This window comes from Aeromonas sp. S8(2024) (assembly GCF_041403085.1).
Lineage (GTDB): Bacteria > Pseudomonadota > Gammaproteobacteria > Enterobacterales > Aeromonadaceae > Aeromonas > Aeromonas dhakensis.
The window spans coordinates 1-41,075 of the sequence record NZ_JBGLRF010000017.1 but is presented as its reverse complement, the minus strand read 5'-3'; the positions used below and the strand labels follow the sequence as shown (position 1 = coordinate 41,075).

The following is a 41,075-nucleotide window of genomic DNA, read 5'->3' as shown; positions in this document are numbered from 1 at the left end:
TGTAGATTTTTTTTATTTTCTTGGGGGGGCGGTGGTTGGTGGGCGGCCCGCCCCTCTGGTTTCAGACCGAATCGGTCACGTTAGGCCGGCTCAAGCCGGGTCGGTGACGCCAGCGGTTGCCTGGGTTTTCTGGGTCTTATGGGAGAGCCAGAGGCCGCTCGCCTTCATCAGGTAGCCGAACAGCGCACCTATCACCAGGGATGGCAGGATCAGCCGCCACTCTCCTGCCGCTCCGAAGGTGGCGCAGCAACCGGCGAAGGTGCCGGGAATGTAGGAGAGCCACTGCTGCCTGGCCTGCACGCACATCAGGGTCGCCACCACCCCGGTCATCAGGTAGCCCGCCACCCCGGCGCCCCACCAGGCGTCGCCATGGATCAGCAGCAGGGCCCACAGCATGCCGCTGGCATTGCACAGCAGGGTCTGCAGCAGCGCCTTGTAGCCGCCGCTGGAGGCAAAATAACTGGTGCAGCCGAGGAAGCCGACCCAGGAGATGAGGCCGAGGGTGACGGCGACCCAGCCCCAGACGGCGGAGAGGATCCCGGTCGTGATGGCGATGGCGATCAATGGGCTCATGGCGTGACTCTTCAGTAGTGAAATCCGGAAAAAGGGGAGCCTACCCCGCGCAGGGGGGGCGGCAAGCAGGGGCGGAATTGTGTGTGATCTGCATCACTCATTTCAACTCAGGAATACGCTTGCGCTCGCGAAAAAAATTCATGGTGAGGCGGTCGTGTCTGCACCATAGTTAGAGGCCCTGTCCTGCTCATGGAGTGAGTCTGATGGTGCCAAATGTGATCGTTCCCCTGCTGGTGTTCGTAGTGCTGTTTCTGGTCGGAACCATGGCCAAGGCACTGCCCCTCTATCAGTTCATGTAATTTTCCGTGAAATAAAACTCGGCCGGGGCGGGTCTTATGATTGTTACCCTCATCGCCCCGGGAGTTTTTCCATGTTGCTCAAGCGCCGCTCTGCCCATCACCTCACCGAACAGGATGTCACGCCGGAAGCCGTCTATCAGGATCGTCGCCTGATCCTGAAAGGGCTGGGGCTCGGCGCCGCCACCCTGGCGTTGCCGACCCAGGCCGGGGTGCTCGATCTCTTCTCTGGCGACAAGCCTGCACCGGTCGCCACCCGGGCGCTCAATATCCACGCTGCTGCCAGGCCGGAGGGGCTGATCCTCACGCCGGAGGAGAAGGCCACCACCCACAACAACTTCTACGAGCTTGGTACCGACAAGGGGGATCCGGCCCGCAATGGCCACTACCTCAAGCCCGAGCCCTGGACTCTGAAGGTAGAGGGGGAGGTGGCCAAGCCGTTTACCCTGGACGTGTGGGATCTCATCAACAAGAGCACGCTGGAGGAGCGCATCTACCGGCTGCGCTGCGTGGAGGCCTGGTCCATGGTGCTGCCCTGGAGCGGCATCGCGCTGGCGGACCTCATTCGCCGGGCCGAGCCCACCAGCCGCGCCAGGTTCGTGGCCTTCGAGACTCTCTATGATCCGGAGCAGCTGCCTGGACAGGCGTCGCGTTCCCTCGGCGGTGGCATCGATTACCCCTATGTCGAGGGGCTGCGCATCGACGAGGCGATGCATCCGCTCTCCTTCCTGGCGATGGGGCTCTACGGCAAGGCGCTGCCGGCCCAGAACGGTGCGCCGATCCGGCTGGTGGTGCCCTGGAAGTACGGCTTCAAGAGTATCAAGAGCATCGTCTCCATCCGGCTGGTGGAGGAGATGCCGCCCACTACCTGGAACCTGCTGGCCCCCAACGAATACGGCTTCTACGCCAACGTCAATCCAGCGGTGGATCACCCGCGCTGGAGTCAGGCCAGCGAGCGCTTCATCGGCGAGGGGGGCATCTTCGGCGCCAAGCGCCAGCCGACCCTGATGTTCAATGGCTATGCCGACGAGGTGGCGTCCCTCTATCAGGGCATGGACCTGCGCAAGTGGTATTGAGACGAGAGGAGCTGACATCATGACTCTGCGACTGACGGCACGTCACATCACCTTGCTGCGGGCGCTGGTACACCTCGCCTCGCTGGGGTTTCTGCTCTGGCTGCTGGTGGCCGTGCCCGGCGGTCTGCTGGGAGGGGATCCGGTACAGGGGCTGACTCACTATCTGGGCAAGGGGGCGCTCAATCTGCTGTTGCTCACCCTGCTGGTGTCGCCGCTGGCCAAACGCTGGCGGCAGGGGCAGCTCATCAAGCTGCGCCGCCCGCTCGGGCTCTGGTGCGCCGCCTGGGCCGGTCTGCACTTTATGGTCTGGCTGGGGCTGGATCTGCAGTTTGACTGGCGGCTGATTGGCGGCGAGCTGGTCAAGCGCAGTTATATAGTGGTGGGTATGGTGGCGCTGCTGTTGCTGCTGGCGCTCAGCCTCACCTCGATCCCGGCCCTGCTGCGGCGCATGGGGCCGGCTTGGCAGAAGCTGCACAACTGGATCTACGCGGTGGCCCTGCTGGTGCCGGTGCACTACTGGTGGTCGCTCAAGAGCGGCTGGCAGGAGCCCCTCATCTACCTGTTGCTGGCCTGTGCCCTGCTGGTGCCACGCCGCGACAAGCTGCTGCGCCCCTGGCGCCGGCTTCGGCCGCAGAAACTGAGGGAGGCATGAGGTCTTAAGTACGCCGCCCCGACAACCCGCAATAAAAAAGAGGCCTAGTCGGCCTCTTTTTTGATGTCACCCGTATGGGCGTCGACCAGGAGTCGCACCCGCTGCCCTTGGGCATCCAGGGTTTCCACCTCGAATTTGTCCCCTTCCAGCTCCACTTCCCGAATGTCGTGATACCCTTGGGCCACCAGCAGCTTGACCAGCCCGGCCATGTCGAGACGGCTTTCGGCCGCCCAGCCGAGGGTGGAGAAGAGGCAAAGGATCAGCAGGAAACTGCGTCGGATCATATTCATTCCGGATTCATGGCTGGCAGACTATAAACGGCATTATGTTAGGTTTTGGGAGATGAATCATCCATGAATAGAGCCCTGTCTCTGCTTGGGTTGCTGCTGCCGGCACTGGCACAGGCGGCCACGCCGAACGAGGCCTTGCTGCAGCAGGCGGTCAGCGAGGGACGGGTGCGCCCCTTTCATGAGGTGATGGAGGTGGCTTCCCGCCTGCCGGTACGGGTGCTGCGGGTCGATCTGGGGGAGGAGGACGGCATCTGGCTGTACGAACTCAAGCTGATCGACAGCGAGAACAGCGTCATCAAGGTGGGCTATCGGGCCGACAATCTGGAGATGGTGTGGCTCAAGGGTCACCATCTGGAGCGGCTGTTCGAACCGCGTCCGCCCCTGGAAGAGGAGTAACGGCGTGAGCCCGCGAACCCACCGTCCGGTTCGTCCCCCCAACTGCTGCCGGTACCGGCACAACCCTGCTTTGGATACCCATTTATGCGAATTCTGATAGTTGAAGATGAGAAGACCCTGGCTGGCCAGCTGGCGGAACAGCTGCGCCTGTCCGGTTTCGTGACCGACCTTTGCCACGATGGCAACGAGGCCGGCTTTCTCGGCGAGACTGAACCCTATGACGCCATCATTCTGGATCTCGGTCTGCCGGGGCGCGACGGCCTGAGCGTGCTCAAAGAGTGGCGCAGCAAGGGGATCGACACCCCGGTACTGGTGCTGACCGCCCGTGGCCAGCTGCACGAGAAGATCGAGGGGCTCAACGCCGGGGCCGACGACTACCTCACCAAGCCGTTCCAGGTGGCCGAGCTGGTGGCCCGGGTCCATGCCCTGGTGCGGCGGGCGGCGGGCAACGCCAGCTCGATCCTGGAGATCGGCGGAGTGCGGCTCGACATGGCGGCGTCCCAGGTGTGGTACGAAGGCACCCCCATCAAGCTGACCGCCCACGAGTTTCGGGTGCTCGGCTATCTGATGCAGCACAGGGGCAAGGTGGTGTCGCGCAGCGAGCTGATCGACCACATCTACGCCCAGGATTTCGACCGCGACTCCAACACGGTGGAGGTGTTCATCGGCCGGATCCGCAAGAAGACCCACGCCGATCTGATCGAGACGGTGCGCGGCCTCGGCTACCGGATCAACGAATGAACCGGCACTTGATGCCCCCTTGCGCAGGAGTGGCTGAATGAGGCTGGTGCGCACCCTGCGGGGGCGGCTGGTGGTCATCGCCATGGTCTGGTGCGGCCTGTTCCTGTTTGCCACCGGCTTCAGCCTGCAGACCATGATGCGCAACTACTGGCAGGAGGCGGAGGCCGACGGCCTGCGCCTGCAGCTCTACGATCTGCTCTCCCGCCTCGAGATCCAGCCGGATGGCCTGCCGGTGGTCACCGAACCCATGGCCGATCCCCGCTTTCGCCAGCCCTACTCAGGTTACTACTGGCAACTGGAGCTGGGGGAGAGCGTGGTCAGCCGCTCCCGCTCCCTGTGGGATGTGCATCTCGACGTGCACGGCCTGAAGTCGGCCTTCGGCGACCCTGATCTGTTCGTCGGCAAGGGGCCCAACAAGGAGCCGCTGCTGATCATGACCCGTACCGTGCTGCTGCCCGGTTCGGATCGGGTGTTCACCCTGGTGATGGCCAAGGACAGCAGCGCCCTGACCCAGACCCTGAAGAAGACCCGCATCAGCCTGTTCCTCGGCCTCGGCTTTGCCGCGACCGGACTGGTGCTCGGCTTCATGTTCCAGATCGTCTACGGCCTGCGGCCGCTGCACCTGTTGCGGCGCGAGCTGAGTCGGGTCCATCAGGGCCATCAGGAGGGGTTCCGGCTGCGCTACCCGCTGGAGATCCAGCCGCTGGTGGAGGACATCAACCGGCTGCTGCACCACTATGGCGAGCTGTTGCAGCGGGCCCGCTCCCACACCGGCAACCTGGCCCACGCCCTCAAGACGCCGCTCAGCATCATGCGCAACCAGGTGGCCCAGCTGCCGCCGGAGGATCAGGCCGCCCTCGGCGAGCAGCTCGATCAGATCCAGCGCCACATCGACTACCACCTCGGCAAGGCGCGGGTGACCGGCGCCGCCAAGATCCTCGGGGTGTCGACCCCGGTGCGGGCGCGGGTGGAGTACATCTGCCGCGCCTTCTCCCGCCTCTATCCGGGCCGGGAAGTGGATCTGCAGGTGCCGGCCACCCTGGCGGTCGGGGTGGAGGAGCAGGACTTCGACGAGATGGTGGGCAACCTGCTGGAGAACGCCTTCAAGTGGTCGGCCGGCCGGCTGCGCATCTCCAGCGCCGAGCTGGGGGGCTGGATCACCCTGCGCATCGAGGATGATGGTCCCGGCATGAGCGAGGATCAGATCGCCAAGGCCGTGCTGCGCGGGGTGCGGCTCGACGAGAAGGTGCCGGGTTCGGGGCTGGGGCTCAACATCGTCTCCGATCTGGCGGAAGCCTACCGCGGCAGCCTCATCATGGGACGCGCCGAACTGGGCGGGCTGGCTGCTTCCCTCTCGCTGCCCAAGGTGGCAAGAGTGGAGAGCTAGGCATAAGATATGGCACCTGTTTTAGCCTGAGGAAGAGAACCATGACCGATGATCCATGGGCACTGTGTCACCTCGACGATTCGTTCGATGCCTCCGTGCTGGGCACCAAGGGGGCCCAGATCCAGTGGTTTGAGGATCGCGACAGCCTGATTGCCTTCCTGCTGGAAGATTTCGTCGACCTGCTGGCCGACGTGGGCGAGCTGGATGAGGATCAGACCGAGCGGGCGCGCGAGCGCTTCACCCTGCTGGTGGAGCAGAGCTTCGACGATCGCGGCCTGATGGACGCCATCAACGATCTCGCCTCCGGCCTGCGCCGCATCGCCTGGCTGGGGCCGCTCTCCGAGCTGGCCGAGCTGAGCGATGACTTCGCCTCCGGCCTGCGCCGCTATTTCTGGAGCCAGTACGACGGGGATGAAGATGACCCGGATGCCTGGGTGCCGGAAGAACTCTGGCCCCAGCTGGTGGAGTGTGCGGAAGAGTACATGGTGGAAGGGGACTTCTAAGCCACCTGGTCTGCGCTCTGGCTGCAAGGCGGGTGGAGTATGCGGAAGAGTAGATGGTTGAGAGTGACTTCTTAGTCACACCACAAACCGCGATAAGAAAACGGCGCCTTGATGGCGCCGTTTTTGTTGCTCAGTCCTCTGCTCAGGCGTTGGCCGGCACCGCATGGGCGGTGTTGACCGGGGCCGGGCCCTGGTACTTCTCGATCTGCAGCTGGGCCATGTGACCGCAGTTGCCCTGCGCCAGGCTGGAGGTGCCCTCGTCGAAGGTGAGGCAGTTGACGTTGCCGTTCTTGCACAGGCTTCCCGCCTCGCCCGGTTTGGCCGGATCGAACCAGGCCCCTTCGCACACCCGCACCACCCCCGGGCGGATGTCGGTCGAGAGCAGGGCCCCCACCAGGATCTGGCCGCGGTCGTTGAAGGCCCGCACCAGATCGCCATCCTGGATGCCGCGCGCCTTGGCGTCGTCCGGGTGGATCAGGATCGCCTCGCGATCGGCGATGGCGAACTTGTCCCGCAGCGGGGTGTTGTCGAGCTGGGAGTGCAGCCGCTGGGTCGGGTGGGAGGTGTTGAGCGACAGTGGATAGCGGGTCGCCTCCTTGCTCTTGATCCACTCCTTGGGTTCATACCACTTGGGATGGCCGGCGCAGTCGGCATAGCCCATGCCGGCCACCGTGCTGGAGAAGATCTCGATCTTGCCGGACGGGGTCCCGAGCGGGTTGAGCAGCGGGTTCTCACGGAAATCGGCGTGACGGATCCATTGGCGGTTCGCCTCGGGCACCGGGAAGCGGATGTAGTTGTTGGACTCCCAGAACATGTTGAACGGCGGCAGCGCCACCCGGGCGCCGCGGGCCTGGGCGGCCATGCCGTCGTACATCTGCTTGAGCCACAGCATCTCGTCCTTGCCTTCGGTGTACTGCTCCTGCAGGCCCAGCTTGGCGGCCACGTCACGGAAGATGTCGAAGTCGTTGCGCGCCTCGAACTGGGGCGGCACGCACTGGTGCATCGGGAAGACGTAGCGCTGGGAGTAGTCGCCGCCCATCTCCAGATCGTTGCGCTCGTAGCTGGTGGTGGCCGGCAGGACGATGTCGGCGTGCTTGGCGGTGGCGGTCCAGTAGGGCTCGTGCACGATCACGGTCTGCGGCTTGCGCCAGGCCTTGACCAGGTTGTTGGTGTCCTGGTGGTGGTGGAAGGGGTTGCCGCCCGCCACGTAGACCAGCTTGATGTCCGGGTAGGTCACCTTGCGGCCGTTGAAGTCGATGGTCTTGCCGGGGTTGGCCAGACAGTCGGCGATGCGGGCCACCGGGATCGGCGCCGGCCCGTTCTTCGGTGCATTGCCGGCGGAGATGCCCGCCAGGATGCCGCCCTTGGCGGTGGGGCTGCCACCGGAAGAGTAGTGGTAGCTGAAGCCGTAACCGCCGCCCGGCAGGCCGATCTGGCCCAGCATAGCGGCCAGGGTGACCAGCATCCAGTTGGGTTGCTCGCCGTGCTGCTGCCGTTGCATGCCCCAGCCCGCCATGATCATGGTGCGCTTGGACGCCATGTCGAGGGCCAGCTGGCGGATCACCTTGGCCTCGACGCCGCAGATGGTGCTCGCCCACTCGACGCTCTTCGGCTGGCCGTCTTCCTTGCCGAGCAGATAGGCGAGGAACTTGTCGAAGCCGGTGGTGTAGCGGTCGAGGAAGGCCTGATCGTGCTTCTGCTCGCTGTAGAGGGTGTGGGCCACCCCCAGCATCATGGCCACGTCTGTGTAGGCGTTCGGCGCAATCCACTCGGCCCCGGCCAGCTTGGCGGTTTCGTTGTAGACAGGGTCGATGCTGATGATGCGGGTGCCTTTATCTTTCAGGGCTTTGAAGCCGGCCTGACCTTCGTGATCCGGCATGTTCCAGCTGTTCTTCAGGGTGACCTGGGCGTTGACCCCCCACAGCACCACCAGTTCGGCGTGCTCGATGACGTTGGGCCAGGCGGTCTGCTGCTCATATACCTCGATTGAACCCATCACGTGGGACATGATCACCTGGGCGGCGCCGGCGGAGTAGTCGCCGGCATAGCCGGTGAAGCCGCCCGCCAGGTTCATCAGGCGGTGCAGCAGGGTGCGGCTGTTGTGGAACATGCCGACACTCTTCCAGCCGTAGGAACCGGCGTGGATCGCCTGCGGGCCGAAGTCGCTCTGCACCCGGCTGATTTCACCGGCCACCAGGGCGATGGCCTTCTCCCAGCTCACCCGCACCCACTCGTCGGCGCCGCGCAGCTCGGGTTTGGCCCCCGGGCCCTGCTCCAGCCAGCTCTTGCGCACCATGGGGTACTTGATGCGGTTCTTGGCGTGGACCTGGAACGGCGCCATGTCGATGAGATCGTTGGGGGCCGGATCATCGGCCACCGGCTGGACCCGCACCATGCGGCCCTCTTCGACGATGGCCTCGAAGGCCCCCCAGTGGGCGCCGGTGAGGATGCCTTTCTGGGCCGGCACCAGGGTCGGGAACTGTTCAAGCGCCGTGCTGATGGCTTTGGCCAGCGCACTCTTCGGGAAGACGCCGGCCAGCAGCGGCAGGGCGGCGCAGGCGCCTAGCCCCTTGAGCAGGTTGCGGCGGGAGAGATTGGTTTGCTTATCGGTAAAAAAAGTCATGACGATTTCCTCTGTGCCAGCCTTAGTGCGCCGCGTTCATGTCACTGGCATGTTTCTGGACGTATTGGGTCAACATGCGTGCCTGTTCCGGGGTCAGGGAGGTGCGTGATTCCATCCCCTTGATGACGCCGATCCACTGGTTGGCGTTGAAGTGATCCAGTGCAGTGAGGCCGTGGCAGCCGGTACAGTTGTTGGACATCAGGGTGGAGGCGTACTGCCACAGCTTGCCCTGATCGCCGATGAGCTGGCTCTGATCCACCCAGGCGGTCAGGCTGACCTGATGCCAGGTGAGGTTGGTGGCGCTGTCGGTTTCGCTCTTGCCGGTGGTGAGCTGCGCCTTGGCCTTGTCGCCGAGCAGGGTGCTCAGGATGCGCTTGCCGGGGGCGGCGTAGAACACCTCGCTAACCCCGTCCTGCTGCCAGCCGTCGATGCGCACCTGGGCACGGCCGTTGTCGTTGGCCAGCACTTCCACCTGGGTGGAGGGCATCAGGGTGCCTTCGTCAGTCTTGGCGCCGGCATCCAGATAGAGCGGGGTGGTGGCGATGGCATAGCGGGTGGTGACGTTGGCCGGGGTCTGGGCGGCGGCTTGCGCCAGCTCGCTGGCACCGGCGGCGGCCAGGCCGCTCATGTCGGGCATGATGTGGGCGACGCCGCGGTGGCAGTCGATGCAGGTCTGGCCCTCCTTGATGGCGACCGGGTGCTCTGCGCGGGCGTTGGGGCGCTGAGCCAGGATGTCCATGGCCGCGTAGCTGTGGCAGCTGCGGCAGGTAGCGGAGTCGTTGGCCTTCAGCTCGTCCCACACCGACTGCGCCATGCGCAGCTTGTGGGCCTCGTATTTCTCCGGCGTGTCGAGGGTGCCGATCGCCTCGTGATAGATGTCTTTCACGGCGCGGATCTTGGTCCACAGATAGGAGGTGGGATCACCCGGAATGTGGCAGTCGGCGCACTCGGCGCGGATGCCCTTCACGTTCTGGAAGTGGACGCTGCCCTGATACTCGGCCAGCGGGGTCTGCATGGAGTGGCAGGAGACGCAGAACTCGGTGGAACTGGTCTTGTGCATGACGGTCACCGTGACCCCCAGCGCTGCAACGCCCAGCAGGGCTCCAAGCAGCAGTAGCCAGAACCAGGTTTTTCTCAACAGTTTTCCAAGCATGACGGCGTTTTCCTACGTTCAAATATTACCAATATAGTAGTATCCATGGAGAGGTAGTTGATTGACCTCTATCATGATTTATATTTTGTATTGTTATTTTAAATGCAATTATTATTTTGTTATTTATCATTTAACTGAATTTAATTTAACATCCTGCGATTTTACCGTCTTTTCGCTCCTCGTTTGAGGCGTAATTGATGCCGCTGCACCACTTTCTCTCCACTTTTTATCGTTGGGCCATGACTCCCTGCTCTCTTCTCTTGCCTGTGCAGTAGCCTGTCGTCCCGCGCCGGGCGGGGGCTTGGGCTTTGCCCTGGGCACGGTATATACTGTTCGCATATACAGTGTTCAGGTATTTGCCATGCGACTCTTTATCGCCGAGAAGCCCAGTCTGGGGCGCGCCATTGCCGACGTGCTGCCCAAGCCCCACAAGAAGGGGGAGGGCTTCATCGAAACCGCGCAGGGGGATGTGGTGACCTGGTGCATCGGCCACCTGCTGGAGCAGGCCGAGCCCGATGCCTACGACGCCGCCTACAAGCAGTGGCGCATGGAATCCCTTCCCATCATCCCGAGCCAGTGGCAACTGGTGGCCAAGCCGAAGACCAAGACCCAGCTCACCGTCATCAAGCGCCTGCTCAAGCAGGCCGACTGCGTGGTCAACGCCGGTGACCCGGACCGGGAGGGGCAGCTGCTGGTGGACGAGGTGATCGATTTCCTCGGCTACGGCAAAACCCGGCCGGTGCTGCGCTGTCTCATCAGCGATCTCAACCCGCCGGCGGTGCGCCGCGCCCTCGACAAGCTCAGAGACAACAAGGAGTTCGTGCCGCTGGCGGTGTCGGCGCTGGCCCGCAGCCGGGCCGACTGGCTCTACGGCATCAACATGACCCGCGCCTATACCCTGCTTGGTCGCAAGGGAGGTTGCAGCGAGCTTCTCTCGGTCGGCCGGGTACAGACACCGCTGCTGGGGCTGGTGGTGCGGCGGGATCTCGAGATCGAGGCCTTCGTGCCCAAACCCTTCTTCGAGGTGCTGGCCCATCTACAGACCGAGGGCAACGAACGCTTCAGCGCCAAGTGGCTGCCCTCCGAGGCCTGTCTGCCCTGGCAGGACGAGGAGGGGCGGGTGCTCAACCGGGCGCTGGCCGCCAAGGTGGTGGAGCGGATCCAGGGTCAACCCGCACTGGTGGAAGAGGTGGAGGAGCAGGCCCGCAAGCAGGCGGCGCCGTTGCCCTACAACCTCTCCAGCCTGCAGATCGATGCCGCCAAGCGGTTCGGCATGGACGCCAAGCGGGTGCTGGACGTCTGCCAGAGCCTCTATGAACGGCACAAGCTCATCACCTACCCCAGATCCGACAGCCGCCATCTGCCTAGCGAGCACTTCAATCGGGCCGGCCAGGTGCGGGAAGCCATCGCCAGCACGGCGCCGGCGCTGGCCAGGGCTGTGAGCGAGGCGGACGGCAAGATCCGCAGCAAGGCGTGGAACGACAGCAAGGTGGATGCCCACCACGCCATCATCCCCACCGAGAAGCACGGCAACGAGGGGAGCCTGAGCGGCGATGAAGCCAGGTTGTATGGCCTGATTGCCCGCCAGTATCTGCTGCAGTTCTACCCGCCGTTCGAGTACAACGACAGCAAGGTGCTGCTGCGCATCGCCGGCGGGCAGTTTCAGGCCAAGGCACGGCGGATCCTCAAGGCGGGCTGGAAGGCGTTGCTGGGGGTGGAGGAAGATGACGAGGAGGAGGCGGGAACCCTGCCGGCCCTGCGTCAGGGCGAGCAGCTGCTGTGCGAGCGGGGGGAGCTGCTGGAGAAGATGACCCAGCCCTCCAAGTCGTTTACCGATGCCACCCTGCTGGCCGCCATGACCGGCATCGCCCGCTACGTGCAGGATCCCGAGATCCGCAAGACCCTGCGCGAAACCGACGGCCTCGGCACCGAGGCGACCCGGGCCGGCATCATCGACCTGCTGTTCAAGCGCCGCTTTCTGGTGCGCCAGGGCAAGAGCATCAAGGCGACCCCGACCGGGCGGGCGTTGATCCAGGCCCTGCCGGCCACGGCCACCACCCCGGACATGACGGCGCTGTGGGAGCAGCACCTCGGCCGGATTGCCGAGCGACAGGCGAGCTATCAGCAGTTCATGGGGCCGCTCACCGAGCAGCTGAACGGTTTGATCGACGGCGCCAGGCAGGATTCGGGGGCCAGCTTCAGCGCCCTGCCCAAGGCGGCGCCCGGGGCCGACAAGCGTCGCTTCACCAAACGCAAGCGCAGCCCGGCGAGTGGTGGCACAACAGGGGCAAGCAAGCGGGGGAGCAAGCGGCCAGCCAGGGCCGCCTGATAAAAAAAACGCCCCTGTCGGGGCGCAAAAAGGCATTGTCGTCAGGCGTCGGCCAGTCTGGCGCGACTTAAATTCAGGTAGTGCCAGGCAACACCGAGCAGCACCAGATCCTTGAAAATAAAGAACTCGGTGACCGGCACCCCGTCGACCAGCTTCCAGACGCCCGGCAGGGTCAGCAGAAAGCTGAGGGTCACGAGGAAGGTCAGGATGGCCCCCAGGCTGCTCCAGTAGCCCAGACGTGGCCGCCACAGGCCGGCAATCAGGCCGCCGGCGATCAGGATCTCGATCAGCCCGATCAGATTGGAGACTGCCTGCTCCGAGAGCACGGCATAGAGCCAGCTCATCAGCGGGTGGCTTGCCACCAGCGGCCGGATGGCCGCCGCCTCGGTCGGCGTAAACTTGAACACGCCGATCCAGAGCAGGGTCAGTACCACCCCCGCGAGGGCGATCAGAAAACCTCGGTCATGACGTTCCATTTCTGCTCCTCTGTCATGGGGTGAGCGTGACGGGCGGAAAGTCGATGTCGGTTTCTGCCAGATGATTGCCGTAGTTGGTCAGGGTATTGATGACCACCTGCCCCAGCACCTCCATCATCAGCTCATCATCCACGCCCGCCGCCCGGGCGGCGGCCAGTTGCGCATCATTGATGACACCGCGCTGGGTGACCAGGGCGACCGCCAGCTGCAACAGGGCGTGATCGAGCGGATCCGCCGCCTGGGCGAGACGGGCAGCCCGGATGGCGTCGTCATCGAAACCGGCCCGGCCAGCCAGCAGAGTGTGGGCCGACAGGCAGTACTGGCAGGCGTTGGCCTGACCGATGGCCAGTGCCAGCAGCTCCCGCTGGCGGGCGCTGAGCCGCCCCTTGCCCAGCGCATCGGCAAAGCCGAGCAGACCGTTGAGCAGGGCCGGTGAGTGGGCCAGGGTTGCGTAGAGGTTGGGGACCATGCCCAGGCTGCTTTTAAGAGCGGCGAAGGTGGGGGCGGCTGCCGGTTTGGGCTGCACGACGGCGTGAATGCGACTCATGATGTGCTCCTGTTTGGGTTGGGTACGGGAGACACTATGCCGGTTTTAATGGTACGGTTTATCACCCAGAGTCCATCATTGACTACCAGGCGTCTCAAATATGGATCCACTCTCGATATTGCTGGCCCATGCCGCTCCCCAAGCCAGCCTCTTTTTCGCCGGCAACCTGTGTCAGCACTCTCACAGCAGCGACTATCCCGCCGGCGGCCATCTGCACTTGTTGCGCCGTGGCGAACTGCTGCTGCGCGAAGAGGGGGGTGAACCCCTGTTGCTGACCGAGCCGACCCTGATCCTCTACGCCAGGGGGCAGGCTCACAGGCTCGAACCCCGCCAGCTGGCGGGCTGCGACCTGGTGTGTGCCAGCGTGTCGTTCGGGCCGGCAGGAGACTCACCACTGCAGCTGGCGTTGCCGGATACCTTGGTGCTGCCGCTGCAGACGATCCCGGCCATTGCGCCGGTACTGACCCTGCTGTTCGAGGAGGCCTTCGCCGAGCGTTACGGTCAGCCGCCGATCCTCTCCCGTCTGCTGGAGGTGCTGCTGATCCTCTTGCTGCGTCATCTGGTGGAACAGGGGCTCTGCCGGCAGGGGATGTTGGCCGGCCTCTCCGACCCGCGACTGGCTCGGGCCATCGCGGTCATGCATCAGCGCGGGGACGAGCCCTGGACGGTGGCGACCCTGGCGCGGGAGGCGGGCATGTCACGCGCCCGCTTCGCCGCTCATTTTCAGTCGCTGACCGGGCAGACGCCGCTGGACTATCTGACGCGCTGGCGGATGGTGCTGGCCAGTCAGCAGCTGCTAGCGGGGGAGTCCATTACCCAGGTGGCGCTGGGGGCGGGGTACAGCGGGGGCACCGCCTTCGGGCGGGCGTTCGAGCGGGAGTTTGGCATGAGCCCGGGGCGCTGGCTCAAGGCGCGGCAGCGCGAGTGACCGGGGCCGCGACGGGCCCCGGTGTCATCAGCCGGTGTAGACGGTCTCTTCCGGGTACTTGATGCGGGTTTCGACCGGGCGAGCCAGCATGAAGGCCAGAGTCAGCGGGCCGAGACGGCCACAGATCATCACCAGCACCAGGATGAGCTTGCCAGGCTCGCTCAGGGTAGCGGTGATGCCAGTGGAGAGCCCCACGGTGGCAAACGCCGAGATGGTCTCGAACATGATCTTGTCGAAGGGCTGCTGCTCGGTGAGCATCAGCAGGAACATGGCCAGCATCAGCACCATGGTGCTGACCATGATGATGGCCAGCGATCGGGTCACTATCTGGGACGAGAGGGTGCGGCCAAAGGCGGTGACGTGGGGGCGCTTGGTCAGAAACGCCTTGGTCGCCAGCAGCACCACCGCGAAGGTGGTCACCTTGATACCGCCACCGGTGGAGGTGGCACCCGCCCCGATGAACATCAGCATCATCAGGAACAACAGGGCGGCCGGGGTCATCAGGCCGATGTCGATGGTGTTGAAACCCGCGGTACGGGCGCTGGCAGACTGGAAGAAGGCCGCCAGCCACTGGCCACCGAAGGAGACCTTGCCGAGGGTGCCCGGGTTGTTGTGTTCCAGCAGCCAGAACATCAGGGTTCCCAGCAGCAGCAGGCCCGGGGTCATGATCAGCATCAGCTTGCTGTGCAGCTTGAGCTTGCGCCAGCGGCGGTTGCGCACCAGATCGACGATGACGGTAAAGCCGATCCCGCCGAGGATCAGCAGGCCGGCGATGGTCAGGCTGATGACTGGGTCGTCTCTGTAGTCCATGAGATTGTTGGCAAACAGCGAGAAGCCGGCGTTGTTGAAGGCCGATACCGCGTGGAAGAAGCTGACGTAGAGGCCGCGCTCCCACCCCATCTCGGGCACCCAGCGGATGGCCATCAGAGCGGTGCCGATGAGCTGGGCGATGAAGGCGAACAGCACGATGCGCTTCACCAGCTGGATGATGTTGACCGAGCCCTCCTGGCCCAGTGCCTCCTTGGCCAGCACCTGCTGGCGCAGGCCGACCCGTTTGCTGAACATGGCGATGAGCAGCAGGGTCATGGTCATCTGGCCCAGGCCGCCAATCTCCATCAGCATCAGCAGGAAGATCTGCCCCTGCAGGGTGAAGGCGGTACCGGTGTCCACCACCCCGAGCCCGGTCACGCTGATGGCCGAGGTGGCGGTGAACAGGGCATTGATGAAGCTCACCTGGCCGTTGTGGCTGGAAGGCTGCACCAGAAACAGGGTGCCGATCAGCAGGATGACCAGAAAACTGCCGAGGATCAGCTTGGCTTCACTCCAGCGGGACTCATCTTCCCGCTGCAGGGCAAAGGCGTAGCTGCTGCGCCAGCGGGTCATAGGGTTTCCAGCCAGTGGTCGATGGCGTGCTTGTTGCCGGCCAGGATCAGGATGTCACCCAGCTGCAGCTCCATCTTGCCGGTCAGCACGTTGTGCAGGGTTTCGCCACGCTTGATGGCGAGCAGCTGGAATTCGCTCTGCTGCAGCAGATGGAAGTCGCTGAGGGCCCGACCGTTCAACTGCAGGCCGATGACGAACTCGGTCAGCACCATGTCGTGACCCAGCTCCAGATAGTCGAACAGCCGGTTATCCAGCATGCTCTGGGCGACCCGACGACCCATGTCCCACTCCGGATTGATCACCTTGTCGGCACCCACCTTTTGCAGGATCTTGGCGTGGAACTTGTCGCGCGCCTTGACCCAGACCTTCTTCACCCCCGCCTCCTTGAGGACGAGGGTGGTGAGTATGCTGGTCTCGAGGTTGTCACCGATGGCGACGAAGACGATGTCGAAGTCGGCCAGGCCCAGCTCGGCGACGGTGGCCTCGTCGGTGGCGTCGGCCACGATGACGTGGTTGCAGAGGGTGGCGATCTGGCGGGTCTTGCTCTCGTCGATGTCAATCGCCAGCACCTCGGCATCCTGGCGCTGCAGCTCTTCACACAGCGCGCTGCCAAACAGCCCCAGGCCGATGACGGCAAATTGGTTGTTCATGAGTACTTCCTCAAGAGTCGGAGCGGGATACTCTACTCCAGCTATATGAGTCCGAAAAGAGGGCGGGATTTTTCGTCCGGCGGCAATATAAGGTAGACTGCCCGCTTGCCATTGTCGGAACACGCAGATGAAACTCACCCCGCACGCCTCCCTGTTGACGCTCAACACCCTCGCCCTCGATGCCCACTGCCACTGGCTGGCCGAAGTGGAGCAAACCGACGACCTGCCGCAGCTGGTTGCCAACGCCGAGCTGGCCGGCTTGCCGCGGCTGGTGCTGGGCGGTGGCAGCAACGTGCTGTTTTGCGATGACTTCGCCGGGGTGGTGGTGCTCAACCGGCTCAAGGGGATAGCGCTGCACGATGAGGGAGATTACTGGCTGCTGCACGTGGCCGCCGGCGAGAACTGGCACGAGCTGGTGTGCCACACCCTGCAGCAGGGCTGGTACGGTCTCGAAAACCTGGCGCTCATCCCCGGCACGGTCGGGGCGGCACCGGTGCAGAACATCGGCGCCTACGGGGTCGAACTGGCCAGCGTCTGTGCCTACGTCGAGGCGTTCAACTGGCAGAGCGGCGAGATAGAGCGCATCGCCGCGGCCGACTGCCGCTTCGGTTATCGCGACAGCATCTTCAAGCACGAGTATCAGGACAGCCACTTCATCACTGCGGTCGGTCTGCGACTGGCCAAGGCCTGGCAGCCAAGCCAAGGCTATGGTCCGCTGGCCGCACTGGGCGAACAGCCCTCGGCACAGGCCATCTTCGACACCGTCTGCGCCACCCGCATGGCCAAGCTGCCGGATCCGGCCGTGCTCGGCAACGCGGGCAGCTTCTTCAAGAATCCGGTGGTGCCTGCCGCGCTGGCGGCGTCGCTCAAGCTGAAATATCCCCAGATGCCGTTCTATCCGGCGGGTGAAGGGCTGGCCAAGCTGGCCGCGGGCTGGCTCATCGACCAGTGCGGCCTCAAGGGTTTTGCCATCGGCCGTGCCGCCGTCCATCAGGAGCAGGCGCTGGTGCTGGTCAATCTGGGCGGCGCCAGCGCCATGGAGCTGATCGCGCTGGCGGCTCACGTACGCGACAGCGTGGAGCAGAAATTCGGGGTGGTGCTGGAGCACGAGGTGCGCTTCATGGGCCGCCGTGGTGAAACTTGGCTCGACGAGGTACTGGCATGACCCTGACTCCCATCCGGCAAACCCTGATCTCTCTGCTCAGCGACGGGCAATTCCACTCCGGTGAGCAGCTTGGCGAGCAGCTCGGCATCAGTCGGGCGGCGGTCAGCAAGCACATGGCGGCGCTCAAGGAGCTGGGACTGGATCTCTTCAGCCTGACCGGCAAGGGGTACCGGCTGGCGGTGCCGATGGCGCTCTATGACGAAGAGCAGCTGCAGGCGCTGGCGCCCATGGCACCGGTGCACTGCTTCCCGGTCATCGACTCCACCAACCAGTACCTGCTGGAGCGGGTCAACCAGCTGCAGTCGGGCGAGAGCTGCCTGGCCGAGTGCCAGACCGCCGGGCGCGGCCGGCGCGGCAAGCCCTGGGTTTCCCCCTTCGGCTGCCAGCTGATCTTGAGCATGTACTGGCGGCTGGAGCAGGGCATGGCGGCGGCCATGGGGCTGAGTCTGGCGGTCGGGGTGGCCGTGGTGCAGGCACTGGAGTCCCTCGGTTACCCGGGAGTTGAGCTCAAGTGGCCCAACGATCTCTACTATCAGGGCCGCAAGCTGGCGGGGATCCTGGTGGAGATGAGCGGTAGCGCCGGCGCCAGCTGCCACCTGGTGATCGGGGTCGGCCTCAACCTGGCGATGCCGAGCCGGGAGGCGGAGCGGATCGATCAGGCCTGGTCCGAATTGCGCCACATCCAGCCGGAACTGGTGGACCGCAATCTGCTGGCCGGCCGGGTGATCGATCACCTGCAGCAGGCCATGCTCACCTTCGAACAGGAGGGGCTCGCCAGCTTCGTGGCGGACTGGAACCGGCTCGACCACTTCGCCGGCCGGCCGGTACGACTGCTGATGGGCGAGCAGGAGATCCGCGGCGTGGCGCGTGGCATCGATGATCGCGGTGCGCTGCGGCTGGAGACGGAGGAGGGGATCAAGTTCTATCTGGGCGGGGAGATCTCCCTGCGCCGGGGCGACTGATGGCGGCGCTGACCGTCACCCAATGAAGAGGGGGCCTGCGGGCCCCCTCTTCATTGATGCGTGAGCTGCCGCCGTTACTTGCGCAGCTTGATTTGCTCGATGGCGTGCTCGTTGCCCTTGGTCAGGATCAGGTTGGCCCGCTCCCGGGTAGGCAGGATGTTCTCTTTCAAATTCAGATAGTTGATATCTTGCCAGATGTTGCTGGCGATCTTGGTCGCCTCGCTTTCGGCCAGCTTGGCGTAGTGGTGGAAGTAGGAGTCCGGATCCGAGAAGGCGCCGCTGCGAAACTTGAGGAAACGCTCGATATACCAGGTGCGCAGCAGTTCGGCGTCGGCATCCACATAGATGGAGAAGTCGACGAAGTCCGACACGAACACGCGGTGCGGATCCTGCGGGTAGTCCATGCCGCTTTGCAGCACATTGAGCCCTTCCAGGATCAGGATATCCGGCTGCTCCACCACCTTCTTCTCATCCGGAATGATGTCGTAGATGAGGTGGGAGTAGACGGGGGCCTCGACCTTCTCGTGGCCGGCGCGGATATTGGCGACAAACTCCACCAGATGACGGATGTCGTAGGACTCCGGGAACCCCTTGCGGCGCATCAGGCCGCGCTCTTCCAGCACCTTGTTGGGGTAGAGAAAGCCGTCGGTGGTGACCAGCTCCACCCGAGGGTGCTCCGGCCAGCGCTCCAGCAGCGCCTGCATGATGCGCGCCGTGGTGCTCTTGCCGCCTGCCACACTGCCGGCGATGCTGATGATGTAGGTGCCCTTGCCGCGAGACTGACCGAGGAACTGTTCCAGCACCCGGCTGCGGCGCTGCTTGGCCTTGACGTAGAGATTGAGCAGACGGGAGAGGGGCAGATAGATCTCTTCCACCTCCTGCAATGACACCTTCTCGTTGATCCCGCGCAGGGTCTGCAGATCGTGCTCGGTCAGGGTCAAAGGGACCGAGTCGCGCAATAACGCCCATTGTTCGCGGGTGAATTGCAGATAGGGGTTATGCTCTGTCGTCATGGTGTCGTCACTGTTTCTTGGGCAGGGCGACCATACACCAAGGGGGGCGGGAGCGACAAGAGAAGCGACGGTTTCGAGCGGAGAGTGAGTCCTTTTTTGCCTGGTTCCTGGCAATAATGCACATTTTGCAAGGCGCAATGGTTGCATCCCCAAAATCCTTACCATAAAATGCGCGACGCTTAGATGTCTGTCGTCTATTTGCCCAGCAAAAGCGATAAATCAACGGGTGCAAGCAGAATTACCGTTGTGACATTGACGTAACGGAGGGGTTCCCGAGCGGCCAAAGGGATCAGACTGTAAATCTGACGGCTCTGCCTTCGAAGGTTCGAATCCTTCTCCCTCCACCATATTTCTCTGCGGTTTGAGTTCTTTGGGTTAGAGAAATGCGGGCATCGTATAATGGCTATTACCTCAGCCTTCCAAGCTGATGATGCGGGTTCGATTCCCGCTGCCCGCTCCAAGATGCTGATTGGCTCAGGCGATAGCAGAGTCACACCCTAGGGTGAGTTCGGCAATCGAACCAGCCTGTCAGCACCACCCTCTCTATCCCCACCAGATTCAAATCCATCATATAAACTGTTCTGTGGTTAGCTTGCCACCGCGTACTCAGCGTTAGTTTAGAGGGACGATCATGTCTAAAGAAAAATTTGAGCGTAATAAACCGCACGTTAACGTGGGTACCATCGGCCACGTTGACCACGGTAAAACCACCCTGACCGCCGCCATCACCAACGTGCTGGCCAAGCACTTCGGTGGTAAAGCTTTCGCCTTCGACCAGATCGACAAGGCACCGGAAGAGCGTGAGCGTGGTATCACCATCAACACCTCCCACGTAGAATACGACACCGCTACCCGTCACTACGCCCACGTAGACTGCCCGGGTCACGCCGACTACGTTAAAAACATGATCACCGGTGCTGCCCAGATGGACGGCGCGATCCTGGTAGTAGCAGCGACTGACGGCCCGATGCCGCAGACTCGTGAGCACATCCTGCTGGGTCGTCAGGTAGGCGTTCCGTACATCATCGTGTTCATGAACAAGTGCGACATGGTAGATGACGAAGAGCTGCTGGAACTGGTCGAGATGGAAGTTCGCGAACTGCTGTCCGAGTACGACTTCCCGGGTGATGACCTGCCGGTAGTACGTGGTTCCGCACTGAAAGCGCTGGAAGGCGAAGCTCAGTGGGAAGAGAAGATCCTGGAACTGGCTGGCCACCTGGACACCTACATTCCGGAGCCGGAGCGCGCAATTGACCAGCCGTTCCTGATGCCGATCGAAGACGTATTCTCCATCGCAGGCCGTGGTACCGTAGTAACCGGTCGTGTAGAGCGCGGTATCGTTAAAGTTGGTGAAGAAGTGGAAATCGTTGGTATCAAAGATACCACCAAGACCACCTGTACCGGCGTTGAAATGTTCCGCAAACTGCTGGACGAAGGTCGTGCAGGTGAGAACGTTGGCGCGCTGCTGCGTGGCGTGAAGCGTGAAGACGTAGAGCGTGGTCAGGTACTGGCCAAGCCGGGCACCATCAAGCCGCACACCAAGTTCGAATCTGAAGTGTACGTACTGTCCAAAGAAGAAGGTGGTCGTCACACCCCGTTCTTCAAAGGCTACCGTCCGCAGTTCTACTTCCGTACTACCGACGTGACCGGTACCATCGAACTGCCGGAAGGCGTAGAGATGGTAATGCCGGGCGACAACATCAAGATGGTTGTTACCCTGATTGCGCCGATCGCGATGGACGACGGCCTGCGTTTCGCCATCCGTGAAGGTGGCCGTACCGTAGGTGCTGGTGTTGTAGCTAAAGTTATCGCTTAATCTTTGGCTTACATAAATAAAGCAAAGCCCCTATAATAGGGGCTTTCTTATGCAGGGGCGTAGTTCGAATTGGTAGAACAGCGGTCTCCAAAACCGATGGTTGCGGGTTCGAGTCCTGCCGCCCCTGCCATATACCTCGTCTCGTACGGGGCTTTTGTGTCTTTGGTTACGTCAGATACAGGTGGGTTGTATGAGTGTTAGTTCTGAGAGCCAGGGCGGAAGCAAGGATACCCTGCTTTGGGGCCTGGTTTTCATTATCCTGGCGGCCGCTGTAGTGGGTAATTACCTGCTCAACGATGTTGTCGCTGCCGTCCGCGCCCTGGGTGTGGTCGTTGTCATTGCTGCTGCCGGTGCAGTAGCCCTGCAAACCACCAAGGGAAAGGCAACACTGGCATTTGCCCGTGAGTCTCGCCTGGAAGTACGCAAGGTCGTATGGCCGACCCGTCAGGAAGCCATTCAGACAACCCTGATTGTGCTGGCGGTGACTGCCGTGATGGGGCTGCTGCTGTTCGTACTGGACGGTGCCCTGGTCTGGTTGGTCAACCTGATTACCGGTGTGTAAGGATAAGCCATGACTGAACAACGTGAACAGCGTATGAGATGGTATGTCGTGCAGGCGTTTTCCGGCTATGAAGGCCGTGTCGCCAAATCCCTGCGTGAACATATCAAGATGCATGGCATGGAAGACATGTTCGGTGAAGTACTGGTCCCGACCGAAGAAGTGGTCGAGATGCGTGCTGGCCAGAAGCGCAAGAGTGAGCGCAAGTTTTTCCCGGGCTACGTCCTGGTTCAGATGATCATGGATGAAACCACATGGCACCTGGTACGCAACGTACCGCGCGTCATGGGCTTCATCGGTGGCACCTCTGATCGTCCTGCTCCTATCTCCGATAAGGAAGCGGATGCCATCCTCAATCGTCTGCAAGATGCCCACGACAAGCCGCGTCCGAAAACCCTGTTTGAACCGGGTGAGATGGTGCGGGTTGCCGATGGTCCGTTCGCCGATTTCAACGGTACCGTTGAAGAGGTGGACTACGAAAAGAGCCGCGTGAAGGTCTCCGTGCTGATCTTCGGCCGTTCTACTCCGGTAGAGCTGGATTTTGGTCAGGTCGAAAAAGGCTGATTAAACTCTGTTCGTTAACGGTTGTCAGGGGCAGCGAATGTCATTATAATTCGCTGCCCCTTTATTAGTTGGGGAGCCGTTTGCAGGAGCATGTCTCCGAGGCGTTAGAACCCATTTCTGAGGTATTTTTGTAATGGCTAAGAAAGTCACAGCTTATATCAAGCTGCAAGTTAAGGCTGGCAGTGCTAACCCCAGCCCTCCCGTTGGTCCTGCTCTGGGTCAGCACGGTGTTAACATCATGGAATTCTGTAAAGCGTTCAACGCTCGTACAGAGAAGCTGGAAAAAGGTTCTCCGACTCCGGTCGTGATCACCGTTTACAGCGATCGTTCCTTCACCTTCGAAACCAAGACTCCGCCCGCTTCCTTCCTGCTGAAGAAAGCTGCTGGTATCCAGTCTGGTTCCGCCAAGCCGAACAAAGACAAGGTTGGTAAGGTGACTGTTGCCCAGCTGCAAGAAATCGCCAAGACCAAAGAGCCGGATATGACCGGTGCCGATCTGGATGCAAAAGTACGTTGCATCGCCGGCTCCGCTCGTTCCATGGGCCTGGTAGTGGAGGAGTAAGACAATGGCTAAACTGTCCAAGCGTATGCGCGTTATTCGCGAAAAAGTTGACGGTACCAAAGAGTACTCCATCAACGAAGCCATTGCCCTGCTGAAAGAACTGGCTACCGCCAAGTTCGTTGAAAGCGTTGACGTTGCCGTTAACCTGGGTATCGATGCTCGTAAATCTGACCAGAACGTACGTGGTGCTACTGTACTGCCGCACGGTACCGGTCGTGATGTACGCGTAGCCGTGTTCACCCAAGGTGCCAACGCCGAAGCTGCCAAAGCTGCCGGTGCTGAGCTGGTTGGCATGGATGACCTGGCCGATCTGGTCAAGAAAGGCGAGATGAACTTCGACGTCGTGATCGCATCCCCGGATGCCATGCGCGTTGTTGGTCAACTGGGTCAAATCCTGGGCCCGCGCGGCCTGATGCCGAACCCGAAAGTTGGTACTGTAACCCCGAACGTAGCCGAAGCCGTCAAGAACGCCAAGGCTGGTCAGGTTCGTTACCGTAACGACAAGAACGGTATCATTCACACTACCCTGGGCAAAGTTTCCTTCAACGAAGTTCAGTTGAAAGAGAACTTGGAAGCTCTGCTGGTTGCCTTGAAAAAGGCCAAGCCGTCCTCCGCCAAGGGTCAGTACATCAAGAAGGTAAGCATCTCCACCACTATGGGTGCCGGTGTTGCCGTAGACCAAGCTACTCTGGAAGCTCAGGCCTAATTGATGGATTTTACAAGGCGCAAAATTTAATCTATAATTTTGCGCCTTGATTGGTTGGGGGCTTCGACCTCCGTCCAAGACCGCAGGAGGCCGCTAGGCCTTAATACTTCCTGCGTAGACGGTGCCGGAAACCCAGCGAGAAAGATTCTTTCTCTTCTGGAATCCTGCTACCGCATCGTTCCCCTCTGTTGTAAAGGTAGGGGGGATGTGTCAGTACTGGGTCAATTGACCCGGATTCAATCCAGGAGTTAAGCCAATGGCATTGGGACTCGAAGACAAAAAGGCAATTGTTGCTGAAGTCAACGAAGCTGCCAAAGGCGCTCTTTCTGCAGTGATTGCCGATTCTCGCGGCGTGACTGTAGACAAGATGACCGTCCTGCGTAAAACCGCTCGTGAAGCTGGTGTGTACATGCGCGTTGTGCGTAACACCCTGCTGCGTCGCGCGGTAGAAGGTACCGAATACGAGTGCCTGAACGACGCATTTACCGGTCCTACCTTGATTGCTTTCTCTAACGAACACCCGGGCGCTGCCGCTCGTCTGTTCAAAGAGTTTGCTAAAGCGAACCAAAAGTTCGAAATCAAGGCTGGCGCTTTTAACGGTGAGTTTATCGCCGCAGCACAAATTGATCGTCTGGCCACGCTGCCGACTTACGAAGAAGCAATTGCGAAGCTGATGGCTACCATGAAGGAAGCCTCTGCTGGCAAGCTGGTTCGTACTATCGCTGCTGTTCGCGACCAGAAACAAGCTGCTGCTTGATTCTCGCCTATCTAGGCTGTTTGAGTTTATTCAACATCAGGAATTTTTGTCATGTCTATCACTAAAGACCAAATCATCGAAGCCGTTGCTTCCATGTCCGTAATGGAAGTTGTTGAGCTGATCGAAGCTATGGAAGAGAAGTTCGGTGTTTCTGCCGCTGCTGCCGTAATGGCCGGCCCGGCTGCTGCTGAAGCAGTAGAAGAGAAGACCGAGTTCGACGTAGTTCTGACTGCTGCTGGCGCCAACAAAGTTGCCGTTATCAAAGCCGTTCGTGGCGCTACCGGTCTGGGCCTGAAAGAAGCCAAAGATCTGGTAGAAGCTGCCCCGGCTAACCTGAAGGAAGGCGTGTCCAAGGACGAAGCTGAAGCTCTGAAGAAAGAGCTGGAAGCTGCCGGTGCTTCTGTTGAGATCAAATAATCTGCATTTATGTAGATTAGCCTGATAAAACAGGCTAGGGCTGGTGAATTTTTGTTCACCAGCCTTTTTGCGCTGTAGACTGAGAGCATTTCACACCGTTTACGACTCTCGGTGCACCAGCAATCCGGACTGTTTTCTTTCGTCCGGGCCAACACAAAACGGTGTTGAGACAGAGCTGTCCCGTGGGACAGAGTGGGTCACTTATCAGCGAGCTGAGGAACCCTATGGTTTACTCTTATACCGAAAAAAAACGCATTCGTAAGGACTTCGGTAAGCGAGACCAGGTACTGGACACGCCTTATCTGTTGTCCATTCAGCTGGACTCCTTCAAGCAGTTCATCGAGGCTGACCCGGAAGGTGAATATGGCCTAGAGGCCGCTTTCCGTAGCGTTTTCCCGATCACCAGTTACTCCGGTAGTGCTGAGCTTCAGTATGTCAGCTATCGCCTGGGTGAGCCGGTATTTGACGTAAAAGAATGCCAGATCCGTGGAGTGACCTACTCCGCGCCGCTGCGTGTCAAGCTTCGTATGGTTCTGTACGACCGTGAAGCAGCTGCCGGCACCGTCAAAGACATCAAGGAACAAGAAGTATACATGGGCGAAATTCCGCTCATGACCGAGAACGGCACCTTTGTCATCAATGGTACCGAGCGGGTAATCGTCTCCCAGCTGCACCGCAGCCCGGGCGTCTTCTTCGACCACGATAAAGGCAAAACACATTCATCCGGTAAGGTGTTGTATAACGCTCGCGTTATTCCCTACCGTGGCTCCTGGCTGGACTTCGAGTTCGATGCGAAAGACAACCTGTTTGTCCGTATCGACCGTCGTCGCAAACTGCCGGCATCCATTATTCTGCGTGCCTTGGATTTCAGTTCCGAACAGATTCTGGCCACCTTCTTCGAGACCATCGGTTTCGAAGTCAAAGATGGCAAGCTGATGATGGATCTGGTGCCGGAGCGCCTGCGTGGTGAAACTGCGACCTTTGACATCGTGGCCAATGGCGCCGTGGTGGTTGAGACCGGTCGTCGAGTGACTGCGCGTCACATCCGTCAGTTGGAAAAAGATTCCGTTACCCAGATTGAGGTGCCGGTTGAGTATGTTGTTGGCAAAGTTGCTGCCAAGGACTACGCACATCCGCAAACTGGCGAGATGGTAGTGACTGCCAACCAGGCGCTGAGCCTGGAAGCGGTAGCCAACCTCTCCCAAGCCGGCTTCAAGCACTTCGAGGTTCTGTTCACCAACGAACTGGACCACGGTGCATACATGTCCGAGACCCTGCGTATCGACTCCAGCTCCAGCCGCCTGGAAGCCCTGGTCGAGATCTATCGCATGATGCGTCCGGGTGAGCCGCCGACTCGCGAAGCCGCAGAGCAGCTGTTCGAGAACCTGTTCTTCTCTTCCGAGCGTTACGACCTGTCTACCGTAGGTCGGATGAAGTTCAACCGCCGTCTGGCTCGTGAAGACGAGACCGGCGTGGGCACCCTGACCAAAGACGACATCGTCGATGTGATGAAGCGCCTGATCGACATCCGTAACGGTAACGACGAAGTGGACGATATCGACCACCTGGGTAACCGTCGTATCCGTTCTGTCGGTGAAATGGCCGAGAACCAGTTCCGTGTAGGTCTGGTGCGTGTCGAGCGTGCGGTCAAGGAGCGTCTCTCCTTGGGCGACCTAGACACCCTGATGCCGCAGGATCTGATCAACGCCAAGCCGATCTCCGCCGCAGTCAAAGAGTTCTTTGGTTCCAGCCAGCTGTCCCAGTTCATGGACCAGAACAACCCGCTGTCCGAAGTAACCCACAAGCGCCGTATCTCCGCGCTGGGCCCGGGCGGTTTGACTCGTGAGCGTGCCGGCTTTGAAGTTCGAGACGTACACCCGACCCACTACGGTCGTCTGTGCCCCATCGAGACTCCTGAAGGTCCGAACATCGGTCTGATCAACTCCTTGTCCGTGTACTCTCGTACCAACGAGTACGGTTTCCTCGAGACCCCGTACCGCAAGGTCATTGACGGTGTGATCACCGACGAAGTGGACTATCTGTCTGCTATTGAAGAAGGCAAGTACGTGATCGCACAGGCTAACGCCGCGACCACCGAAGATGGCCGTCTGAAAGATGAATTGATCCCGTGCCGTCACAAAGGTGAATCCACCTTTATGAACGCCGACCAGATCCAGTATATGGACGTGAGCCCGCAACAGATCGTCTCTGTGGCAGCGGCCCTGATTCCGTTCCTGGAACACGATGACGCGAACCGCGCATTGATGGGTTCAAACATGCAACGTCAGGCTGTACCGACCCTGCGCGCCGACAAGCCGCTGGTTGGTACCGGTATGGAACGCGCAGTGGCCGTTGACTCCGGTGTTACCGTAGTGGCCAAGCGTGGCGGCATGATCGACTACGTCGATGCCTCCCGTATCGTTATCAAGGTCAACGAAGATGAGCTGCTGCCTGGCGAAGCCGGCATCGACATCTACAGCCTGACCAAATACACCCGTTCCAACCAGAACACCTGTATCAACCAGCGTCCGTGCGTGATGTTGGGCGAGCCGGTAATGGCGGGCGACGTACTGGCTGACGGCCCGTCCACCGATCTGGGTGAACTGGCGCTGGGTCAGAACCTGCGCGTCGCGTTCATGCCGTGGAACGGTTACAACTTCGAAGACTCGATCCTGGTGAACGAGCGTGTTGTTCAGGAAGATCGCCTGACCACCATTCACATCCAGGAACTGGCCTGTATCTCCCGTGACACCAAGCTGGGTCCGGAAGAGATCACTGCCGACATCCCGAACGTGGGTGAAGCCGCTCTGTCCAAGCTGGACGAGTCCGGTATCGTCTACGTGGGTGCGGAAGTGAAGGGCGGCGACATTCTGGTCGGCAAGGTGACCCCGAAAGGTGAAACCCAGCTGACCCCGGAAGAGAAGCTGCTGCGCGCCATCTTCGGTGAGAAGGCGTCCGACGTGAAGGACTCTTCCCTGCGTGTGCCGAACGGTGTGTACGGTACCGTGGTTGACGTGCAGGTCTTTACCCGCGATGGCGTGGAAAAAGACAAGCGCGCCAAAGAAATCGAAGAGATGCAGCTGAAGGAAGCGAAGAAGGACTTGACCGAAGAGTTCAAGATCCTGGAAGACGGCATTTTCGGCCGCTCCCGCAACCTGCTGCTGGCCGCCGGTTACAGCGAAGACCGTCTGAACAAGCTCGATCGCTCCAAGTGGTTTGAACTGGCCATCGAAGATGAAGCCAAGCAAATCGAGCTGGAACAGATCGCTGAACAGCACGTTGAGCTGAAGGCCGAGTTCGACAAGAAATTCGAGAACAAGCGTCGCAAGATCATCCAGGGCGATGACCTGGCGCCGGGCGTCCTGAAGATCGTCAAGGTCTATCTGGCCGTCAAGCGTCGCATCCAGCCAGGTGACAAGATGGCGGGTCGTCACGGTAACAAGGGTGTTATCTCCAAGATCTGTCCGGTCGAGGATATGCCCCATGACGAGTACGGCCGTCCGGTCGACATCGTTCTGAACCCGTTGGGCGTACCGTCCCGTATGAACATCGGTCAGATCCTTGAAGTGCACCTGGGCCTCGCGGCCAAGGGTATTGGCGAGAAGATCGACCGCATGGTCAAGGAACAGCGCGAGCTGCACGAGATGCGTGACTTCCTGCAACAGGTCTATGACCTGGGCGAGAAAGACACCCAGCAAGTGAACGTGGCCGAGCTGTCCGACGACGACGTACGTACCCTGGTCGGTAACCTGCGCAAGGGTCTGCCGGTGGCAACTCCGGTATTTGATGGCGCCAAAGAGCGTGAAATCAAGGCCCTGCTGAAGCTGGCCGACCTGCCGGAATCCGGTCAGATCGCCCTGTTCGACGGTCGTACCGGTAACGCCTTCGAGCGTAAGGTCACCGTGGGTTACATGTACATGCTGAAGCTGAACCACCTGGTAGACGACAAGATGCACGCGCGTTCTACCGGCTCCTACAGCCTGGTTACCCAGCAGCCGCTGGGTGGTAAGGCGCAGTTCGGTGGTCAGCGTTTCGGTGAGATGGAAGTGTGGGCCCTGGAGGCTTACGGTGCGGCATATACCCTGCAGGAGATGCTGACCGTCAAGTCTGACGATGTGAATGGCCGTACCAAGATGTACAAGAACATCGTGGATGGCGACCACCGTATGGAGCCGGGCATGCCCGAATCCTTCAACGTATTGCTGAAGGAAATCCGCTCTCTGGGTATCAACATCGAGCTGGACGAAGAGTAAGAGCTCGCTCTTATTGTTCGAGAATTGACGTGGGCGCCCCGAGAGGGGCGCCGAGGTTAGACTCCTGACAGGGGAAACACGTGAAAGACTTACTCAAGTTTTTGAAGGCTCAGACCAAGACCGAAGAGTTTGACAGTATCAAGATCGGTCTGGCCTCTCCTGACATGATCCGCTCCTGGTCATTCGGTGAGGTCAAAAAGCCTGAGACCATCAACTACCGGACTTTCAAGCCGGAGCGTGATGGTCTGTTCTGCGCCCGTATCTTCGGACCGGTGAAGGACTACGAGTGTCTGTGCGGCAAGTACAAGCGCCTGAAACACCGTGGTGTGATCTGTGAGAAGTGCGGCGTAGAAGTGACCCAGACCAAGGTCCGTCGTGAGCGTATGGGCCACATCGAGCTGGCCAGCCCGACTGCCCACATCTGGTTCCTGAAGTCCCTGCCGTCCCGTATCGGCCTGCTGCTGGACATGACCCTGCGTGACATCGAGCGCGTGCTGTATTTCGAATCCTATGTAGTGATCGAACCTGGCATGACCAACCTCGAGCGCAGCCAGATGCTGTCCGAAGAGCAGTACCTGGACGCACTGGAAGAGTGGGGCGACGAATTCGACGCCAAGATGGGTGCCGAAGCAATCCTGGCATTGCTGCGCGCCATCGATCTGGAAGGCGAAGTGCGCACCATGCGCGAAGAGCTGGATCAGACCAACTCCGAGACCAAGCGCAAGAAGACCACCAAGCGTCTGAAGCTGATGGAAGCCTTCCTGCAGTCCGGCAACAAGCCGGAGTGGATGATCATGACAGTGCTGCCTGTGCTGCCGCCGGACCTGCGTCCGCTGGTACCGCTGGACGGCGGCCGTTTCGCGACCTCCGATCTGAACGATCTGTACCGTCGCGTGATCAACCGTAACAACCGTCTGAAGCGTCTGCTGGATCTGGCTGCACCGGACATCATCGTGCGCAACGAAAAGCGCATGCTGCAAGAGTCCGTGGATGCCCTGCTGGACAACGGTCGTCGTGGCCGTGCCATCACCGGCTCCAACAAGCGCCCGCTGAAATCCCTGGCCGACATGATCAAGGGTAAGCAAGGTCGTTTCCGTCAGAACCTGCTCGGTAAGCGTGTCGACTACTCCGGTCGTTCCGTTATCACCGTAGGTCCGACCCTGCGCCTGCATCAGTGCGGTCTGCCGAAGAAGATGGCGCTGGAACTGTTCAAGCCCTTCATCTATGGCAAGCTGGAAACTCGCGGTCTGGCGACCACCATCAAGGCCGCCAAGAAGATGGTTGAGCGCGAAGAAGCTGTTGTCTGGGACATCCTGGACGAAGTGATCCGCGAACACCCGGTCCTGCTGAACCGTGCACCGACTCTGCACCGTCTGGGTATCCAGGCGTTCGAGCCGACCCTGATCGAAGGCAAGGCCATCCAGCTGCACCCGCTCGTCTGTGCCGCCTATAACGCGGACTTCGACGGTGACCAGATGGCGGTCCACGTACCGCTGACCCTGGAAGCCCAGCTGGAAGCGCGCGCGCTGATGATGTCCACCAACAACATCCTGTCGCCTGCCTCCGGTGAGCCGATCATCGTTCCGTCTCAGGACGTGGTCTTGGGTCTGTACTACATGACCCGTGCCCGTATCGCCGCCAAGGGCGAAGGTATGGTGCTGTCCGGTCCGAAAGAGGCTGAGAAGGTCTACCGTGCCGGCCTGGCCGACCTGCATGCGCGCGTCAAGTGCCGCATCACCGAGTACGTGAAGAACGAAGCCGGTGAACTGGTTGCCAAGACCGAGATGAAGAACACCACCGTTGGTCGTGCGATCCTGAGCCTGATCCTGCCGAAAGGCATGGAATACGCCCTGATCGACGAGCCGAAGGTGCTGACTGCCGCCGAACAGGCTGATCTGGATGCCAACCCGCAGAACTGGATCAAGTGCGTCTCCAACAAGGCGCTGGGCAAGAAGCTGATCTCTCGTCTGCTGAACACCTGCTATCGCAAGCAGGGCCTGAAGGACACCGTTATCTTCGCTGACCAGCTGATGTATACCGGTTTCCACTACGCGGCCCTGTCCGGTGCGTCCGTTGGTATCGATGACATGGTCATCCCGGATGCCAAGAAGGACATCATCGCTTCTGCCGAAGCCGAAGTCGCCGAGATCCAGGACCAGTTCCTGTCAGGTCTGGTGACCGCGGGCGAACGTTACAACAAGGTTATCGATATCTGGGCCAGCGCCAACGAGCGTGTATCCAAGGCCATGATGGAGAACTTGTCCAAAGAGCGTAACGTCAACTCGCTGGGTGAAGAAGAAGAGCAAGCCTCGTTCAACAGCATCTTCATGATGGCCGACTCCGGTGCGCGGGGTTCCGCAGCCCAGATTCGTCAGCTGGCCGGTATGCGTGGCCTGATGGCCAAGCCGGATGGCTCCATCATCGAGACGCCGATCGTGGCGAACTTCCGCGAAGGTCTGAACGTACTGCAGTACTTCATCTCCACTCACGGTGCTCGTAAGGGTCTGGCGGATACCGCACTGAAGACTGCGAACTCAGGTTACCTGACTCGTCGTCTGGTAGACGTGGCACAGGACATGGTGATCACCGAGGACGATTGCGGCACTACCGAAGGTCTGTGGATGACTCCGCTGATCGAGGGTGGCGACGTGGTCGAGCCGCTGCGTGAGCGCGTGCTGGGCCGTGTGGTTGCCGATGACGTGATCAAGCCGGGTACTGAAGACGAAGTGCTGGTAGCACGCAACACCCTGCTCGACGAGCAGCTGTGTGACCTGCTGGAGCGCAACTCCGTCGACCGCGTGAAGGTACGTTCTGCCATCACCTGTGAGACCGACTTCGGTAACTGTGCTCACTGCTACGGCCGTGATCTGGCCCGTGGTCACCTGGTTAACAAAGGTGAGGCTGTCGGTGTTATCGCCGCCCAGTCCATCGGTGAACCGGGTACCCAGCTGACGATGCGTACCTTCCACATCGGTGGTGCCGCATCCCGTGCCGCTGCCGAGAGCAGCATCCAGGTCAAGAACACCGGTAGCATCAAGCTGCAGAACGCCAAGTTCGTTCACAACAGCGATGACAAACTGGTTATCACCTCTCGTTCTACCGAACTGACCATCATGGACGAGATGGGCCGTACCAAGGAAAGCCACAAGCTGCCTTACGGTGCCGTGCTGGAAGTGAAGGATGGCCAGGCCGTGAGCGCCGGTGAAACCGTCGCCAACTGGGATCCGCACACTCACCCGATCATCACCGAAGTGGCGGGTCGCCTGCACTTCGAACACATGATCGACGGCGTGACCATTACTCGTCAGACCGACGAGTTGACCGGTCTCTCCTCCATCGTCGTGCTGGACGTCAACGAGCGTCCGAGCGCCGGTAAAGAGATGCGTCCGACCGTGAAACTGGTCGACCTGAACGGCAAGGACGTGATGATCCCGGGTACCGATGTAGCCGCCCAGTACTTCCTGCCGGGCAAGGCGATCGTGAACCTGGAAGATGGTGCCAACGTGGGCGTGGGTGACGCGGTAGCGCGTATCCCGCAAGAGTCCGGCGGTACCAAGGACATCACCGGTGGTCTGCCGCGCGTTGCGGATCTGTTCGAAGCACGTCAACCGAAAGAGCCGGCCATCCTGGCCGAGATCTCCGGTACCATCTCCTTCGGGAAAGAGACCAAGGGCAAACGCCGTCTGGTCATCACCCCGACCGATGGTGGCGACGTCTACGAGGAGATGATTCCGAAGTGGCGTAACCTGAACGTGTTCGAAGGTGAAAAAGTTGAGAAGGGTGAAGTGCTGGCGGACGGTCCTGAGTCTGCTCACGACATCCTGCGTCTGCGCGGTATCAGCCCGGTCGCCAACTACATCGCCAACGAAGTGCAGGACGTTTACCGTCTGCAAGGCGTTAAGATCAACGACAAGCACATCGAAGTCATCGTTCGTCAGATGCTGCGCAAGTGCGAGATCCTGACTGCTGGCGACACCGACCTGATCGAAGGCGAACAGGTTGAAGTGGCTCGCGTGAAGATTGCCAACCGTAAGCTGGTTGCTGAGGGCAAGACCCCGGCCACCTACCGTCACATCCTGATGGGTATTACCAAGGCATCTCTGAGCACCGAGTCCTTCATCTCCGCGGCTTCCTTCCAGGAAACCACCCGCGTTCTGACCGAAGCTGCCGTTGGCGGCAAGCGCGACGAACTGCGTGGCCTGAAAGAGAACGTGATCGTAGGTCGTCTGATCCCGGCTGGTACCGGCTTTGCCTACCACCACAGCCGGATCAACCAGCGTGCCGCAGCCGCTCGTGCCGTTGCCGCACCGCAGGTGACTGCCGATGAAGCTCAGCAAAACCTGGCGGATCTGCTCAACGCAGCCGGCAGCTTTGACGAAGAGTAATCTTCTGCTGCAGTGATTGAAAAAGGGCCCCTTTATGGGGCCCTTTTTATTGGCTGTTTTCTCGGCAAAGCCTGATGCCACGCGGATATTCGGATGATCCAGAGCAAGGTTGCGGAGTAAAAAATCAAAAAAAGTTGACATTGAACCCTCGCAACTGAAAACTCGGGAAAGTTGAATGGGTATTACAGGGGTAGAACATGACTGTCGGTATCGAGGAAGTGATGCTTCCCGAAGAGCAACTGATCGGTCGCACTTTTACAGACGAAGACAGGGAATTGTTGCGCTCATACGATGGGCTTATCGACGGCTTGGCTGAGCTGTTCGGCAAGCACTGTGAAGTGGTGCTCCACTCCCTGGAAAATCTGCACGAGTCCGTGATCAAGATTGCCAACGGGTTCAATACGGGACGTAATGAGGGGGCCCCCATTACCGATCTGGCGCTGCGTATGCTCAAGGACATAGAGAATACCGGCCAGGATTACACCCAGAGCTATTTTGCTCGCAGCCGCACCGGTGCCCTTATGAAGTCGAGCACCATCGCCATCAGGAACAGCGACAGGCAGGTGATCGGCCTTATCTGCATCAACCTGCACATCAATGCGCCTTTTCACGAGTTTGTCGCCGAATTCTTCCCGACGCCGCAACAAGTCGAGCGTCAGTCGCCGGAGACCTTTGCCAACAGTGTGGAAGAGCTGGTTGCCCAGACGGTGGACAATACCATCGACGAAATCAACCGCGATCCGACCGTTGCCAACAATGCCAAAAACAGGTTTATCGTGACCCAGTTGTTCGAGAAGGGCATATTTGATATCAAGGACTCGATCAACCTGGTCGCCGACAAACTGAATATTTCCAAACACACCGTTTATCTGTACATCCGACAGCGCAAGCAGGGTGAAGACGAAAACGAATAAGCGCCATAGAAGGGGATAGACAAGAATGGCTAAAGAAGTTATTGCAACCGACAAGGCTCCTGCCGCAATTGGTCCATATGTTCAGGCCACCAAACTGGGCGAGCTGGTCTTCACCTCAGGGCAGATCCCGCTCGATCCGGCCACCATGGAGATCGTGGCTGGCGGCATCGAGGCTCAGGCCGAGCAGGTGATGAAGAACCTGGTTGCAGTATTGAAGGCAGCGGGTGCCGACACCAGCAAGGTGCTGAAGACCACCTGTTTCCTCAGCGACATGAACAACTTTGTTGCCTTCAACCAGGTTTATGCCCGTTACTTCGGTGAATCGGCCCCGGCCCGCTCCTGCGTGGAAGTGGCGCGCCTGCCCAAGGACGTGCTGGTTGAAGTCGAAGCCATCGCTTACGTCTGATCCAAGGCGGTACGAAGAGCCCCTCCCAGGAGGGGCTTTTTCGTATTTGGCGTAGAATGGGCTGATACATGCGCAGGAGTCCGGATATGAGTCTCAATTTCGCCTTGCTGGTGACGGGGCCGGCCTATGGTACCCAGTCGGCCAGTACGGCCTATCGCTTTGCCCTGAGTGTCATCGAACAGGGTCATCGACTGTCTCACCTGTTTTTCTATCAGGATGGGGTCTGCAACGGCAACGGTCTGCATGCTCCCGCCTCTGATGAGAGCAACCTGGTCGCCCTGTGGCGCGAGCTCGCCATCCAGCAGGGGATCCGTATCGACGTGTGCGTGGCGGCGGCCATGCGTCGTGGCGTGCTGGATGAGCAGGAAGCCAAGGGGATGGGCAGAGCGCAGTTCAATCTGGAAGCGCCCTTTTGCCTGAGCGGGTTGGGTCAGCTGGCGGAAGCCAGCCTGACCGCCGACCGCTTTGTCCAGTTCTAGGGGGAAGCATGCACAAGATTGCGTTCATTTGCCGGCGCGGGCCTCATGGTACTGCGGCTGGCCGGGAAGGTCTCGACGCCCTGCTGGCAACGTCTGCCATGACGGAGTCGCTGGCGCTGTTTCTCATTGAGGACGGCGTGCTGCAACTGCTCAAGGACCAGCAGCCACAGGCCATCTTGCAGCGTCATTATGCGCCGACCTTCAAGATGCTCGAGCTCTACGACATCGAGGAGGTCTATGTGTGTACCGACTCGCTGGCGGAACGGGGGCTGACCCCCGAGGATCTGCTGATCCCGGTGACCGGTCTCTCCCGATCCGACATTCGTCGCCAGTGGGGCGACTGCAGCACCCACATCTGTTTTTGAGGTAGTCATGATACAGCTGATATTGACGTCTCCGTTCCAGAGCCAGGAGCTGGAGCAGGCACTGGCCTATCGCCAGCCGGACGATGTGTTGGTGCTGATGCAGGACGCCGTCGTCGCGGCAACTGCCCCGTTGTGGAGCGAGCGGCTGACAGGCGTGCCGCTCTATGTGATGCGGGAGGACCTGCAGGCGAGGGGGTTGCAGTCACGGATCGGGATGGATCTGGAGATGGCCGGCCTGGTCGCGCTGATCGCCGAAAAAGGCTCGCCGCAGACCTGGGGTGGCTAGAAACTGTTTTTATAAAATAATTTCAGTAACTTACCGTGCCTTTACACACATTCTGCCGTGCCTTTCCCGACACGGATTGTATAAATCTTGACTCCCTTGACAACAGGGCATAAAATTTCGCGTCCCCGTATCTGCGGGGAGGATTTTTCACATGTTTATGAAGTCATTATCAGGAGCCTTTTGATGGCAACTATTAACCAGTTGGTTCGCAAGCCACGCATCAAGCTCGTTGTGAAAAGCAACGTGCCGGCGCTGGAAGCGTGCCCTCAGAAGCGTGGCGTGTGCACTCGTGTATACACCACCACCCCGAAGAAGCCTAACTCTGCACTGCGTAAAGTGTGCCGTGTACGTCTGACCAACGGCTTCGAAGTCACCTCCTACATCGGTGGTGAAGGTCACAACCTGCAAGAGCACTCTGTTGTTCTGATCCGTGGCGGTCGTGTAAAAGACTTGCCAGGTGTTCGTTACCACACCGTTCGTGGTGCGTTGGACTGTGCCGGTGTTAAAGACCGTAAGCAGGCTCGCTCCAAGTACGGCGTGAAGCGTCCGAAAGCTTAATGGTTCTCCGTTAAGTAAGGCCAAACGTTAATTCGTTTCTAGTTAGATAACTTTCTAGTTTTGGGTAACCCCTGAAGTTACGGAGAATTTGAAATGCCAAGACGTCGTGTTGTTGGTCAGCGTAAAATCCTGCCGGATCCCAAGTTCGGATCAGAGCTGCTGGCTAAATTCGTCAACGTAGTAATGGTTGACGGTAAGAAATCTGTTTCCGAAGCCATCGTATATGGCGCGCTGGACATCATTGCCACCAAGACTGGCAAAGAGCACCTGGCCGTATTCGAAGAAGCCCTGGACAACATTCGTCCGGCCGTCGAGGTTAAATCTCGTCGTGTCGGTGGTGCAACCTATCAGGTACCGGTAGAAGTTCGTCCGGTTCGTCGCAATGCCCTGGCAATGCGCTGGTTGGTTGATGCCGCTCGTAAACGTGGTGAAAAATCAATGGCTCAGCGTTTGGCTGGCGAGCTGCTGGATGCCGCTGACAATAAGGGTTCGTCTGTCAAGAAACGTGAAGACGTTCACCGTATGGCTGAAGCGAACAAGGCCTTCGCTCACTTCCGCTGGTAATCCGCTTGCGCAGGGTCTTTTGGCTCTGCGCACCTTCAATTATCTGGGGACAAGTGCCCTAGTAAGAGGATGACAATGGCTCGTACAACCCCCATTGAGCGTTATCGTAATATCGGTATCTCCGCTCACATCGACGCCGGTAAGACTACTACTACCGAGCGCGTTCTGTTTTACACCGGTGTAAGTCACAAGATCGGTGAAGTTCACGATGGCGCTGCCACCATGGACTGGATGGAACAGGAACAAGAGCGTGGTATCACCATCACCTCCGCCGCGACCACCGCTTTCTGGTCCGGTATGGGTAAACAGTTCCAACCGCACCGTATCAACATCATCGATACCCCGGGCCACGTTGACTTTACTATCGAAGTAGAGCGCTCCATGCGTGTTCTGGATGGCGCCGTGATGGTGTACTGTGCCGTAGGTGGCGTACAGCCCCAGTCTGAGACCGTATGGCGTCAGGCTAACAAGTACAAGGTTCCCCGTATCGCGTTCGTCAACAAGATGGACCGTACCGGTGCCAACTTCCTGCGCTGCGTTGAGCACATCAAGACCCGTCTGAAAGGTAACCCGGTTCCGCTGCAACTGAACATCGGTTCAGAAGAGAACTTCAAGGGCGTTATCGATCTGGTCAAGATGAAAGCCATCAACTGGAGCGAAGCTGACCAGGGCGTTTCCTTCGATTACGAAGACGTGCCGGCCGAGCTGCTGGAACAGGCGCAAGAAATGCGCATGAACCTGGTTGAAGCCGCTGCTGAAGCGTCTGAAGACCTGATGGAAAAATACCTGGGTGGTGAAGAACTGACCGAGGAAGAGATCAAGAAAGCTCTTCGTCAGCGCGTTCTGAACAACGAAATCATCCTGGTTACCTGTGGCTCCGCGTTCAAGAACAAGGGCGTACAGGCCATGCTGGATGCCGTGATCGAGTATCTGCCAGCGCCGACCGACGTTGCTGCGATCGACGGTCTGAAGCTGGATGGCGAGACCAAAGACGAGCGTCACGCTTCCGATGACGAGCCGTTCTCTGCTCTGGCGTTCAAGATTGCTACCGACCCGTTCGTGGGCAACCTGACCTTCTTCCGCGTTTACTCAGGTGTGGTTAACTCCGGTGACTCCGTGCTGAACTCCGTTAAAGAGAAGCGCGAGCGTTTTGGCCGTATCGTTCAGATGCACGCCAACAAGCGTGAAGAGATCAAAGAAGTTCGCGCAGGCGACATCGCTGCTGCCATCGGCCTGAAGGACGTCACCACCGGTGATACCCTGTGTGACGAGAACGCACCGATCATCCTGGAGCGTATGGAATTCCCGGAGCCGGTAATCTCCATCGCCGTTGAGCCGAAATCCAAGGCCGACCAGGAGAAGATGGGTCTGGCTCTGGGCCGTCTGGCTCAGGAAGATCCGTCCTTCCGCGTATGGACCGACGAAGAGTCTGGTCAAACCATCATCGCCGGTATGGGTGAGCTGCACCTGGACATCATCGTTGACCGTATGCGTCGCGAGTTCAAGGTAGAAGCGAACGTAGGTAAGCCGCAGGTTGCCTACCGTGAAACCATTCGTAACACCGTCAAGGATATCGAAGGTAAGCACGCCAAGCAGTCCGGTGGTCGTGGTCAGTACGGTCACGTCGTTATCGACATGTACCCGCTGGAAGAAGGCAAAGCCTACGAGTTCGTCAATGACATCAAGGGTGGCGTCATTCCGGGCGAATTCATCCCGGGTGTTGACAAGGGTATCCGCGAGCAGCTGAAGTCCGGCCCGCTGGCAGGCTATCCGGTAATGGATCTGGGCGTGCGTCTGCACTTCGGTTCTTACCACGATGTCGACTCTTCCGAACTGGCGTTCAAGATCGCTGCTTCTCTGGCGTTCAAGGCTGGCTTCATGAAGGCCAACCCGGTACTGCTCGAGCCGATCATGAAGGTCGAAGTCGAGACTCCGGAAGACTACATGGGCGACGTTATCGGTGACCTGAACCGTCGTCGCGGCCTGATCGAAGGCATGGAAGATGGCCCGTCCGGCAAGATCGTACGTGCTCTGGTGCCGCTGGCCGAAATGTTCGGTTACGCTACCTCCCTGCGTTCTGCTACCCAGGGTCGTGCTTCCTACGCCATGGAATTCGCCAAGTATCACGATGCCCCGACCAACGTCGCCCAGGCCGTGATCGAAGAGCGCAAATCCAAGTAATTTAAGATTCCCCGCCTACGACGGTAGGCGGGTTTAACCTAGAAGGACTACGTCGTGTCTAAAGAAAAATTTGAGCGTAATAAACCGCACGTAAACGTCGGCACCATCGGCCACGTTGACCACGGTAAAACCACCCTGACCGCCGCCATCACCAACGTGCTGGCCAAGCACTTCGGTGGTAAAGCTTTCGCCTTCGACCAGATCGACAAGGCGCCGGAAGAGCGTGAGCGTGGTATCACCATCAACACCTCCCACGTAGAATACGACACCGCTACCCGTCACTACGCCCACGTAGACTGCCCGGGTCACGCCGACTACGTTAAAAACATGATCACCGGTGCTGCCCAGATGGACGGCGCGATCCTGGTAGTAGCAGCGACTGACGGCCCGATGCCGCAGACTCGTGAGCACATCCTGCTGGGTCGTCAGGTAGGCGTTCCGTACATCATCGTGTTCATGAACAAGTGCGACATGGTAGATGACGAAGAGCTGCTGGAACTGGTCGAGATGGAAGTTCGCGAACTGCTGTCCGAGTACGACTTCCCGGGTGATGACCTGCCGGTAGTACGTGGTTCCGCACTGAAAGCGCTGGAAGGCGAAGCTCAGTGGGAAGAGAAGATCCTGGAACTGGCTGGCCACCTGGACACCTACATTCCGGAGCCGGAGCGCGCAATTGACCAGCCGTTCCTGATGCCGATCGAAGACGTATTCTCCATCGCAGGCCGTGGTACCGTAGTAACCGGTCGTGTAGAGCGCGGTATCGTTAAAGTTGGTGAAGAAGTGGAAATCGTTGGTATCAAAGATACCACCAAGACCACCTGTACCGGCGTTGAAATGTTCCGCAAACTGCTGGACGAAGGTCGTGCAGGTGAGAACGTTGGCGCGCTGCTGCGTGGCGTGAAGCGTGAAGACGTAGAGCGTGGTCAGGTACTGGCCAAGCCGGGCACCATCAAGCCGCACACCAAGTTCGAATCTGAAGTGTACGTGCTGTCCAAAGAAGAAGGTGGTCGTCACACCCCGTTCTTCAAAGGCTACCGTCCGCAGTTCTACTTCCGTACTACCGACGTGACCGGTACCATCGAACTGCCGGAAGGCGTAGAGATGGTAATGCCGGGCGACAACATCAAGATGGTTGTTACCCTGATTGCGCCGATCGCGATGGACGACGGCCTGCGTTTCGCCATCCGTGAAGGTGGTCGTACCGTAGGTGCTGGTGTTGTAGCTAAAGTTATCGCTTAATCGATACTTTATATGCACACATGAAAGGGGTGGCTTCGGCCACCCCTTTTACTTTTGGGGCTTTAAATGGCCTGTGAGATACTTTTGCGAAATCATCTATAGAGGTAGCTGCTGTGAGTAAACCCGCCATTTTTCTGGATCGCGATGGTGTCATCAACAAGGACACGGGTTATGTCAGCCAGGTTGATGACTTCCATTTTCTGCCCGGGGTGATTGAGGCCATGCAATTGCTGAAGAAAAAGGGCTATTTGCTGGTCGTGGTGACCAACCAATCCGGCATTGCCCGTGGTTACTTCACTGAAGATGACTTCATGAACCTGACCGAGTGGATGGATTGGTCCCTTGCCGATCGCGATGTGGATCTCGATGGCATCTATTTCTGCCCCCATCATCCGGACCACGGTGCTCCCTGCGACTGTCGCAAACCCGAACCGGGTATGCTGCTGCTTGCCCAGCGGGAGCTCGGTATCGATATGAGCCGCTCTTATATGGTGGGTGACAAACCTTCTGACCTGAAAGCCGCCATCAATGCCAAGGTCGGTCACAAGGTCATGGTCAGAACGGGCAAGCCGATTACTGATGCGGGGATTGAGCTGGCCGATGCCATCTACGACAACCTGCATGATTTTGCCGTTGCTGCGCCTGTCGCAGGCTGATTTCGCTGGATTAAGATGCTTTTTGGTGGCTTTGTGAGCGGTTGAGCGATGAAAGCCATCTTTTTGCAATAATCCTCTTGCCAGAACGAATTCACTCCCTATAATGCGCCTCCATCGACACGGCAAGCGGCAACGCAAACAACCAGGTCGGTAACCTCGAAAAGCCTTTGAAAATAAGGCTTGACTCGAGAAAGCGGTTGAGTAGAATGCCACTCCCGCAGCAGCAAAAAGCTGCGTCGCTCTTTAACAATTTGAATCAAGCAAT

The 41,075-nt window shown here is 59.7% G+C and carries 38 protein-coding genes and 3 tRNA genes; 32 read left to right on the top strand and 9 right to left on the bottom strand.

The genetic code is table 11. The features are described 5' to 3' along the window. Positions 1-90 precede the first annotated feature (90 nt). Positions 91-573: a DUF1097 domain-containing protein gene (locus tag ACB031_RS22600; protein WP_005306399.1), complete on the bottom strand. Its 483-nt coding sequence runs from the start codon at positions 571-573 to the stop codon at positions 91-93. 370 nt (positions 574-943) lie between these two features. Here ACB031_RS22600 and msrP point away from each other — a divergent pair, with 370 nt between their 5' ends. Both msrP and msrQ read left to right on the top strand, forming a co-directional pair. Continuing rightward, positions 944-1,945, top strand: a complete 1,002-nt coding sequence (gene msrP, locus ACB031_RS22595; RefSeq protein WP_139753334.1) for a protein-methionine-sulfoxide reductase catalytic subunit MsrP — start codon at positions 944-946, stop codon at positions 1,943-1,945. Positions 1,946-1,964: 19 nt separating this feature from the next. Continuing rightward, positions 1,965-2,597 (top strand): protein-methionine-sulfoxide reductase heme-binding subunit MsrQ, encoded by a 633-nt coding sequence (gene msrQ, locus ACB031_RS22590; RefSeq protein ID WP_005306391.1) that lies wholly within the window; start codon positions 1,965-1,967, stop codon positions 2,595-2,597. Positions 2,598-2,641: 44 nt separating this feature from the next. Here the strand turns inward: msrQ and ACB031_RS22585 are convergent, their stop codons facing one another. Then, on the bottom strand, positions 2,642-2,887 hold the full coding sequence (locus ACB031_RS22585; RefSeq protein ID WP_010635834.1) for a PepSY domain-containing protein: 246 nt from the start codon (positions 2,885-2,887) through the stop codon (positions 2,642-2,644). A gap of 63 nt (positions 2,888-2,950) precedes the next feature. Between ACB031_RS22585 and ACB031_RS22580 the strand changes: the two genes are divergently transcribed. The 4 genes from ACB031_RS22580 (at position 2,951) to ACB031_RS22565 (ending at position 5,914) form a co-directional block, all read left to right on the top strand. Further along, positions 2,951-3,283 (top strand): PepSY domain-containing protein, encoded by a 333-nt coding sequence (locus tag ACB031_RS22580; RefSeq protein WP_139724363.1) that lies wholly within the window; start codon positions 2,951-2,953, stop codon positions 3,281-3,283. A gap of 84 nt (positions 3,284-3,367) precedes the next feature. Further along, positions 3,368-4,024: a response regulator transcription factor gene (locus tag ACB031_RS22575; protein ID WP_005306366.1), complete on the top strand. Its 657-nt coding sequence runs from the start codon at positions 3,368-3,370 to the stop codon at positions 4,022-4,024. 37 nt (positions 4,025-4,061) lie between these two features. Beyond that, positions 4,062-5,411, top strand: coding sequence for a sensor histidine kinase (locus ACB031_RS22570; protein WP_005306363.1), 1,350 nt, complete (start codon positions 4,062-4,064; stop codon positions 5,409-5,411). A gap of 41 nt (positions 5,412-5,452) precedes the next feature. Next, a complete protein-coding gene (locus tag ACB031_RS22565) occupies positions 5,453-5,914 on the top strand; it encodes a hypothetical protein (protein ID WP_010635837.1) in 462 nt (153 codons plus the stop codon). A gap of 142 nt (positions 5,915-6,056) precedes the next feature. Here ACB031_RS22565 and torA read toward each other — a convergent pair whose 3' ends face one another. Next, positions 6,057-8,537, bottom strand: a complete 2,481-nt coding sequence (gene torA, locus ACB031_RS22560; protein WP_371140260.1) for a trimethylamine-N-oxide reductase TorA — start codon at positions 8,535-8,537, stop codon at positions 6,057-6,059. Between the two features lie 22 nt (positions 8,538-8,559). Next, positions 8,560-9,690, bottom strand: coding sequence for a NapC/NirT family cytochrome c (locus ACB031_RS22555; protein ID WP_017764798.1), 1,131 nt, complete (start codon positions 9,688-9,690; stop codon positions 8,560-8,562). Between the two features lie 361 nt (positions 9,691-10,051). Here ACB031_RS22555 and ACB031_RS22550 point away from each other — a divergent pair, with 361 nt between their 5' ends. Next, entirely contained in the window at positions 10,052-12,019 is a 1,968-nt protein-coding gene (locus ACB031_RS22550; protein ID WP_371140259.1) for a DNA topoisomerase III, read from the top strand. A 41-nt stretch (positions 12,020-12,060) separates the two neighbouring features. Here the strand turns inward: ACB031_RS22550 and ACB031_RS22545 are convergent, their stop codons facing one another. Together ACB031_RS22545 and ACB031_RS22540 are read right to left on the bottom strand one after the other, a co-directional pair. Next, positions 12,061-12,495, bottom strand: coding sequence for a DUF417 family protein (locus ACB031_RS22545; RefSeq protein ID WP_123246562.1), 435 nt, complete (start codon positions 12,493-12,495; stop codon positions 12,061-12,063). A 13-nt stretch (positions 12,496-12,508) separates the two neighbouring features. Continuing rightward, positions 12,509-13,042, bottom strand: a complete 534-nt coding sequence (locus ACB031_RS22540; RefSeq protein ID WP_371140258.1) for a carboxymuconolactone decarboxylase family protein — start codon at positions 13,040-13,042, stop codon at positions 12,509-12,511. A 100-nt stretch (positions 13,043-13,142) separates the two neighbouring features. Between ACB031_RS22540 and ACB031_RS22535 the strand changes: the two genes are divergently transcribed. After that, positions 13,143-13,970 carry an AraC family transcriptional regulator gene (locus ACB031_RS22535; protein WP_123246563.1) on the top strand — a complete coding sequence of 276 codons (828 nt, stop codon included), beginning with the start codon at positions 13,143-13,145 and terminating at the stop codon, positions 13,968-13,970. Between the two features lie 27 nt (positions 13,971-13,997). Here the strand turns inward: ACB031_RS22535 and ACB031_RS22530 are convergent, their stop codons facing one another. Continuing rightward, positions 13,998-15,353 (bottom strand): TrkH family potassium uptake protein, encoded by a 1,356-nt coding sequence (locus ACB031_RS22530; RefSeq protein ID WP_017764794.1) that lies wholly within the window; start codon positions 15,351-15,353, stop codon positions 13,998-14,000. Then, complete coding sequence (locus ACB031_RS22525; protein ID WP_005306338.1) at positions 15,350-16,003, bottom strand: TrkA family potassium uptake protein; 654 nt, start codon at positions 16,001-16,003, stop codon at positions 15,350-15,352. The genes ACB031_RS22530 and ACB031_RS22525 overlap by 4 nt, the downstream gene beginning before the upstream one ends. Positions 16,004-16,130: 127 nt before the next feature. On the opposite strand from ACB031_RS22525, the gene murB reads away from it, so the two are divergent. Then, positions 16,131-17,168: a UDP-N-acetylmuramate dehydrogenase gene (gene murB / locus ACB031_RS22520; RefSeq protein ID WP_017787118.1), complete on the top strand. Its 1,038-nt coding sequence runs from the start codon at positions 16,131-16,133 to the stop codon at positions 17,166-17,168. Then, positions 17,165-18,130, top strand: a complete 966-nt coding sequence (gene birA, locus ACB031_RS22515; protein WP_017785616.1) for a bifunctional biotin--[acetyl-CoA-carboxylase] ligase/biotin operon repressor BirA — start codon at positions 17,165-17,167, stop codon at positions 18,128-18,130. Before murB ends, birA begins: the two co-directional genes overlap by 4 nt. Positions 18,131-18,204: 74 nt before the next feature. Here the strand turns inward: birA and coaA are convergent, their stop codons facing one another. Next, positions 18,205-19,143, bottom strand: coding sequence for a type I pantothenate kinase (gene coaA / locus ACB031_RS22510; protein WP_005306328.1), 939 nt, complete (start codon positions 19,141-19,143; stop codon positions 18,205-18,207). Between the two features lie 262 nt (positions 19,144-19,405). Here coaA and ACB031_RS22505 point away from each other — a divergent pair. The 22 genes from ACB031_RS22505 (at position 19,406) to gmhB (ending at position 40,810) form a co-directional block, all read left to right on the top strand. Further along, positions 19,406-19,490, top strand: a tRNA-Tyr gene (locus ACB031_RS22505). Positions 19,491-19,528: 38 nt separating this feature from the next. Next, a tRNA-Gly gene (locus tag ACB031_RS22500) sits at positions 19,529-19,603 on the top strand. A gap of 171 nt (positions 19,604-19,774) precedes the next feature. Further along, entirely contained in the window at positions 19,775-20,959 is a 1,185-nt protein-coding gene (gene tuf, locus ACB031_RS22495) for an elongation factor Tu (RefSeq protein WP_005306325.1), read from the top strand. A 53-nt stretch (positions 20,960-21,012) separates the two neighbouring features. Further along, positions 21,013-21,089, top strand: a tRNA-Trp gene (locus tag ACB031_RS22490). A 60-nt stretch (positions 21,090-21,149) separates the two neighbouring features. Beyond that, complete coding sequence (gene secE / locus ACB031_RS22485; protein WP_005306322.1) at positions 21,150-21,521, top strand: preprotein translocase subunit SecE; 372 nt, start codon at positions 21,150-21,152, stop codon at positions 21,519-21,521. Between the two features lie 9 nt (positions 21,522-21,530). After that, the gene (gene nusG, locus ACB031_RS22480) at positions 21,531-22,082 is read left to right on the top strand and encodes a transcription termination/antitermination protein NusG (RefSeq protein WP_005306318.1); all 552 of its coding nucleotides are present in this window, start codon (positions 21,531-21,533) and stop codon (positions 22,080-22,082) included. 133 nt (positions 22,083-22,215) lie between these two features. Further along, positions 22,216-22,644, top strand: a complete 429-nt coding sequence (gene rplK / locus ACB031_RS22475) for a 50S ribosomal protein L11 (RefSeq protein ID WP_005306313.1) — start codon at positions 22,216-22,218, stop codon at positions 22,642-22,644. 4 nt (positions 22,645-22,648) lie between these two features. Further along, entirely contained in the window at positions 22,649-23,350 is a 702-nt protein-coding gene (gene rplA, locus ACB031_RS22470; RefSeq protein ID WP_005306309.1) for a 50S ribosomal protein L1, read from the top strand. 256 nt (positions 23,351-23,606) lie between these two features. Beyond that, positions 23,607-24,107, top strand: a complete 501-nt coding sequence (rplJ, locus tag ACB031_RS22465) for a 50S ribosomal protein L10 (RefSeq protein WP_005306307.1) — start codon at positions 23,607-23,609, stop codon at positions 24,105-24,107. A 51-nt stretch (positions 24,108-24,158) separates the two neighbouring features. Beyond that, positions 24,159-24,524 (top strand): 50S ribosomal protein L7/L12, encoded by a 366-nt coding sequence (rplL, locus tag ACB031_RS22460; RefSeq protein ID WP_005306304.1) that lies wholly within the window; start codon positions 24,159-24,161, stop codon positions 24,522-24,524. A 224-nt stretch (positions 24,525-24,748) separates the two neighbouring features. Continuing rightward, positions 24,749-28,777, top strand: a complete 4,029-nt coding sequence (gene rpoB / locus ACB031_RS22455) for a DNA-directed RNA polymerase subunit beta (protein WP_010635847.1) — start codon at positions 24,749-24,751, stop codon at positions 28,775-28,777. Positions 28,778-28,857: 80 nt separating this feature from the next. Next, entirely contained in the window at positions 28,858-33,162 is a 4,305-nt protein-coding gene (rpoC, locus tag ACB031_RS22450; protein WP_005306298.1) for a DNA-directed RNA polymerase subunit beta', read from the top strand. A gap of 197 nt (positions 33,163-33,359) precedes the next feature. Beyond that, positions 33,360-34,076 carry a transcriptional regulator gene (locus tag ACB031_RS22445; RefSeq protein ID WP_010635848.1) on the top strand — a complete coding sequence of 239 codons (717 nt, stop codon included), beginning with the start codon at positions 33,360-33,362 and terminating at the stop codon, positions 34,074-34,076. A gap of 25 nt (positions 34,077-34,101) precedes the next feature. After that, on the top strand, positions 34,102-34,482 hold the full coding sequence (locus ACB031_RS22440; RefSeq protein WP_005306289.1) for a RidA family protein: 381 nt from the start codon (positions 34,102-34,104) through the stop codon (positions 34,480-34,482). Between the two features lie 86 nt (positions 34,483-34,568). After that, positions 34,569-34,961: a sulfurtransferase complex subunit TusD gene (gene tusD / locus ACB031_RS22435; RefSeq protein ID WP_017765117.1), complete on the top strand. Its 393-nt coding sequence runs from the start codon at positions 34,569-34,571 to the stop codon at positions 34,959-34,961. Positions 34,962-34,969: 8 nt separating this feature from the next. Then, positions 34,970-35,326, top strand: coding sequence for a sulfurtransferase complex subunit TusC (tusC, locus tag ACB031_RS22430; RefSeq protein WP_025202535.1), 357 nt, complete (start codon positions 34,970-34,972; stop codon positions 35,324-35,326). Between the two features lie 7 nt (positions 35,327-35,333). Then, positions 35,334-35,612: a sulfurtransferase complex subunit TusB gene (gene tusB, locus ACB031_RS22425; protein WP_019840192.1), complete on the top strand. Its 279-nt coding sequence runs from the start codon at positions 35,334-35,336 to the stop codon at positions 35,610-35,612. Between the two features lie 183 nt (positions 35,613-35,795). Beyond that, a complete protein-coding gene (gene rpsL, locus ACB031_RS22420) occupies positions 35,796-36,170 on the top strand; it encodes a 30S ribosomal protein S12 (protein ID WP_005306278.1) in 375 nt (124 codons plus the stop codon). A gap of 93 nt (positions 36,171-36,263) precedes the next feature. After that, positions 36,264-36,734, top strand: a complete 471-nt coding sequence (gene rpsG, locus ACB031_RS22415) for a 30S ribosomal protein S7 (protein WP_005306266.1) — start codon at positions 36,264-36,266, stop codon at positions 36,732-36,734. Between the two features lie 75 nt (positions 36,735-36,809). Beyond that, a complete protein-coding gene (fusA, locus tag ACB031_RS22410; RefSeq protein WP_005306261.1) occupies positions 36,810-38,915 on the top strand; it encodes an elongation factor G in 2,106 nt (701 codons plus the stop codon). Positions 38,916-38,969: 54 nt separating this feature from the next. Beyond that, positions 38,970-40,154 (top strand): elongation factor Tu, encoded by a 1,185-nt coding sequence (gene tuf / locus ACB031_RS22405; RefSeq protein ID WP_005306325.1) that lies wholly within the window; start codon positions 38,970-38,972, stop codon positions 40,152-40,154. 113 nt (positions 40,155-40,267) lie between these two features. Then, entirely contained in the window at positions 40,268-40,810 is a 543-nt protein-coding gene (gene gmhB, locus ACB031_RS22400) for a D-glycero-beta-D-manno-heptose 1,7-bisphosphate 7-phosphatase (protein ID WP_010635852.1), read from the top strand. Positions 40,811-41,075: the final 265 nt, after the last annotated feature.

What these genes read in the sequence shown, in the direction of transcription:
- ACB031_RS22600 (WP_005306399.1), bottom strand. Translation starts at nt 573, where the DNA reads ATGAGCCCATTGATCGCCATCGCCATCACGACCGGGATCCTCTCCGCC.
- msrP (WP_139753334.1), top strand. Translation starts at nt 944, where the DNA reads ATGTTGCTCAAGCGCCGCTCTGCCCATCACCTCACCGAACAGGATGTC.
- msrQ (WP_005306391.1), top strand. Translation starts at nt 1,965, where the DNA reads ATGACTCTGCGACTGACGGCACGTCACATCACCTTGCTGCGGGCGCTG.
- ACB031_RS22585 (WP_010635834.1), bottom strand. Translation starts at nt 2,887, where the DNA reads ATGAATATGATCCGACGCAGTTTCCTGCTGATCCTTTGCCTCTTCTCC.
- ACB031_RS22580 (WP_139724363.1), top strand. Translation starts at nt 2,951, where the DNA reads ATGAATAGAGCCCTGTCTCTGCTTGGGTTGCTGCTGCCGGCACTGGCA.
- ACB031_RS22575 (WP_005306366.1), top strand. Translation starts at nt 3,368, where the DNA reads ATGCGAATTCTGATAGTTGAAGATGAGAAGACCCTGGCTGGCCAGCTG.
- ACB031_RS22570 (WP_005306363.1), top strand. Translation starts at nt 4,062, where the DNA reads ATGAGGCTGGTGCGCACCCTGCGGGGGCGGCTGGTGGTCATCGCCATG.
- ACB031_RS22565 (WP_010635837.1), top strand. Translation starts at nt 5,453, where the DNA reads ATGACCGATGATCCATGGGCACTGTGTCACCTCGACGATTCGTTCGAT.
- torA (WP_371140260.1), bottom strand. Translation starts at nt 8,537, where the DNA reads ATGACTTTTTTTACCGATAAGCAAACCAATCTCTCCCGCCGCAACCTG.
- ACB031_RS22555 (WP_017764798.1), bottom strand. Translation starts at nt 9,690, where the DNA reads ATGCTTGGAAAACTGTTGAGAAAAACCTGGTTCTGGCTACTGCTGCTT.
- ACB031_RS22550 (WP_371140259.1), top strand. Translation starts at nt 10,052, where the DNA reads ATGCGACTCTTTATCGCCGAGAAGCCCAGTCTGGGGCGCGCCATTGCC.
- ACB031_RS22545 (WP_123246562.1), bottom strand. Translation starts at nt 12,495, where the DNA reads ATGGAACGTCATGACCGAGGTTTTCTGATCGCCCTCGCGGGGGTGGTA.
- ACB031_RS22540 (WP_371140258.1), bottom strand. Translation starts at nt 13,042, where the DNA reads ATGAGTCGCATTCACGCCGTCGTGCAGCCCAAACCGGCAGCCGCCCCC.
- ACB031_RS22535 (WP_123246563.1), top strand. Translation starts at nt 13,143, where the DNA reads ATGGATCCACTCTCGATATTGCTGGCCCATGCCGCTCCCCAAGCCAGC.
- ACB031_RS22530 (WP_017764794.1), bottom strand. Translation starts at nt 15,353, where the DNA reads ATGACCCGCTGGCGCAGCAGCTACGCCTTTGCCCTGCAGCGGGAAGAT.
- ACB031_RS22525 (WP_005306338.1), bottom strand. Translation starts at nt 16,003, where the DNA reads ATGAACAACCAATTTGCCGTCATCGGCCTGGGGCTGTTTGGCAGCGCG.
- murB (WP_017787118.1), top strand. Translation starts at nt 16,131, where the DNA reads ATGAAACTCACCCCGCACGCCTCCCTGTTGACGCTCAACACCCTCGCC.
- birA (WP_017785616.1), top strand. Translation starts at nt 17,165, where the DNA reads ATGACCCTGACTCCCATCCGGCAAACCCTGATCTCTCTGCTCAGCGAC.
- coaA (WP_005306328.1), bottom strand. Translation starts at nt 19,143, where the DNA reads ATGACGACAGAGCATAACCCCTATCTGCAATTCACCCGCGAACAATGG.
- tuf (WP_005306325.1), top strand. Translation starts at nt 19,775, where the DNA reads ATGTCTAAAGAAAAATTTGAGCGTAATAAACCGCACGTTAACGTGGGT.
- secE (WP_005306322.1), top strand. Translation starts at nt 21,150, where the DNA reads ATGAGTGTTAGTTCTGAGAGCCAGGGCGGAAGCAAGGATACCCTGCTT.
- nusG (WP_005306318.1), top strand. Translation starts at nt 21,531, where the DNA reads ATGACTGAACAACGTGAACAGCGTATGAGATGGTATGTCGTGCAGGCG.
- rplK (WP_005306313.1), top strand. Translation starts at nt 22,216, where the DNA reads ATGGCTAAGAAAGTCACAGCTTATATCAAGCTGCAAGTTAAGGCTGGC.
- rplA (WP_005306309.1), top strand. Translation starts at nt 22,649, where the DNA reads ATGGCTAAACTGTCCAAGCGTATGCGCGTTATTCGCGAAAAAGTTGAC.
- rplJ (WP_005306307.1), top strand. Translation starts at nt 23,607, where the DNA reads ATGGCATTGGGACTCGAAGACAAAAAGGCAATTGTTGCTGAAGTCAAC.
- rplL (WP_005306304.1), top strand. Translation starts at nt 24,159, where the DNA reads ATGTCTATCACTAAAGACCAAATCATCGAAGCCGTTGCTTCCATGTCC.
- rpoB (WP_010635847.1), top strand. Translation starts at nt 24,749, where the DNA reads ATGGTTTACTCTTATACCGAAAAAAAACGCATTCGTAAGGACTTCGGT.
- ACB031_RS22445 (WP_010635848.1), top strand. Translation starts at nt 33,360, where the DNA reads ATGACTGTCGGTATCGAGGAAGTGATGCTTCCCGAAGAGCAACTGATC.
- ACB031_RS22440 (WP_005306289.1), top strand. Translation starts at nt 34,102, where the DNA reads ATGGCTAAAGAAGTTATTGCAACCGACAAGGCTCCTGCCGCAATTGGT.
- tusD (WP_017765117.1), top strand. Translation starts at nt 34,569, where the DNA reads ATGAGTCTCAATTTCGCCTTGCTGGTGACGGGGCCGGCCTATGGTACC.
- tusC (WP_025202535.1), top strand. Translation starts at nt 34,970, where the DNA reads ATGCACAAGATTGCGTTCATTTGCCGGCGCGGGCCTCATGGTACTGCG.
- tusB (WP_019840192.1), top strand. Translation starts at nt 35,334, where the DNA reads ATGATACAGCTGATATTGACGTCTCCGTTCCAGAGCCAGGAGCTGGAG.
- rpsL (WP_005306278.1), top strand. Translation starts at nt 35,796, where the DNA reads ATGGCAACTATTAACCAGTTGGTTCGCAAGCCACGCATCAAGCTCGTT.
- rpsG (WP_005306266.1), top strand. Translation starts at nt 36,264, where the DNA reads ATGCCAAGACGTCGTGTTGTTGGTCAGCGTAAAATCCTGCCGGATCCC.
- fusA (WP_005306261.1), top strand. Translation starts at nt 36,810, where the DNA reads ATGGCTCGTACAACCCCCATTGAGCGTTATCGTAATATCGGTATCTCC.